The sequence below is a fragment of the Ruegeria sp. YTSA064 genome, assembly GCF_059610325.1.
The window spans coordinates 113,462-170,132 of sequence record NZ_JBXWNK010000004.1 but is presented as its reverse complement, the minus strand read 5'-3'; the positions used below and the strand labels follow the sequence as shown (position 1 = coordinate 170,132).

At 56.2% G+C, this 56,671-nt stretch carries 55 protein-coding genes, 1 tRNA gene and 3 pseudogenes (2 of these 59 cut by a window edge); 40 read left to right on the top strand and 19 right to left on the bottom strand.

The window, feature by feature from the left end; genetic code table 11:
• The 6 genes in view from nuoL to AC2FI7_RS07695 are tightly spaced (at most 53 nt apart) and all read left to right on the top strand, a layout consistent with a single transcriptional unit that may run on beyond the window.
• On the top strand, positions 1-883 hold the 3' end of the coding sequence (nuoL, locus tag AC2FI7_RS07720; protein ID WP_319546622.1) for an NADH-quinone oxidoreductase subunit L. 1,265 nt of this gene lie to the left of the window's left edge; only the last 883 of its 2,148 coding nucleotides appear in the window; its start codon lies off the left edge, out of view; the stop codon is at positions 881-883.
• Positions 883-2,427 carry an NADH-quinone oxidoreductase subunit M gene (locus AC2FI7_RS07715; protein ID WP_260022805.1) on the top strand — a complete coding sequence of 515 codons (1,545 nt, stop codon included), beginning with the start codon at positions 883-885 and terminating at the stop codon, positions 2,425-2,427. The genes nuoL and AC2FI7_RS07715 overlap by 1 nt, the downstream gene beginning before the upstream one ends.
• A 15-nt stretch (positions 2,428-2,442) precedes the next feature.
• Positions 2,443-3,885, top strand: coding sequence for an NADH-quinone oxidoreductase subunit NuoN (gene nuoN, locus AC2FI7_RS07710; RefSeq protein ID WP_010442757.1), 1,443 nt, complete (start codon positions 2,443-2,445; stop codon positions 3,883-3,885).
• 53 nt (positions 3,886-3,938) lie between these two features.
• Positions 3,939-4,688, top strand: coding sequence for a biotin--[acetyl-CoA-carboxylase] ligase (locus tag AC2FI7_RS07705; RefSeq protein ID WP_496815652.1), 750 nt, complete (start codon positions 3,939-3,941; stop codon positions 4,686-4,688).
• Between the two features lie 11 nt (positions 4,689-4,699).
• On the top strand, positions 4,700-5,479 hold the full coding sequence (locus AC2FI7_RS07700) for a type III pantothenate kinase (RefSeq protein WP_010442755.1): 780 nt from the start codon (positions 4,700-4,702) through the stop codon (positions 5,477-5,479).
• Positions 5,476-7,143, top strand: coding sequence for a ribonuclease J (locus AC2FI7_RS07695; RefSeq protein WP_496815653.1), 1,668 nt, complete (start codon positions 5,476-5,478; stop codon positions 7,141-7,143). The genes AC2FI7_RS07700 and AC2FI7_RS07695 overlap by 4 nt, the downstream gene beginning before the upstream one ends.
• Here the strand turns inward: AC2FI7_RS07695 and AC2FI7_RS07690 are convergent.
• Complete coding sequence (locus AC2FI7_RS07690; RefSeq protein ID WP_010442753.1) at positions 7,140-7,841, bottom strand: NUDIX hydrolase; 702 nt, start codon at positions 7,839-7,841, stop codon at positions 7,140-7,142. The genes AC2FI7_RS07695 and AC2FI7_RS07690 overlap by 4 nt on opposite strands.
• Positions 7,838-8,236, bottom strand: a complete 399-nt coding sequence (locus AC2FI7_RS07685) for a DUF983 domain-containing protein (protein ID WP_029622143.1) — start codon at positions 8,234-8,236, stop codon at positions 7,838-7,840. Before AC2FI7_RS07685 ends, AC2FI7_RS07690 begins: the two co-directional genes overlap by 4 nt.
• Positions 8,237-8,457: 221 nt before the next feature.
• Here AC2FI7_RS07685 and AC2FI7_RS07680 point away from each other — a divergent pair, with 221 nt between their 5' ends.
• Genes AC2FI7_RS07680 through AC2FI7_RS07665 form a run of 4 tightly spaced genes read left to right on the top strand, consistent with a single transcriptional unit; the run spans position 8,458 to position 10,341 of the window.
• Positions 8,458-8,913 carry an EF-hand domain-containing protein gene (locus AC2FI7_RS07680; RefSeq protein WP_010442751.1) on the top strand — a complete coding sequence of 152 codons (456 nt, stop codon included), beginning with the start codon at positions 8,458-8,460 and terminating at the stop codon, positions 8,911-8,913.
• A 6-nt stretch (positions 8,914-8,919) separates the two neighbouring features.
• Complete coding sequence (locus AC2FI7_RS07675; RefSeq protein ID WP_496815654.1) at positions 8,920-9,534, top strand: RNA polymerase sigma factor; 615 nt, start codon at positions 8,920-8,922, stop codon at positions 9,532-9,534.
• Positions 9,527-9,871, top strand: coding sequence for a hypothetical protein (locus AC2FI7_RS07670; protein WP_010442749.1), 345 nt, complete (start codon positions 9,527-9,529; stop codon positions 9,869-9,871). The genes AC2FI7_RS07675 and AC2FI7_RS07670 overlap by 8 nt, the downstream gene beginning before the upstream one ends.
• Complete coding sequence (locus AC2FI7_RS07665; protein WP_010442748.1) at positions 9,868-10,341, top strand: periplasmic heavy metal sensor; 474 nt, start codon at positions 9,868-9,870, stop codon at positions 10,339-10,341. The genes AC2FI7_RS07670 and AC2FI7_RS07665 overlap by 4 nt, the downstream gene beginning before the upstream one ends.
• 4 nt (positions 10,342-10,345) lie before the next feature.
• On the opposite strand, the gene AC2FI7_RS07660 is transcribed toward AC2FI7_RS07665, so the two are convergent.
• The gene (locus AC2FI7_RS07660; protein ID WP_010442747.1) at positions 10,346-11,746 is read right to left on the bottom strand and encodes a diguanylate cyclase; all 1,401 of its coding nucleotides are present in this window, start codon (positions 11,744-11,746) and stop codon (positions 10,346-10,348) included.
• A gap of 89 nt (positions 11,747-11,835) precedes the next feature.
• Between AC2FI7_RS07660 and AC2FI7_RS07655 the strand changes: the two genes are divergently transcribed.
• The 5 genes from AC2FI7_RS07655 (at position 11,836) to AC2FI7_RS07635 (ending at position 16,216) form a co-directional block, all read left to right on the top strand.
• Positions 11,836-12,120 carry a DUF3572 domain-containing protein gene (locus tag AC2FI7_RS07655; RefSeq protein WP_010442746.1) on the top strand — a complete coding sequence of 95 codons (285 nt, stop codon included), beginning with the start codon at positions 11,836-11,838 and terminating at the stop codon, positions 12,118-12,120.
• Positions 12,121-12,139: 19 nt separating this feature from the next.
• On the top strand, positions 12,140-12,832 hold the full coding sequence (locus AC2FI7_RS07650; RefSeq protein ID WP_496815655.1) for an HAD family hydrolase: 693 nt from the start codon (positions 12,140-12,142) through the stop codon (positions 12,830-12,832).
• 119 nt (positions 12,833-12,951) lie between these two features.
• Complete coding sequence (locus tag AC2FI7_RS07645) at positions 12,952-14,511, top strand: trimethylamine methyltransferase family protein (protein WP_010442744.1); 1,560 nt, start codon at positions 12,952-12,954, stop codon at positions 14,509-14,511.
• Positions 14,512-14,633: 122 nt separating this feature from the next.
• Complete coding sequence (locus AC2FI7_RS07640; protein ID WP_010442743.1) at positions 14,634-15,221, top strand: heme NO-binding domain-containing protein; 588 nt, start codon at positions 14,634-14,636, stop codon at positions 15,219-15,221.
• Positions 15,218-16,216 carry a GGDEF domain-containing protein gene (locus tag AC2FI7_RS07635; protein WP_010442742.1) on the top strand — a complete coding sequence of 333 codons (999 nt, stop codon included), beginning with the start codon at positions 15,218-15,220 and terminating at the stop codon, positions 16,214-16,216. The genes AC2FI7_RS07640 and AC2FI7_RS07635 overlap by 4 nt, the downstream gene beginning before the upstream one ends.
• Before the next feature lie 11 nt (positions 16,217-16,227).
• Here AC2FI7_RS07635 and AC2FI7_RS07630 read toward each other — a convergent pair whose 3' ends face one another.
• The 8 genes from AC2FI7_RS07630 to AC2FI7_RS07595 form a co-directional block, all read right to left on the bottom strand.
• Entirely contained in the window at positions 16,228-16,914 is a 687-nt protein-coding gene (locus tag AC2FI7_RS07630; protein WP_010442741.1) for a sirohydrochlorin chelatase, read from the bottom strand.
• Positions 16,915-16,986: 72 nt separating this feature from the next.
• Positions 16,987-17,919 (bottom strand): AEC family transporter, encoded by a 933-nt coding sequence (locus tag AC2FI7_RS07625; protein ID WP_010442740.1) that lies wholly within the window; start codon positions 17,917-17,919, stop codon positions 16,987-16,989.
• A gap of 44 nt (positions 17,920-17,963) precedes the next feature.
• Positions 17,964-18,761, bottom strand: a complete 798-nt coding sequence (locus AC2FI7_RS07620; protein WP_010442739.1) for an MBL fold metallo-hydrolase — start codon at positions 18,759-18,761, stop codon at positions 17,964-17,966.
• A complete protein-coding gene (locus tag AC2FI7_RS07615; protein WP_010442738.1) occupies positions 18,758-19,564 on the bottom strand; it encodes a TatD family hydrolase in 807 nt (268 codons plus the stop codon). Before AC2FI7_RS07615 ends, AC2FI7_RS07620 begins: the two co-directional genes overlap by 4 nt.
• Complete coding sequence (locus AC2FI7_RS07610) at positions 19,561-20,682, bottom strand: DNA polymerase III subunit delta' (RefSeq protein WP_010442737.1); 1,122 nt, start codon at positions 20,680-20,682, stop codon at positions 19,561-19,563. The genes AC2FI7_RS07615 and AC2FI7_RS07610 overlap by 4 nt, the downstream gene beginning before the upstream one ends.
• A 7-nt stretch (positions 20,683-20,689) precedes the next feature.
• Positions 20,690-21,316, bottom strand: coding sequence for a dTMP kinase (gene tmk, locus AC2FI7_RS07605; RefSeq protein ID WP_010442736.1), 627 nt, complete (start codon positions 21,314-21,316; stop codon positions 20,690-20,692).
• On the bottom strand, positions 21,313-22,479 hold the full coding sequence (locus AC2FI7_RS07600; protein WP_010442735.1) for a D-alanyl-D-alanine carboxypeptidase family protein: 1,167 nt from the start codon (positions 22,477-22,479) through the stop codon (positions 21,313-21,315). The genes tmk and AC2FI7_RS07600 overlap by 4 nt, the downstream gene beginning before the upstream one ends.
• 19 nt (positions 22,480-22,498) lie before the next feature.
• Positions 22,499-23,800 (bottom strand): SPOR domain-containing protein, encoded by a 1,302-nt coding sequence (locus AC2FI7_RS07595; RefSeq protein ID WP_029622137.1) that lies wholly within the window; start codon positions 23,798-23,800, stop codon positions 22,499-22,501.
• Between the two features lie 204 nt (positions 23,801-24,004).
• Here AC2FI7_RS07595 and AC2FI7_RS07590 point away from each other — a divergent pair.
• The 3 genes and pseudogenes from AC2FI7_RS07590 to AC2FI7_RS07580 all read left to right on the top strand — a co-directional run.
• Positions 24,005-24,094: transfer RNA gene (locus AC2FI7_RS07590), tRNA-Ser, on the top strand.
• Between the two features lie 301 nt (positions 24,095-24,395).
• Positions 24,396-25,103 (top strand): IS6 family transposase, encoded by a 708-nt coding sequence (locus AC2FI7_RS07585; RefSeq protein WP_496815656.1) that lies wholly within the window; start codon positions 24,396-24,398, stop codon positions 25,101-25,103.
• 97 nt (positions 25,104-25,200) lie between these two features.
• A pseudogene (locus AC2FI7_RS07580) lies at positions 25,201-25,425 on the top strand (fumarylacetoacetate hydrolase family protein); the annotation flags it as partial.
• Positions 25,426-25,618: 193 nt separating this feature from the next.
• Here AC2FI7_RS07580 and AC2FI7_RS07575 read toward each other — a convergent pair.
• The 6 genes from AC2FI7_RS07575 to AC2FI7_RS07550 are packed head-to-tail and all read right to left on the bottom strand — an operon-like array spanning position 25,619 to position 31,748.
• The gene (locus AC2FI7_RS07575; RefSeq protein WP_010442693.1) at positions 25,619-26,755 is read right to left on the bottom strand and encodes a Gfo/Idh/MocA family protein; all 1,137 of its coding nucleotides are present in this window, start codon (positions 26,753-26,755) and stop codon (positions 25,619-25,621) included.
• Between the two features lie 9 nt (positions 26,756-26,764).
• Positions 26,765-27,508, bottom strand: a complete 744-nt coding sequence (locus AC2FI7_RS07570; protein WP_029622127.1) for a sugar phosphate isomerase/epimerase family protein — start codon at positions 27,506-27,508, stop codon at positions 26,765-26,767.
• A gap of 25 nt (positions 27,509-27,533) precedes the next feature.
• Positions 27,534-28,622 (bottom strand): ABC transporter ATP-binding protein, encoded by a 1,089-nt coding sequence (locus AC2FI7_RS07565; RefSeq protein WP_010442691.1) that lies wholly within the window; start codon positions 28,620-28,622, stop codon positions 27,534-27,536.
• A 4-nt stretch (positions 28,623-28,626) separates the two neighbouring features.
• Entirely contained in the window at positions 28,627-29,544 is a 918-nt protein-coding gene (locus AC2FI7_RS07560; protein ID WP_010442690.1) for a carbohydrate ABC transporter permease, read from the bottom strand.
• Positions 29,537-30,460, bottom strand: coding sequence for a carbohydrate ABC transporter permease (locus tag AC2FI7_RS07555; protein WP_010442689.1), 924 nt, complete (start codon positions 30,458-30,460; stop codon positions 29,537-29,539). Before AC2FI7_RS07555 ends, AC2FI7_RS07560 begins: the two co-directional genes overlap by 8 nt.
• Before the next feature lie 58 nt (positions 30,461-30,518).
• Complete coding sequence (locus AC2FI7_RS07550; RefSeq protein ID WP_010442688.1) at positions 30,519-31,748, bottom strand: ABC transporter substrate-binding protein; 1,230 nt, start codon at positions 31,746-31,748, stop codon at positions 30,519-30,521.
• 146 nt (positions 31,749-31,894) lie between these two features.
• Between AC2FI7_RS07550 and AC2FI7_RS07545 the strand changes: the two genes are divergently transcribed.
• The 21 genes and pseudogenes from AC2FI7_RS07545 to AC2FI7_RS07445 all read left to right on the top strand — a co-directional run bounded on the left by AC2FI7_RS07545 (position 31,895) and on the right by AC2FI7_RS07445 (position 54,259).
• Positions 31,895-32,929, top strand: coding sequence for a LacI family transcriptional regulator (locus AC2FI7_RS07545; protein WP_029622126.1), 1,035 nt, complete (start codon positions 31,895-31,897; stop codon positions 32,927-32,929).
• 24 nt (positions 32,930-32,953) lie between these two features.
• Positions 32,954-34,009 (top strand): sugar phosphate isomerase/epimerase family protein, encoded by a 1,056-nt coding sequence (locus AC2FI7_RS07540; protein WP_496815658.1) that lies wholly within the window; start codon positions 32,954-32,956, stop codon positions 34,007-34,009.
• A complete protein-coding gene (locus AC2FI7_RS07535) occupies positions 34,006-35,115 on the top strand; it encodes a Gfo/Idh/MocA family protein (protein WP_010442685.1) in 1,110 nt (369 codons plus the stop codon). Before AC2FI7_RS07540 ends, AC2FI7_RS07535 begins: the two co-directional genes overlap by 4 nt.
• Positions 35,090-36,898, top strand: coding sequence for an IlvD/Edd family dehydratase (locus AC2FI7_RS07530; RefSeq protein WP_010442684.1), 1,809 nt, complete (start codon positions 35,090-35,092; stop codon positions 36,896-36,898). The genes AC2FI7_RS07535 and AC2FI7_RS07530 overlap by 26 nt, the downstream gene beginning before the upstream one ends.
• Before the next feature lie 33 nt (positions 36,899-36,931).
• Positions 36,932-37,852, top strand: a complete 921-nt coding sequence (locus tag AC2FI7_RS07525; protein WP_010442683.1) for a sugar kinase — start codon at positions 36,932-36,934, stop codon at positions 37,850-37,852.
• 176 nt (positions 37,853-38,028) lie between these two features.
• Positions 38,029-38,673, top strand: a pseudogene (locus AC2FI7_RS07520) (IS6 family transposase).
• 64 nt (positions 38,674-38,737) lie between these two features.
• Entirely contained in the window at positions 38,738-39,121 is a 384-nt protein-coding gene (locus tag AC2FI7_RS07515; protein WP_010442680.1) for a cupin domain-containing protein, read from the top strand.
• A 127-nt stretch (positions 39,122-39,248) separates the two neighbouring features.
• Complete coding sequence (locus AC2FI7_RS07510; protein ID WP_010442679.1) at positions 39,249-39,719, top strand: VOC family protein; 471 nt, start codon at positions 39,249-39,251, stop codon at positions 39,717-39,719.
• Positions 39,716-40,066, top strand: coding sequence for a hypothetical protein (locus AC2FI7_RS07505; RefSeq protein WP_010442678.1), 351 nt, complete (start codon positions 39,716-39,718; stop codon positions 40,064-40,066). The genes AC2FI7_RS07510 and AC2FI7_RS07505 overlap by 4 nt, the downstream gene beginning before the upstream one ends.
• 130 nt (positions 40,067-40,196) lie before the next feature.
• Positions 40,197-41,165 carry a carbon-nitrogen hydrolase family protein gene (locus tag AC2FI7_RS07500; RefSeq protein ID WP_010442676.1) on the top strand — a complete coding sequence of 323 codons (969 nt, stop codon included), beginning with the start codon at positions 40,197-40,199 and terminating at the stop codon, positions 41,163-41,165.
• Between the two features lie 42 nt (positions 41,166-41,207).
• Positions 41,208-43,940, top strand: a complete 2,733-nt coding sequence (locus AC2FI7_RS07495; RefSeq protein ID WP_010442675.1) for an aminotransferase class I/II-fold pyridoxal phosphate-dependent enzyme — start codon at positions 41,208-41,210, stop codon at positions 43,938-43,940.
• A 17-nt stretch (positions 43,941-43,957) separates the two neighbouring features.
• The gene (locus AC2FI7_RS07490) at positions 43,958-45,406 is read left to right on the top strand and encodes a biotin carboxylase (RefSeq protein ID WP_010442674.1); all 1,449 of its coding nucleotides are present in this window, start codon (positions 43,958-43,960) and stop codon (positions 45,404-45,406) included.
• A gap of 8 nt (positions 45,407-45,414) precedes the next feature.
• Positions 45,415-46,407: a C45 family autoproteolytic acyltransferase/hydrolase gene (locus AC2FI7_RS07485; protein WP_010442673.1), complete on the top strand. Its 993-nt coding sequence runs from the start codon at positions 45,415-45,417 to the stop codon at positions 46,405-46,407.
• A gap of 62 nt (positions 46,408-46,469) precedes the next feature.
• Positions 46,470-47,045 (top strand): annotated as a pseudogene (locus AC2FI7_RS07480) (IS6 family transposase); the annotation flags it as partial.
• A 199-nt stretch (positions 47,046-47,244) separates the two neighbouring features.
• A complete protein-coding gene (locus AC2FI7_RS07475; RefSeq protein ID WP_010442671.1) occupies positions 47,245-47,385 on the top strand; it encodes a hypothetical protein in 141 nt (46 codons plus the stop codon).
• A gap of 87 nt (positions 47,386-47,472) precedes the next feature.
• Entirely contained in the window at positions 47,473-49,572 is a 2,100-nt protein-coding gene (locus AC2FI7_RS07470) for a hydantoinase/oxoprolinase family protein (protein ID WP_496815659.1), read from the top strand.
• Positions 49,569-51,218 (top strand): hydantoinase B/oxoprolinase family protein, encoded by a 1,650-nt coding sequence (locus tag AC2FI7_RS07465; protein ID WP_496815660.1) that lies wholly within the window; start codon positions 49,569-49,571, stop codon positions 51,216-51,218. The genes AC2FI7_RS07470 and AC2FI7_RS07465 overlap by 4 nt, the downstream gene beginning before the upstream one ends.
• Positions 51,215-52,297, top strand: coding sequence for a pyridoxal phosphate-dependent aminotransferase (locus AC2FI7_RS07460; RefSeq protein ID WP_496815661.1), 1,083 nt, complete (start codon positions 51,215-51,217; stop codon positions 52,295-52,297). The genes AC2FI7_RS07465 and AC2FI7_RS07460 overlap by 4 nt, the downstream gene beginning before the upstream one ends.
• On the top strand, positions 52,294-53,037 hold the full coding sequence (locus tag AC2FI7_RS07455; RefSeq protein ID WP_010442667.1) for a maleate cis-trans isomerase family protein: 744 nt from the start codon (positions 52,294-52,296) through the stop codon (positions 53,035-53,037). Before AC2FI7_RS07460 ends, AC2FI7_RS07455 begins: the two co-directional genes overlap by 4 nt.
• The gene (locus tag AC2FI7_RS07450; protein WP_010442666.1) at positions 53,034-53,237 is read left to right on the top strand and encodes a hypothetical protein; all 204 of its coding nucleotides are present in this window, start codon (positions 53,034-53,036) and stop codon (positions 53,235-53,237) included. The genes AC2FI7_RS07455 and AC2FI7_RS07450 overlap by 4 nt, the downstream gene beginning before the upstream one ends.
• Positions 53,238-53,290: 53 nt before the next feature.
• Positions 53,291-54,259, top strand: a complete 969-nt coding sequence (locus tag AC2FI7_RS07445) for a D-2-hydroxyacid dehydrogenase (RefSeq protein WP_010442665.1) — start codon at positions 53,291-53,293, stop codon at positions 54,257-54,259.
• 219 nt (positions 54,260-54,478) lie between these two features.
• Here the strand turns inward: AC2FI7_RS07445 and AC2FI7_RS07440 are convergent, their stop codons facing one another.
• Both AC2FI7_RS07440 and AC2FI7_RS07435 read right to left on the bottom strand, forming a co-directional pair.
• Positions 54,479-55,234 (bottom strand): globin domain-containing protein, encoded by a 756-nt coding sequence (locus tag AC2FI7_RS07440; RefSeq protein ID WP_010442664.1) that lies wholly within the window; start codon positions 55,232-55,234, stop codon positions 54,479-54,481.
• Between the two features lie 58 nt (positions 55,235-55,292).
• Positions 55,293-56,414 carry an NAD(P)/FAD-dependent oxidoreductase gene (locus tag AC2FI7_RS07435; protein WP_496815690.1) on the bottom strand — a complete coding sequence of 374 codons (1,122 nt, stop codon included), beginning with the start codon at positions 56,412-56,414 and terminating at the stop codon, positions 55,293-55,295.
• Between the two features lie 41 nt (positions 56,415-56,455).
• Here AC2FI7_RS07435 and AC2FI7_RS07430 point away from each other — a divergent pair, with 41 nt between their 5' ends.
• Positions 56,456-56,671, top strand: the 5' portion of a protein-coding gene (locus tag AC2FI7_RS07430; protein ID WP_010442661.1) for a winged helix-turn-helix transcriptional regulator. It continues 138 nt past the right edge of the window; only the first 216 of its 354 coding nucleotides appear in the window; it begins with the start codon at positions 56,456-56,458; its stop codon lies beyond the right edge, outside the window.

The following is a 56,671-nucleotide window of genomic DNA, read 5'->3' as shown; positions in this document are numbered from 1 at the left end:
CGGTGGCACTGGATATGCCTTCTGGATGCTGGTCATCGCTGCGATGTTCACATCGTTCTACAGCTGGCGCCTGATCTTCCTGACCTTCTATGGCGAGGAGCGTGGTGACAAGCATACCCATGAACATGCGCATGAAAGCCCGATGACCATGTTGGTACCGCTGGGCGTGCTGTCACTGGGTGCAGTGTTTGCTGGGATGATCTGGTACGGCAATTTCTTTGGCCATGCGGACAAGGTGGGCAAGTTCTACGGAATTCCGGTGGCCGAGGCATCAGAGCATGCAGAGGCGGGCGATCACAGCAAAGCGGATTCGCATGGCGAAGATAGCCACGCAGACGATAGCCATGCCGATACCGCCCATGTGGATGACGGGCATGGTGAGAAGGACTCGCATGGCGGCGATCACCACTATGTCTTTGCCGGAGAACCGGGTGAAGGTGCGCTTTATATGGCACCCGACAACCATGTGCTGGACGATGCGCACGCAGCCCCGAAATGGGTTAAGGTCTCACCCTTTGTAGCGATGTTGCTTGGGTTCATCGTGGCTTACTGGTTCTACATCGTGAACACCTCGCTGCCTGCACGTTTGGCCGCGAACCAGCGTCCGCTCTACCTGTTCCTGCTGAACAAGTGGTACTTTGACGAGATCTACGACGCGATTTTCGTCAAACCCACTGTGGCGCTTGGCCGGTTCCTGTGGAAGCGCGGCGACGGCAACACGATTGACGGCTTCCTGAATGGGGTTGCGATGGGCGTTGTGCCCTTCTTCACGCGCCTCGCCGGGAAAGCTCAGACCGGTTACATCTTTACTTACGCCTTCTGGATGGTCTTGGGCATCGCCGCCCTTGTCACCTGGATGTCTATCGGCGGAGGCGCTCACTAATGGACAATATCCTATCTATTGTCACCTTCATCCCCGCCATCGCTGCAGGCATTCTGGCCCTGTTCTTGCATGGTGAGGACGTAGCCGCGCAACGCAACGCGAAATGGGTCGCGTTGGTTGCAACAACCGTGACCTTCCTGGTCTCGATCGGCATCTATACCGGCTTTGATCCGTCCAACACCGGCTTTCAGATGGTGGAAGAGGGCGAGTGGCTGCTGGGTCTGAAATACAAGATGGGTGTCGACGGCATCAGCGTTCTGTTCGTGCTGCTGACCACCTTCATCATGCCGCTGACCATTTTGGCCAGTTGGAACGTCACGGATCGTGTCAAAGAATACATGATCGCCTTCTTGCTGCTGGAAACGCTGATGCTGGGCGTGTTCATGGCGCTGGATCTGGTGCTGTTCTACCTGTTCTTCGAGGCGGGCCTGATTCCGATGTTCCTGATCATTGGTATCTGGGGTGGCAAAGACCGAATTTATGCCAGCTTCAAGTTCTTCCTCTACACCTTCCTTGGCTCGGTGCTGATGCTGGTGGCGATGGTTGCCATGTATGCGGATGCGGGCACCACGGATATCGAGGCGCTGATGAGCCATCAGTTCTCGTCGGAAGGGTTCAGCGTGCTGGGCGTGTATATCGTCGGCGGTATGCAGACGCTTATGTTCCTGGCCTTCTTCGCGTCGTTTGCGGTGAAGATGCCGATGTGGCCTGTCCACACCTGGCTGCCGGATGCGCACGTTCAGGCGCCAACGGCGGGATCGGTTGTTCTGGCTGCGATACTGTTGAAGATGGGCGGCTATGGCTTCCTGCGATTCAGTCTGCCGATGTTCCCGGTGGGTTCGGCGGTGATGACGGACGTCGTGCTGTGGATGTCGGCGATTGCGGTTGTCTACACCTCGCTTGTGGCGTTGGTGCAGGAGGATATGAAGAAGCTGATCGCCTATTCCTCGGTCGCACATATGGGCTTTGTGACCATGGGTATCTTTGCAGCGAACCAGCAGGGCATTGACGGCGCGATCTTCCAGATGCTCAGCCACGGGTTCATCTCGGCCGCGCTCTTCCTTTGCGTCGGTGTGATCTATGACCGGATGCACACCCGCGATATCGAGGCGTATGGCGGTTTGGTAATCCGGATGCCCGCCTATGCGCTGGTCTTCATGTTGTTCACCATGGCAAATGTTGGCTTGCCGGGTACGTCCGGGTTCATCGGAGAATTCCTAACCCTGATGGGTGCCTTCCAGGTCAACACATGGGTAACGGCTGTGGCCGCGACCGGTGTGATCTTCTCGGCCGGCTATGCGCTTTGGCTGTACCGCCGTGTGGTATTTGGCGACCTGATCAAGGAAAGCCTGAAAGCCATTACCGATATGAGCTCGCGCGAGCGGCTGATCTTTGCGCCTCTGATCGTGATGACCATTCTGCTGGGGGTTTATCCTTCGCTGGTGACCGATGTGATCGGCAACTCGACGGCTGCGTTGATTTCGAACTATGACACGGCTCTGGCCGCGGCTGAGACCGCGACCCAGTCAGCTGCATCGCATTAAGGAGGCTTTGGAGACATGATCCAGGCTGATCTGACAATTATCCTGCCGGAAATCGTTTTGGCGATCTATGCGATGGCGGCGCTGATCGGGGCTGTCTACACAACAAAAGATGGGCTGGCACCGGTGTTGGTCTGGTCAACAGCGGGGCTTATGGCGTTGCTGGCGATCTGGATCGCAACCAATGGCGATGGCACGAATATTGCTTTCAACGGCATGTTCGTGGATGACGGATTTGCCCGGTTTGCCAAAGTTGCAATCCTTCTCTCTGCAGCAGCTGTCCTGCTGATGAGTCAGGATTACATGGCACGCCGTGGTCTGTTGCGTTTTGAATATCCGCTTCTGGTGGCTCTGGCCGCTGTTGGCATGATGATGATGGTCAGCGCGGGCGATCTGATGTCACTTTATATGGGCCTCGAGTTGCAATCGCTGTCGCTCTACGTCGTGGCTGCGCTGCGTCGGGACAGTGCCAAATCGACCGAGGCGGGACTGAAGTATTTTGTGCTGGGCGCGCTCAGTTCCGGCCTGCTGCTTTACGGCGCGTCGCTGGTTTATGGCTTTACCGGAACGACTTTGTTCTCGGGCATCATCCAGACCGTGCATCACGACGACATATCGCTCGGCCTACTGTTTGGCCTTGTTTTGCTGATATCGGGCCTTGCATTCAAAGTCTCTGCCGTGCCGTTCCACATGTGGACACCGGATGTGTATGAAGGCTCACCGACACCCATTACCGCGTTCTTCGCCACTGCCCCGAAAGTGGCCGCGATGGCCCTGTTCGCGCGTGTTTTGCACGATGCCTTTGGCGGGGTTGTCAAAGACTGGCAGCAGGTGATCGTTCTGTTGTCAGTTCTGTCGATGCTGCTGGGTGCGGTCGCGGCGATTGGGCAGCGTGACATCAAGCGCCTGATGGCGTTCTCTTCGATTGCACATATGGGCTATGCCCTGATTGGTCTGGCCGCTGGTACCGAGATGGGCGTCAAGGCCATGCTGATGTATCTGGCAATCTATGTGACGATGAACATCGGCACATTCGCCTTCATCTTGATGATGGAGCGTGATGGCAAGCCAGTGACGGATATCGATGCTCTGAGTCAGTATTCAAAACGTGACCCCGGGAAAGCTCTGGCTGTTCTGATCCTGATGTTCAGCCTTGCGGGCGTGCCCCCGATGCTGGGCTTTTTCGCCAAGTTTGGCGTCTGGCAAGCTGGTGTAGAGGCCGGGTTGACCGGTCTGGTTATTGCCTCGGCAATCGCTTCGGTCATCGGTGCGTTCTATTACTTGCGGATCGTGTTCTACATGTATTTCGGGGCTGAGAACGAGGACCCGATCGAAACGCTATCGTCACCAGTTCTGTGGGGCGCTCTGATGGGGTCTGCCGCGCTGATGCTGATCGGTGTGTTTTATCAGTTCGGAATCGAAGGCGCTGCAGCTGCAGCGGCGACAACGCTTGTCAACTGATCTTGGTTCCGTAAACAGAAAGGGGCTCGGTCACTGTACCGGGCCTTTTTGACATGAGTGATTGGCCGCAAGGATACGGGCTGCATGTACTGCAAGAGGTGGACAGCACCCTAAACGAAGCCGCGCGACTCGCGCCGACCGCCTCGGGACCCGTCTGGATTTTGGCGCATCGCCAGACCGCAGCGCGTGGTCGGCGTGGTCGTGCCTGGACCAACCCCAAGGGCAATCTGGCCGCGACCTTGCTGATGCGACCACCCGGAGATCCGGAACAGGCCGCGCTTCGCAGTTTCGTCGCGGCCCTCGCACTTTACGATGCCTGCGTCGCGGTGACCGGTCGAGCGGCGGGTCTGTCACTGAAGTGGCCCAACGATGTGTTGCTCAACGGTGGCAAGCTGGCTGGTATCTTGCTGGAAAGCACTGGGCAGGGACGAGGTATTTCGCATCTGGCAATCGGCATTGGCGTCAATCTGTCCGAGGCTCCCAGCGCTGACAGCGTCGAACCCGGCGCCGTGCGGCCGGTGTCGTTGCTTTCGGAAACCGGTTCCCATGTCACGCCTGAGGATTTTCTGGCAGAGCTGGCTTCGGCCTATGCCCACTATGAAACCCAGTTCATGACGTATGGTTTCGATCCGATCCGCACCGCGTGGCTTTCTCGCGCAGCACGGCTGGGTGAGGTTATTACCGCGCGTACCGCAGCGTCCGAGACGGTAGGAACCTTCGAAACGGTAGACGCGGGTGGCAGCCTTGTCCTAAACACCGCCAAGGGCCGTGTCAGCATTCCTGCCGCGGACGTCTATTTCTAAAGGGGGCACAAATGCTTCTGGCGATTGATTGCGGCAATACCAACACCGTTTTCTCGATCTGGGATGGCGAGAAATTTCTGTGCACCCTGCGCACCTCCACCCACCACGCGCGAACTGCGGATGCGTATTTCACGTGGTATTCGACATTGGTAAAGCACTACGGAATTGAGGTGGACATTACAGATGTAATCATCTCATCGACGGTGCCACGTGTTGTTTTTAACCTGCGGGTCTTTGCAGACCGTTTCTTCGGATGTCGCCCTCTGGTCGTTGGTAAACCCGACTGCCTGCTGCCCGCCAACCCTCGTGTCGACGAAGGCACGCAAGTCGGACCGGACCGTCTGGTTAACACAGCAGGGGCCTTTGACCGCTTTGGCGGTGATCTGGTCGTGGTGGATTTCGGTACGGCAACGACATTTGATGTCGTCGCTCACGACGGTGCATATGTCGGCGGAGTTATCGCGCCTGGCGTCAATCTTAGCCTTGAGGCGCTGCACCTCGCAGCCGCCGCGCTGCCACATGTAGACATATCGAAGCCACAAAAGGTGATCGGGACCCACACGGTAGAGTGCATTCAATCCGGTGTCTTCTGGGGCTATGTCGGCCTGGTGCGCGAGATCTGCGAGCGTATTAAAGCCGAGGCCGGGGTGCCTATGAAAGTAATCTCGACCGGGGGTCTTGCGCCCCTGTTTCAGCAAGCCGCTGACTTGTTCGACGAGTTTGAGGACGATCTGACGATGCACGGATTGACCGTGATCCATCGCTATAACAAGGAAAATGGCTCAACATGAGCAGTGAACGACTGATCTATCTACCGCTGGGCGGTGCAGGCGAAATCGGCATGAATGCCTATGTCTATGGCTACGGCAAACCAGGACAAGAGCGGTTGATTCTGGTGGACCTCGGGGTTGCTTTCCCGGACATGGATACCTCGCCCGGCGTTGATCTTATCTTTGCCGATATCACATGGCTGAAGGAGCGTGTCGATCAGCTTGAAGCGGTCTTTGTCACTCATGCGCATGAGGACCACGTCGGAGCGGTCGCGCATTGCTATGAGGCACTGGGTGCCCCTGTTTATGCGCGTGCCTTCACGGCGAATATTGCGCGCCGCAAGATGGAGGAGCATGGTCATCCGACCGAGACGGTGCGAACAGCATCTCCGTGGCCCGAACAGATCAATGCCGGACCATTCACAGTTGGTTTCTTGCCGGTATCGCATTCGATCCCGGAAAGTGCGGGGCTGGTCATCGATACTCCGGCTGGACGCGTTGTGCACACAGGTGATTTCAAACTTGATGCCAACCCAATTGTGGGTGAGCCGTTTGATCCTGACTTGTGGTCCGAGGTGGCCAAGTCGGGTGTCAAAGCGTTGGTGTGTGACAGTACTAACGTCTTTTCATCCCACCCCGGCCGCTCGGAATCCGAGGTCGGGCCTGAAATCACGCAGCTGGTGCAGGATGCCAATGGCATGGTTATCGCAACCACATTTGCATCGAACGTGGCGCGCGTGAAAACGCTTGCCGAGGCTGGCCAGAAGGCTGGGCGTTCGGTCGTATTGCTGGGCCGTGCGATGCGCCGGATGATCGAGGCGGCCACTGAAACGGGCATTCTCAGCGATTTCCCGAAAGTCATAAGCGCGGAAGAGGCGCTGGATGTCCCGCGCGCAAACCTGATGCTTATCGTGACTGGCAGTCAGGGAGAACGCCGTGCGGCCAGCGCCCAACTGGCGCGCGGTAAATATCGCGGGCTTGAGGTGAAAGAGGGGGATCTGTTCCTGTTCTCGTCCAAGACTATCCCTGGAAACGAACGCGGCGTGATCCGTATTATGAACCAGCTCAGTGAAAAGGGCGTGGATGTGGTCGATGACAGCTCGGGGCTGTATCACGTCTCGGGACACGCGAACCGACCTGATCTGGAAAAGGTTCATGCTCTGGTTGATCCGCAGATGATCATCCCGATGCACGGCGAGCACCGCCATCTGCGTGAACATGCCAAACTGGCTGAGGCGGGTGGTCGAACCGGAATTTTAGCCGTGAATGGCACCATGTTGGATCTGACCGGAAATGCTCCGAAAGTGGTAGACTACATCGAGACGGGTCGGACCTATCTGGATGGTGCGGTCAAGATTGGCGCATTGGATGGTGTTGTGCGTGACCGTATCCGCATGGCATTGAATGGCCATATCACAATCACAGTCATTCTGGACGAAGAAGACGAACCGTTGGGCGAGCCATGGTGCGATACGATGGGACTGCCCGAGATGGGATCGTCCCGTGCCGGGCTGGTCGAGGTGTTGGAAGAAGATTTGAACCAGTTCCTGATGCGCGCTGGTGCAAAAACGCTGCGCGATGAAGACAAGCTGGAAGAGGGGTTACGCCGGATTGCGCGCCAGACCGCTCAGGCTGAGATCGGCAAAAAACCCGAGGTGACGGTAGTCGTCAGCCGGATGCGTTAGCTCGTGTAGGGCATTGGAAAGCCGCGCAATTGCAGGAACAAGCTGGCTTCTTCATTGTTGAGGAAAAAAGGCACTGTGTCCGGCGGGCTTGGGTCTGCAGCGCGCGCGGCGATTTCGGCCAGAACGACTTCGGTGATGAAAGGCAGATCGAATTCGCGCGCCTGGCTGATTTTGACCCACTGCAAATGCGATAACTCGTCCGAGGCATGAGTGAAGTCATCCAGATCGCCTTGAATTGCGTTTGCATCGACCAAAAAGAACCGGGCATCAAACCGGCGTGAGCGACCGGGTGGCGTGACCGCCCGGAACACGAATTGCAGCGCTTCTGCGGAAGGTTGAAAGCCCATAGCGGCAAAGCTCTGCCAGTCGTTCGGGGCCGTACCCTGCCATTCGCCCGGTTGCCCAAGGATCAATCCGGTTTCTTCCCACAATTCCCGGATCGCGGCAGCCGCCAGCGCATTCTGCAACCCTAGTTCGGATCGCTGTGACAGACGTTCGGAGCAGAGATCGGGTAACTGAGTGCTCAGTGGAACGTGCGCGTCTTCAGGGTCGACTGCACCGCCGGGAAAGACAAATTTGTTTGGCATAAACGCGGCTTTCGCACCACGCTGCCCCATCAGGATCGAGGGGTCGCTGAGCCTGTCGCGCAGAACGATGACGGTCGCGGCATTGCGAATGGCGGTTTTGTCCGCGCTCATGCAGATTTGCCGAACCCGTGCATCCGACGCGCCCATTGATATGCGACCACAGCCCCTTTTAAGCGGGGCAGAAGGTACAGTGAGAGGGCAACGCAGGCGATCGAGAAGCCAATGGCCATGACCCAAGGGTCAGGCCGCCAGTGTACGTATGAGACGTGCAGCGCAGGTGCCAGAAGGTGCCCGACGATCAAAATGGTAAGATAGGCCGGGCCATCATCTGCACGGTGGTGAAACAATTCCTGACCGCATTCCGAGCAACTATCATTCACCTTGAGATAGCTGTGCAACAGTTTGCCCTCGCCGCAATTCGGGCATTTGCAACGAAACCCACGGATCAGTGCGGGTTTGGTCGGGCGGTCTTCCTCGACCGCAGTGTCGATAGTCTGATCAATCATTTGAATCTCGCGCGTTTCTATTCGGGCGATATAGGCCGTTTCGAACCCGTCGGAAAAGGGGGGTGCGTCGCTTTGTGGCGATAGCTTACAGCGTATCAGCAACTGATCGAATTTCAAACATGACGAAAAAAGTTGTGCGCGATGCGACGGAAAGCTGCCCGGGCTGCGTTTTAAGAAGTATCAACAGCGGCAAGGTGCCGCTAAATTCAGGGAACTTAGTAATGAAAACCAAAACATTCATCTCCGCCATCGTTCTTGCGGCAGTTGCAGTATCCGGCAGCTCAGCACTGGCCAAAGGGCCGCGTCCGACGTTTCAGGAACTGGATGCCGACGGAGACGGGCAGGTAACGCAGGCCGAGATCGCGGCGCATCGCAACCAGAAATTCACGGCTGCTGACACGGACGGAGACGGGCAGCTGAGCGTTGAGGAAATGCAGGCAGCAGCACAGGTGAAAGCCGACGAGCGTGTCTCTAAGATGTTTGAGAAGCACGATGCTAACTCCGATGGTTTCCTCAGCGAAGATGAATTGCCGAAACCGCGCCGTGCCTCCAAGATGTTCGAGCGTATCGACGCCGATGGGAACGGATCGATATCAGAGCCGGAATATGCGGATGCGAAAGACAGGATGGGTCGGAAACACAAGCGGCACCAGAAGTCGGACACAGACAACAACTGATACGGGATGGAGGATCTGACCTCTTACCCGAACGAGGCGCACGGCGGTTTTTCTGCCGTGCCCGAGCTCAGCGACGAGGAGTTGCTGGGCCGGTTTGCTGATGGCAATGCGGCTGCGGCCCGTCTGCTGACCGGACGGCTTGGACCGCGCAGCTATTCCGTGGCCTTGCGAATGTTGGGAAATCAGGCGGAAGCCGAAGACGTGACACAAGAGGCGATGATGCGTCTTTGGAAGATGGCACCCGACTGGGTGCCGGGACAGGCGCAGATATCGACCTGGCTTTATCGTGTGACATTGAACCTGTGCCTGGATCTGCGCCGAAGAAAGCGACCTGATGCGCTCGAAAATGTTGCAGAGCCAGAAGACGGATCCGCCAGCGTGGTTGATCGGATGCAAGATACCGAGCGTAAGGATGCGTTGCAGGCGGCATTGGATCAGTTGCCGGATCGACAACGGCAAGCGGTGGTTCTGCGGCATATCGAAGAGTTGTCCAACCCTGAAATCGCAGGGATTATGGATATCTCGGTTGAGGCGGTTGAAAGCCTGACAGCGCGTGGAAAACGATCACTGGCCGCACTACTTGCGGGGCGTCGGGATGAACTGGGGTACGAACATGGCTGATCATGACAAAGAACTTGAACACCTGTTTGCGCAAGCGCGCGACGCTCGGGATGTGTTCCCGGACAATCTTGCCGTCCGAATTGAAACCGATGCAGAGGCGGTTCGGTTGGCTCGATCCGCACACAAACGGCGTCGAACATGGCGGGACCGGATGAATGTCATCGGCGGATGGCATGGGGTAAGTGGCCTTGTGGCCGCAAGTGCAGCTGGCATCTGGATCGGGTTTTCTGCGCCTGCTTTTCTACCTGACCCCGCAGACTATTTTGTCTCGCAGGATGCAACCTATCTGGTGGCTGATCTCAACTTAGATGAAAACTATCTGGAGGACGCGGAATGAGCGATAATCCTGCACCCAAACGCAAATGGATGCCTATTCTGCTGATCGCTTCGCTTGCTCTGAACCTGCTGATTGCAGGAGTCGTCCTGGGTACAGCCTTGCGTTTCAAAGGCAGTGATCGTGCCGCGATACCGCCAGGATTTGGCCCAGCATTGTACTATGCCCTGCCCAAATCTGATCGCAAAGCTCTCAAGGATGAATTGTCAGATCTGCGTGGCAAAGGATCGCATCGACGCAAACAGGATTTTGGTGCGCTTAGCCAGGCCTTGCGAGCCGTGCCATTTGATCCGTCTGCGGTTGAAGATTTGCTTGAGAAGCAAGCGCAGGCAACGGCAGAGCTGCAGGCAGCGCTGCACCAGCAATGGCTTGCGCAGGTCACGCAAATGAGTGCGGAAGAGCGGGTCGAATATGCAAATCGGCTGGAGGAGGTCGTCAGACGCGGCCCAGGAAAACACAAGAAACGAAACTGACCCGTCAGGCTGCTGAACTACGGATATGCACCTGGTTGCGACCCGCATTTTTCGCCGCATACAGAGCTTGGTCGGCTGAACGAATCAACTGACCGACGGCATTTCTGCGATCTGCAATATTCAGATCAGGTGAGGAACACCATTTTACGCCTACGCTGATCGTGACCGAGGTCAATACGGATTCGTCGGGCAGGCAAAACGGTTTGTTGCAAATGCTTTCGCAGATCTTGTCCGCGAGTTTTAACGCCTGCTCTGCCGAGCAATGAGGCAGCCCAATCATGAATTCCTCTCCGCCGATGCGTGCGACAAAGCCGGCCTTTTCTGTTGCTTCCTGAAGCCTGCGCGCTGTTTCTGTCAGAACGATGTCACCGCCAGCATGACCAAAACGATCATTAATCGCCTTGAAGTGATCTAAATCCGCCAGCATCAATGCAAACCCACGCCCTGTTTCCAAGGCCTGGTGGGCGATCTGATCAAGTGCCCTCATGGCGAATCGACGATTGTGTAACCTTGTCAAAGGATCGGTTAGCGATTCGGATAGATCTTTACGTATCGACGCACGCAATTTGTCGTCGCGGGTTTTGCGGGCGATCTGGGTATCGAGCCGGAGCGAGATTTCGTCCGGGTGGAACCCTCCCATACAAATTGCATCCGCCCCTTTGTCCAAAGCCTCGGCGGCGAGGGTCGCATCCTCGTTTGACAGAACGCCGATTAAAACTGTGTTTCGGGTGGTGCTGCGGGATTTTAGATCGGCCAGGATGTGCCCTCCTGATCCGCCGGGCGCAAGCTCAATGACAATGGCATCAGGAGCGGGGTCAGAGAAAACGCCGTGCAGATCGGGTAAAGTGTAGTTGGACAGGCGGTGTCGTGTTTGCTGTGCCAACGCACTGCCCCATAGCGCTCCGGCGCGTGGGGTCTGGGTCAACAGCGCAATCTGCGCGATCGCCGGTGGCGCAAGCGGTATCTGTGCCGCCTCACCAAAACCAATGGATTGGTTGGCGTCTCCAAGGCTCAGTTCCTGCCGATCGGCACGTGAGCGCAACATGCTGCGAACGCGCGCGAGAAGCAAAGTATCCTTAAATGGGTAACCCAGCACGTCGTCTAAACCATCCGATAAGGCCTTTAATCGCGCCGCCCTATCATTTTGCGGCGTGATGGCAACAATCGGTACATCGGCCAAAGCGGGATCAACTGCCATTAACTTCTTAACATCCGAGGCGGTCCCGTCGGGCAAGGTTTGGGCGGTCAAAACCAAGTCAGGACGCGTGCGCCTTAGTAAAGCACCCAATCCGGCCAGCTTTTCCCCTTGTACAACATGATACCAGGCCGCGGTGAGCTGGACCTTAAGCATAATGCGATTGGTCGAGACCCCGTCGAGGACCAGTATGGTACCCTGTACAGACATTGCCGTTCACCGTTAGATTGCATGCGCTACCAAAGTGTTTATGAGTCTGGTTAACAAACCCTTTCTAAGAGCGTCGTCGAGGCCAGATAATGCCGATCTCTGTCCATTCTGCTGAAACATTGGCCCTGAGGGTGCTGAATTGGTTGGTTGGAAATGATGAGTTGCTCCCAGTTTTTCTGGGTGCAACCGGCGCTTCCATAGAGGATTTGCGTGCTCGGGCAGGAGAAAGCGAGTTTTTGGGATCGGTACTGGACTTTCTGATGCTTGACGATTCCTGGGTGATCGCCTTTTGTGACGCCCATTCCGTGCCCTACGAAGAACCGGGCCGTGCCCGCGCTGTGTTATCCGGCACTTCTGATATGCACTGGACCTGACCAATAGGAGCCTAAATTTATGAACATTGACGCCCTCGTCTTCGACAAGGACGGCACGCTTTTTGACTTTGCGTCTACATGGGGTGCGTTCGGACGTATCGCGCTTGAACGCCTATCCGACGGCGATACGCAGCGCGCGGCTGAACTTGGCCAGGTCATCGGTTTTGATTATGCCGAGGAGAGATATAGCTCTGACAGTATCGTTATTGCGGGAACCGTCGATGAAATTGCGCGTGCCCTGACGCCGCACTTGACTGGCATCGCTCAGCATCAAATCGTCGAAACTCTCAATGACGCATCCGCAGCGTCAGAGCAAATGCCTGCTGTTCCTCTCGCACCTTTTCTTGAAAATATGCGAAATGCCGGGCTTAAACTGGGTGTTGCGACCAATGATGCCGAGATACCGGCGCTGCGTCATCTCGAATCGGTCGGAGTTCGGGGCCACTTCGATTTTGTTGCAGGGTATGACAGTGGCCATGGCTTCAAACCCGGTCCAGGACAGCTTTTGGCATTTGCCAAACATGTCGATGTTGATCCGTCGCGCGTCGCCATGGTTGGTGACAGTCTTCATGATCTTGAAGCGGGTCGCGCCGCAGGCATGGTGACGATTGGTGTTCTTACGGGGCTTGCCACAACAGAAACGCTCGAACCTTTGGCAGATGTAGTTTTACCCGACATCGGCCATATTCCCGGCTGGTTGTCAGAAATCTGATTGTTCGGTGCTCTGAAACGCCGGTTTGAACGACAAAACCGACACCACTTGTCGCAGATAGAGCGGCCAGAGCTAAATCTTCGGGGCTTTCTTGAATAAGAGAGCGCAGGAGGACAGCTATGGAAGACAGCAGGACACGCAGACGCCGCAGCGGTGGCCGCGCTGGTGCAGCCACCCGTCGCGGTAGCGAAGTCATCGATCAGATGCCGTGGAATCCGCCTGTGAACTTAGACCGGCCAACAGAACCGTTGGGATCAGAGGGGATTGAGGCGATCCACGAAGGAGCTATGCGCATCCTCGAAGAGATCGGTATCGAGTTCTATAATCAAGAAGCTCTTGGCATTTTGCGCGAAGCTGGCTGTACGATCTCTGGTGATAACGTCCGTATGGGGCGGGACTTTGTCATGGAAATGGTGCGCAAAGCCCCAAGCTCATTCACCATAACGCCACGCAATTTGGACCGTCAGATCGAGGTTGGAGGCAAAACCATGTTGTTCGGCAATGTTTCGTCACCGCCGAACTATTGGGACATGGAAATTGGTAAAAAAGTACCCGGCACCCGACGGATGTGTCAGGATTTGCTGAAACTGACGCAGTATTTCAACTGCATCCATTTTGCCGGAGGTTATCCGGTTGAACCTGTCGATATCCATGCCAGCGTCCGACATCTTGATGTGCTTTATGACAAGCTCACGCTGACTGACAAGGCGATGCACGCCTACTCACTGGGTAAGGAACGTGTCGAAGATGTGATGGAAATGGTCCGTATCGCAGGCGGTTTGAGTCACGAAGAGTTTGAGGCATCGCCTCGGATGTATACCAACATCAACTCGACCTCACCGCTCAAGCACGACCATCCGATGATCGATGGTTGTCTGAGGTTGGCGCGGCGCGGGCAAGCGATCGTAGTAACTCCGTTTACGCTGGCAGGTGCAATGGCCCCAGTGACGATGGCGGGTGCGGTCGCCCAATCGCTGGCTGAGGCATTGTGTGCGATTGCGCTGTTCCAATATGTCAGGCCCGGCATTCCGTGCGTGATTGGGACGTTCACCTCGAATGTTGATATGAAGTCCGGAGCACCTGCGTTCGGGACGCCGGAATACATGCGCTCGACGCAGATGACCGGACAAATGGCGCGGTTCTATGGATTGCCGATGCGCTCTTCGGGTGTGTGCGCTGCGAATGTGCCAGATGGTCAGGCCATTTGGGAGACATCAAATTCACTGTGGGCCGCTGTTCAATCTGGAACAAATATGGTCTATCACGCGGCTGGTTGGCTTGAAGGCGGTCTGATCGCGAGTCCTGAGAAATTCATCATGGATTGCGAAATCCTGCAACAGATTCAGCGATATATGCAGCCGGAATTGACAGCGACAGGACCGGACGAGATCGCCCTTGAAGCAATCCGTTCAGTGGGAAATGACGGGCATTTCTTTGGCATTCAACACACACAGGATCGCTATACCACGGCGTTTTATCAGCCGTTTCTGAGCGATTGGAAAAACTTTGAGGCCTGGGAAGTCGCTGGCGGCATCTGGACTGCGGAACGGGCCCATCGAATGTTCAAAGAAATCGTTAACAATTTTGAAGCGCCGGCATTGGACGAGGCGATCCGCGAAGAGCTTGAAGATTTTGTTGCCCGCCGCAAGGCTGAAGGGGGCGCGCCGACAGATTTCTGACCTAACCGAACCACGCAGATTAGTCATGAATGTCTAACATTCTCATGATCTCGGCCAGGATATTGGGTGTTTGTTAAGTTTTCTGGGGTCACCTGAAGCAGATATCCAATTCGAGTTGTTTCATGCATGGGCTGATTAACAGGGCGATCCAATCATTCGTTTGTGCCACTTATGGGCGCCAATGCTGGCTGCAGGCGACCCAAGCCGCAGGATTGGATTTCGTCGAATTCGAGGCGATGCTGATCTATGAGGCAGAGGTTTCAGATCGTGTGCTGGAGGTGCTTTGTACCGAGTTGAACCGTCGAAAATCCGAGTTTCTTGAGGACTTGGGAACCTACCTCGTATCACATCGGAATATGGAGGACCTACGGCGATTGCTGCGTTTCGGGGGCGTAACGTATGTCGAGTTTTTGCACTCGCTAGATGATTTGTCTGATCGAGTGCGCCTTGCTGTTTCGGATCTCACGCTGCCGGACCTTGAATTGCAGGAACATTCATCAGCGGAATACCAACTATATTGCTCTCCCGGGCTGCCGGGATTTTCCAGTGTTATGACTGGTGTTTTGCGGGCTATGGCGGATGACTACGGCGCACTTGTTGTTCTTTCGAACGAAGAGCGTCGAAATGGGTCAGAGCTCATTTCGATTACACTGATCGAAAGCGCCTTTGCCGAAGGGCGTCATTTTGAGCTTGGGGCGCGGAAATCATGATCGAAACCGAAGATCTTGGTTCCCTTCTCGATACTTTGTGCCCCATGTATGTTCTTATCAATGATGAGGGGCGAATTGTTCAAGTGGGCCCCACAGTGCAGAAACTGCGCCCGGAGCAACCCATGGCAGGGCGGCGTTTTCTTGACGTCTTTGAGTTGCAGCGCCCGCGTTCTGTCACTGAGTTTCCAACGTTGCTTTCGACGCCAGGCGCGCGGTTACGTCTTCGTTTCCAAGATCAACCGCAAACAGCCTTTAAGGGCCTGATCGCGCCACTTTCTGGAAAGGGTGCATCGGTTGTTAACCTGTCATTCGGAATTTCAATATTGGATGCGGTGCGAGACTATGCACTGACAAGCGCAGATTTCTCAGGCACCGACTTGGCGATCGAATTGCTGTATTTGGTCGAAGCTAAATCTGCCGCGATGGAGGCTTCCAGATCATTGAACCTGCGTCTGCAAGGTGCAAAGCTGGCGGCTGAGGAGCAGGCCTATACAGACACGCTGACCGGGCTAAAAAACCGGCGTGCAATGGACCATATACTCGGGCATTTGATATCAACGAAATCGTCATTTGCATTAATGCATCTGGATTTGGATTTTTTCAAATCGGTCAACGATCGCCTGGGCCACGCCGCAGGGGATTTTGTGCTGCAGCAAGCCGCAATGATCATGCTTGATGAAACGCGGAGTGATGATACGGTCGCTCGTGTCGGCGGGGACGAGTTTGTCTTGATTATCAAAGGGGTGACCGACCGGAAAAAACTCGACAGCATTGCCCGGCGCCTGATCGCGCAACTTTGCCAGCCGATGAAATTCGAGGGAGCGGCCTGCAGTGTATCAGCGAGCGTTGGTACTGCTTTGTCGACCCAGTTCGAAATGCCAAAAGCGCAGGATGTACTGCATGCCGCTGACCTAGCGCTATACGCCGCAAAACGAAACGGACGATCTTGCCACCGGTTCTACTGTGAGTTTTCGAATGCACGACAATCCGGATAGAATGCGCTTGCCTAAATGGCGTCCAATATCGCAGCGATATGTTGTTCGACTTGGGGTAGCTCAGAAATGACTGGCATAACTTGGCCGGCGAAGTTTGCGCGGGCCAATTCTTGCGGCACATCTTCGAGCACATGGCCTCCGGTACAGGCAAAGAAGGGTAGGCAAAGCGCCTTTTCACCACATCCTGATGCTGACTCGGCAATGCTTGGAGATTGCTCAACAAAGCCGGTTCGGGTGCTTTTGAATGTGACCAATTGGCCCAGCGTATCTGCAAACCCATGGGCCACCGTTGCCGGGTTATTGCTGCGCCCTGAACCATGGGCTGCAATTACCAGATCAGTGTCAGGTGCTGACCATCCTAGATTTTCAAGTTTTTGATGCAGGGCGCTTTTAACCAAAAATGGCAACTGTGGGTCGATACCTAGAGGATCCAGAATTCTGACCGACCGAGAACCAAGTCGCTTAGGTAAAGCCTTGGTCACAAACCAACCCTTCGCCATGAACAACGGATAGATCGCTATGTCGCCGTGCAATTCGTCAAGGCACGTCTCAAGTGCGTCAGGTGCAGCCAAAGTGGCGGAATGAACCGAGACCCGATGACACAGTGAATCTATTTGCCTGGCAAAGCGCGCCAGCGCCGCCTCGGCGGGTGCCGGATTTGACGGTTGTCCATGTGCGACGATAACGGCGTGTGGCATGCGGTGCTCCGAGATGGTGCTGCGAAAGATGTCCTGCTTGTTTGCAGAGTCAATGCAGGATTTTTGATCTGGCTATCCAAGTAGAGTCAACCAAAGCCAGACAGTCAGTATGGATGATGCGGTGCCGATCAAAACTGAAGATGCAGCAACCCGTTTGGCGCGCCCATACATGTTTGCAAAGATATAGGCGTTGAAGCCCGGAGCCATCGCAGCGGTAAGAACACCTGAGCGAAACAGATCTTGCGGTAGCGCCAGTGAAGTTCCGAATAGCCATACGAGGCTTGGATGTAGCAACAGCGAGATGCAACAGACGAAGATAATGGCGCGCAAATCGCCTTCGGGTCGGTACTTCACCAACACGCCCCCCAATGCGAACAGTGCGCCGGGTAGGGCCGCGCGCGTAATCAGGTTCAACGCGTCATCAACCACGCCCGGTATTACAAATCCGGTAAGATTGACAACAAAGCCCAATGAGATGCCCAGTATCAACGCATTCTTGAACATTGCGGACAATACGGATTTCACCATCCGTGTCCCACCATGGCCACGGTTTCGAAAGATCTCCATCACGGTGATACCAACACAATAGCAAAACGGTGAATGGAAGGCGATGATCGCAAAATTTCCCGTCAAGTTGTCCGGTCCGTAGGCACGTTCTGTGATGGGCAGCCCTAAAAGCACCGAATTTGAGAACAAGCAGCAGAAGCCAATCGCGATCGAGTCCTCCCACTCGCGTCCGAATATGAGGCGAGCGCCAACCATTCCGGCGACAAAACAGAGGCCGGCTGCCGAATAGAAACTGGTTAATAGCCTGGGGTCGAAGCTTGCGCTGAGATCGAGATTGGCGATGGCCAGAAACAACAAACAGGGAATGGCGAATCCCTGCGTGAATTTCATCAACCCGTCGATATGGTCTTCGCGGAAATATCCGAACCGGGTTGCCGTATACCCGGCGCCGATGACCAAAAACACCGGCAGGATGACATCGATCAGGCTTTGGAACATGGCACTGCCATCGACGGTATCACGCGCGCGAACAGCGTCTTGCCCTACAGAGGTTGCCGGATCACCATGCCGTCAAAAGCAGGCGTAATATGATCCGGTGTTTCCGCATTAACCGTGGCATAATCCAGATCGATATGCATGTTGGTCAGAACGGCACGTTTTGGTTTCAATTGCTCAATCCAGCCCAGCGTCTTCTCCAGATGGGCATGGGTTGGATGCGGGGATCGGCGTAGGGCATCAATGATAAGGCAGTCGAGTTCTGAAAGCTCAGCCATGCTCTCATCATAAAGCTCTGCAACATCAGGCAGATAAACGAGATTTCCCATCTTGAAGCCAAGAGCATCAATCGACCCATGGTTCACACGGAATGGTCGAAAGGGGATCAGGCCGCCGGGGCCGGAAATCTCAAACGGGCCATTGATTGTCTTTAGGTCCAGGATGGGCGGATAGGGTGAGCCTTCGGGTTGAACAAACGCATAACCAAAGCGGCCGAGTAGATCGTTCTGGGTATCGCCGTCCGCCCATACAGGCACGCGGGTTTTCATGTTGAAAACAATCATCCGCAGATCGTCGATGCCATTGGTGTGATCGGCATGGGAATGGGTGTAGATCACGCCATCCAAACGCCCCGTTCCGGTGCCCAGCAATTGGCTGCGCATATCAGGAGACGTATCGATCAATGCCGAGGTTGTACCCTCTGGCCCATCGCGTTCGACCAACAGTGAGCAGCGACGCCGGATGTTTTTGGGGTTCTCCGGATCGCATTCACCCCAATGCCCCCCAAGTCGCGGTACACCTCCGGACGAACCGCAGCCAAGTATTGTAAAGCGCAGCTCGCTCATGCAGCGGCCTTGTAGCTAGCGGCTTTGGTGAACAGCCGGTCAAAATTGGCCTGTGTTTGGGCGGCGAAATCGGCGTACTCCAAACCGAACACTTCGGCCCCTTTACGCGCTGTATGCGCGGTGTAGGCCGGTTCGTTTCGTTTGCCGCGGTATGGCGGCGGCGCCAGATAGGGCGCGTCGGTTTCAACCAGGATACGATCTATGGGCGCGGCGGCGAAGATATCACGCAGCTCCTGACTTTTGGGGAATGCTGCAATGCCGGACATGGATAGATAGAAGCCAAGATCAAGGGCGGCTCGGGCCAGCTCGGCTGAGGAAGAAAAGCAATGCATGACACAGGAATACGGAGCGTTTCTATGCTCATCCGCCAAGATACGTGCCATGTCCTCATCCGCGGCACGTGCATGGATAATCAGGGGTAATCCGGTCCGCTGCGCCGCTTCGATATGGATACGCAGCGAACGCTTTTGAACGTCCGCCGACTCAGCCGTGTAGTGATAATCAAGCCCGCTTTCCCCAATGCCCACGAATTTCGGATGCTTGGCGAATGCGAGCAGTTCATCGACTGTTGCCATCGGCTCGTCAGCGGCGCTCATCGGGTGGGTGCCCGCGGCATAAAAGACAGGGGCATGAGCCTCGGCGATGGCACGTACCGTGGGCTCGTTACGCAACCGTGTGCAGATGGTCACCATGCGTGTCACGCCAGCGTCGGCAGCGCGTGAAACGATTTCTTCCAACTGACCGTCAAAATCCGGGAAATCCAGATGGCTATGGCTGTCGGTAATTTCGGGAGTGGGGCTCATCTGTTGTGACCGGCGGTTTCCTGTATCTTGAACAGCGTATCTAGGACAAGCGAGGCAGGGTCAAGGTTCACCGCCTGCCCATGCCGCGCACGCGCCGTGATGGGGGCGGCGATTTCGGCCCATTGGCGGGCCTTTTGCGGTGAGCTGGAGAGACGCGATAAAGTTTCGGCCTCATTCGGGGCGGCCTCGGGCATCAGTGCGGTGCCGGTCGCACCAGTCAGAGCCAGGCGCGAGAGCACCACGTCTATCAATGAAAGCAGCAGATCGAACCGTTCGGCCGCCCCCCGCTGCGCAGCCGTTTCGGCCAGTTTCAGAGCGCGCTGGCGGTCAAACCGGGGCAGGGTGCCTAAAATAGCGATCAGTTCGGCATAAAGTTCCAGCCCGCCGAGGTTTATTATGCGAACGGCGTCGCCCACTGATCCAGCTGCGAGCGCTGCGAGATGGTCAGTCTGGCTAGGAATTTCCGTATCGGTTTGCGACAGCGCAGCCTGCATGTCGTCAGGCGAGAGAGGGGATAGCCGCAGTGTGCGGCAACGCGACCGGATGGTCGGCAGCAGGCGCGAGGGTTGGTGCGAAATCAGCAGCAGAGTTGTGCGCGCGGGGGGCTCTTCTAGCATTTTCAGCAGCGCGTTTGCGGCGCTGACGTTCATTTCATCCGCCGAGTCCACAATGACAACCCGTCGACCCCCATCAGCTGAGGACAAGCCGAAGAACCGCCCAAGTTTGCGGACGTCATCAACAACAATTTCATTGCGCAGCCGTCCCTGATCGTTGACAGAGCGGGTAATTGCGGCAAGGCCGGGTTCGGCCCCGGCAAGAATGCGATGGGCGACCGGGTGTTCCGGGGCAATATCCAAAGTGTCAGGCGGAGGTGGAGCGCCGAACAGTCCGCCATCCTCGCGTGGCGGCGTGGCCAGCAAGAACTGCGCGATCCGCCATGCTAGTGTTGCTTTGCCCACTCCACGAGGACCGGTCAGCAACCAACCATGGTGCAATCGATCCGAATTGTACGCGGTCAGAAAGGCCTGTTGTGCTGCGTCCTGCCCGATAAGAGGGGTGGTTTCTCGCGGATGTGGTGCGCCAGGGGCCTGATCCGGAGTTAGGGTGTCGTCGCTCATGTCTGGTCTATCGCAGAGAAGTCATAACAATATCTGTCACATCCTGCGCGACGCTGTCCATGTCCCTATTGCCGTTCACTACTCGAAAACGATCCTGGAATTCGTCCGCCAGAGCGAGAAAACCTGCACGCATCTGCAGTTGAAGATCGACACCGAAATCTTCGAACCGTTCTTCGGCACCTTGCCGACCCTTAGCGCGTGATAGACCGGTTTCCGGATCCATATCGATCAGTAGTGTCAGGTCAGGCTCGCGCCCGATCATCAAATTGTGCAGCTGATCCACGAGGCTGCGAAGATCGCCACGCGACATCCCCTGATACATGCGAGTGCTGTCGGCAAATCGGTCGCAGATGACCACTTTTCCAGCGGCCAGTGCGGGTTCGATTGTGCGTTCCAGATGGTCACGCCGGGCTGCAGTGAATAGCAGAATTTCCGTTTCGGCCGACCAACGATCCGGGTCGCCCTGTAAAACCAGATTGCGAATTTCTTCGGCACCGGCAGACCCACCCGGTTCCCGAGTCAGAATGACATCGCGGCCTTCACGTCGCAGGTGATCGGCCAGCAGTCGAGCTTGTGTAGACTTGCCGGATCCGTCAATGCCTTCGAAGGTAAGAAACGTGCCGCGCGCCGTCACATTTGCTCCAGCGGATTGTTGATCACGTCTTTTAGAACGATGCCGCCCACTGTCATCATGCGGACGACAAACCCGCCGAGGGGGACATCCCTGTCTGCCACCAACGGGCGGCGGATTTCCGGTAGGCCTTCGGGTTTGATCACCAACTCAGCCAGCTGTTGGCCTTTGCTGACCGGCGCATTGATCGGGCCCTCATAAACGACTTCGGCCTCAATGTCCTTGTTGCCCAGGACTGGAAATAGCAGGGTCAGATCGCCTTCGGGCACCAAACCCACAGTTTTTTCCGCACCCATCCAAAGCTTGGCCTGCGCTACCGGTTCTTCCGATTTGGCAACTGTCCTCTCGACAAAATTTCGAAACGACCAGTTAACCACGGCCTCAGCCTCCTCTGCCCGCTTGCCGACGCTGTCGAGCCCGGAGAGCACAAAGACAACCCGGCGATCCCCTTGTTTGGCCGAACCAACCAGACCATATCCTGCTTCTTGCGTGTGACCGGTCTTGAGACCGTCGGCCCCGATATCCAGTTTCAGTAGAGGATTGCGGTTGCGTGCGTTCGACGGGGCACGACCGTCGAATTCGAAAACCTCTTCCGCAAAGAGGGGATAGTATTCAGGGAAATCAGTGATCAATCGATCGGCCAGAACTGCCAGATCATGCACAGACATCATGTGCCCCGCAGCAGGCCAGCCATTAGAATTGGCAAAGTTTGAGTTGTTCATACCCATCTGTTGCCCGCGCTGGGTCATAAAACGGGCAAACCCGGCTTCGGTCCCGTCGGGGCTCAATGCCTCGGCAATCACGACGCAGGCGTCGTTTCCAGATAGCACAATGATCCCGCGCAGAAGGTCTTCGACCCGCACACGGTCCTGCGTGTTCAGGAACATGGTCGAGCCACCATAGCTCATGGCGTGTTCAGATACGGGCAGAGTTTCGTCCAGCGTAAGGCGACCATCGCGCAGCGCTTCAAACGCGACATAAAGCGTCATGAGTTTCGACATAGAAGCCGGGGGCAGAGGCTGATCAGCGTCTTTCGACAACAGCACAGTGCCGGTTTTCTGATCGATCACATAAGCAGCGCGCGCGGTGGTGTCGAACGCATAGGCCGGCAGCGCCATTAGTGCCAGCCCGATGGCAAGAGAGGTTGATCGTAAAGCGGAAAGCATCATTCGCCTCCTAGTTCAGTCAGTTCTTGGCCGTGAAGGCATCAGTAAACCCAAGGTCTTTGACGTCATTCAACAATGCCCGGCGTTCGCTGCGTGTTGCAACAGGTCCAACCAGAACGCGCCATACTGATTTGTCTTCACCTTTCAGTTCAAACACGTCAGCATTCATCCCATTCCGACGTATCTTTTCCGCTGCGCTCTTGGCATTGGATTCAACGCCAAAAGTTCCAGCCTGAACATACGGCTTGGATAAGCCTCCTGCCGTTGCAGTGCTTGCTGCCACCGGTGCCGCTGCAGCGGTCGGCTCGGATGCTTCAATTGCTGCCGCAGCACCTGCGATCGGGTCCAAAGGCGTTTCGGTGATCTCGTTAGGGTTTTTCTTTTGCCACCACTTGCGCTTAGCGGGCTTCTCAGTTGGCGGTGTTATCTCTGGGTCTGACAATGCCGCCGACTGCACCTCGGTCGGGGCGGCATCAGCCTCTGTGACGGCGGCAGCAGCTGCTCCTGCTGCCGCAGCGTTGGCTTCATCCGTTGGTTTTTTCTGCCACCATTTGCGTTTGACTGGTTGCTCAGTCGCTTGTGGATCTGCATCGGCAACCTCGGTGCTTTGCAATTCGGCAGGGGCCGACTCATCGTCCGAAGATGCGACGACGGCGCCAGCGGCTGCCCCAGCAACGACTGCAGCACCAGCATTCGTGTCATCGGTTGGTTTTTTCTGCCACCACTTACGTTTAACGGGCTGTTCGACTGCTTCGCCTTCAGCTGTTTCCGTCGCCGCTTCGGTTCCTTCCGCAACCTCTCCATCTTCGGTCGCCTCTGTCTCTTCAGGGGCAGGAGGCACCTCAATCGCCTCACGGCGCAGCGCCACGACTTGAACCTTGGTTGGGGCCCCCGCCAGCATACCAAGTTGTTCTGCAGCCGAGGAAGAGACCTGTAGCGCAGGTCCAGGTAAAGCCCGCTCACGGCGGAACAATGCGCCCGTAACTGTCTTGTTGTTGGCTGTGTTCTTAATCCGCACCCGCTCGGGTTGAGTAACATCAGGATGTGCCACCCAAATTCCACCCAGAGAGGGGCGTCCATCCCAAAGTCCGGCTTCGGTTACCTGAAATACATCGGGTGCCTCAACATCACGCTGGTTCGTAGGTGCTGCGTCTGGGAACAATTCGAACCTGTTGGTATTGTCCGCCTCTTCGGTCGCAACTTCCTCTTCCGGGGCCTCTTGCAGGCTGAACCCTTCTTCGCACCCGGCCAGTGCGGCCAAAATCACGACCAGAATTGCCAGCCGTTGTGGCCCAAAGCGTGTGCCCGTAGCTCGCTCCATTGTCTCAATCCCTTGCCTGACAAGGCCATATTGGCCGCGCCCCACCGCGTGATTGCTGGTTCTTCTTGCCAGTCTCTAGCGGTCTTGTCCGCGAATGATAACGCGGGCACGGGGCTAAGGAAAGACTGCTGCTGAAGCTTAGGCAAGATTTCCCGCTTTATGGCTTGCCTCTGCCTGAAACACAGCTTAGACCCTGCGGCACGCGGGGAGGTGGCAGAGTGGTCGAATGCGGCGGTCTTGAAAACCGTTGAACGTGAGAGCGTTCCCAGGGTTCGAATCCCTGTCTCCCCGCCACTCACACCCGTCTCACTTCAGTCGTGTTTTCTTACCCGGAATTGTGCCGCAATTCCCGCGCGTTAGCGTGTGCGCTTTCAATCAGAGACGGAGCAAACCGTACACTCAGAACGCACTTCCGGCGGCAGTCTCAGTGCCGCATTTTGTCGGGTTCGCTTTGGGAGGGATTTCCCTGATAAGCGGCAATTTACAGGGAATTTTCGTAAAACGGGTCTGAGTTCCGTCGTTCCTCACTTCAGAACCGGGTATTGTCAGAAGAACTTGGCTTGAGGCGGGCAGGGGTGTTGCGTGGCTTTTGCCCATGACCAGACCTGCCTCTTTCAAGTACTTTAAAACCAGTCCCGAGATCATCCGCCTTGCAGTGATGCTGTCCATTCGTTTCCCGCTCTCGCTTCGGAATGTCGAAGATCTGCTGCACGAGCGAGGCATCGACGTGAGCCACGAAACTATCCGGTATTGGTGGAACAGGTTTGGCCCGATGTTTGCTGCTGAGATAAGGCAGAAGCGTGTTCAGCAGCTGCGCGCGTTCTCCAAATGGAAGTGGCACGTGGACGAGGTTTTCGTGAAGGTGAATGGCAAGCGGCATTATCTTTGGCGGGCCGTTGATCACGAGGGCGAGGTGTTGGAAACCGTTGTCACCAAGCGCCGAAACAAGCAGGCTACACTGAAATTCCTCAAGAAGTTAATGAAGCGACACGGCAAAGCGGAAACCGTCGTCACGGATCGCTTCGCCTCATACAGAGCCGCGCTCAGAGAGCTGGGTGCGCTCGAAAAACAACAGACGGGCAGGTGGCTCAACAACCGCGTCGAGAATTCACATCTTCCTTTCCGACGGCGTGAACGCGCCATGCAACGTTTCAGGCGGATGCGAAGTTTGCAGAAATTCGCCGCCGTCCATTCCTCCGTATACAACCACTTCAACCAGGAAAGATCGCTAGCCAGCCGAGACATCTTCAAGCTGACCCGCGCCGCCGCTCTCGCCGAGTGGCGCGGACTTTTTGCCGAATAAAGGACAGCTCTACTGGCCTAGCTGAGACTGGTTCGAATTCGTCTTACAGCACCGTTCCGGATAGGTTCGCGGTTTCTCAGGCAAACTGAGACTGGTTCGAATTAGTCTGACAGCACCTTGTGAAGTACGGCAAGAAGGCGACTTGAACCAGATGATTTGGAAAATTCCCGAGATGATCTCTTACCTGAGCGACTACTTCGAGCTTGCCGCTGGTGATGTCATCCTCTCAGGAACACCTTCTGGAGTTGGTCCGGTCAATCGCGGGGATGTTATGGTCGTTGCAATCGACAAGCTGGGCCGTCTGTATGTCCGCGTAACTTAGCAACTGCCTTCCTCTGCGAAAGCAACCGATGCTTGTGTAAACGGATAACAGATGCCCCATTTAGTCGCTGAATTGATCGAGCACCACGCAGACTCGGGAAAGGCCATCGGTGCCCCTGACATGCATGATCTCTTCCAGATCACGGAGATATCATACCGAACATAGAACAAGACCGCGAACTGGATAGCGTCGTCTATGGGACAAGCAATAAACGAGCGTCATTCTCGGTCAGTGGATCGGGCCTGGTGCATGTCGTCGAGGTTTCAACCCAGCGTCGGTGTTCCCCTGCGTCCAGAATGGACGTCATCACATCAACCGCGTGAATGGCCAGATCGATATTGCAACGGTGGGAACGTCCTTCCAGTATTGCTTGTACCATGTCCGCCAACCCAGCGGTGCGATAGTTGGCCAGAAGCCTATCCTCGCCGTGGATTTCATTCGGAACGCCAAATGGATGCTCTGAGCCAGGCAAAGGATGCAGGTCGCCAGCTTGATCGGAAACCATCACGTCTCCGCCGAAGAAGTTTGGGTCGGGCACCTGCATCGTGCCCTCGGTGCCGTATAGCTCCATATTTGGATGTGTATGAGCGCGGATGTCCCAACTGGCCCCCAAGGTCACGATGGCGCCATTTTCGAATTCAAGAAGCGCGTGGATATTGGTTGGCGTATTGACCGGGATCTCTTCGCCTTCGCGGTCGCCATTGCCGATTGTACGCGTGGGAAAACTTGCGGCGGTCATGGCGCAGACGGCCTTAACCGGACCGATCAGCTGGATTAGATTGGTGATGTAGTATGGGCCGAGATCAAGGATCGGGCCTGCACCGGGTTGGAAGAAGAAGTCCGGATTTGGGTGCCAATGCTCCATGCCGCGGGACATCACGTGGCAGGTTCCGCCGATCACGCGGCCGATCTGGCCGTCATCGATGACCGCCCGTGCTTGCTGGTGCGGACCACCCAGAAACGTGTCCGGTGCCGAGCCCACGCGTAGCCCTTTGCTTTCGGCCAGATCCCGCAGGGCTTCGCCTTGATCCAATGTCAGGACCAGAGGTTTTTCTGAATAGGCGTGTTTTCCGGCCTCGAGAATACGCTTGGTTAGGTCGAAGTGGGCCTCGGGGATGGTCAGATTGACGACAACGTCAATGTCGTCGGCGGCCAGCAGGTCATCTACCGTCTCGGCGCGGATATCATTCTCTTCGGCGCGGGACTGTGCCGCGCTCATATTGATGTCCGCGACCGCGCGGACTTCCAGCCCTCTGAAAAGGGGCGCAAATTTTAGGTACGTAGTAGAGATGCTGCCGCATCCTATGATGCCGACGCCAAGATTGCTCATGGAATATCCTCAAAGGGCTTGTACGGTTGCCAGCGAACGCGACGCGAAACGGTGGTGGTCGTTCGGGTTGTCGTGTTCGATGACATAACGAGAGACGCCGGCGCCCTGAAGCGCGCCGTGGATCGCGGTCCAGTCCATGACCCCATAACCCACATCGGCCCAACCGTCTTCGTCAACACAGTCGCCTTGCGGTGCAAGGTCCTTGATATGCGCCGAATGTATCTGATCGCCGTAGGTTCGGATGAGGTGAACCGGGTCCAGCCCGGCGCGTACGACCCAGCCGAGATCAAGCTCGAGCTTCAGATCGGGCGAGGCCCCGGCGATGATGTCCAGCGGTGTTACGCCATCACCCAGATCGACCAGTTCGAAATCGTGATTGTGCCAGCCGAAGATCAGCCCGGCCTTTTGCAGTGGTTTGCCGGCTGCTACCAGACGTTCGGCAAATACTTCCCAACCGGCGCGATCCGTCGGGCGGTCTTCGGCATCTAGAAAGGGTGCGAACACCGCTTCGGCTCCAACAGCCTGGGCGAGATCAATCGCAGCGCCCGGGTCGCGTTCAAGGTCGGCGAGGCCGTAGTGCAATGTGGGCATGTTCAGCCCCGCCGTTGCGAGGTCTTCCGTGAGCGAAGGTGCCTGGGCGAACAGGGCACCATATCCTTCGACCTCGTTAAATCCTGTTGCGTAAAGCATGGCGAGCGTGTCCAGCAGGGGCCAGTTTCGCGAACCGTAAAGCTGATATGAAATAGCAGGCATGATATTTCCTTTCATCTGACGCGGATTACAACCGCGTCTCGGTCACGGCATCAAACAGCGAAGCCCGTGAAGTATCGAAACCAATTCGCAGGCGATCGCCTTCGGTCACGCGGCTAAGCCCATCCATGCGGAACCGTAAATTGAGTGACCCAAGGGTGGAGTGTACCAGAGTGTCCGAACCCAGTTTCTCGACGATCTGAACTTCGACCTCTGCCTGTGCTGCAGCAGTCTCAACCGCGTCGCCGGTCAGAACATGTTCGGGGCGAATACCGATGGCAACGGGTCCGGCGTGGTGGTCTGTTCTTTCGAATTCGTAGCCGTCCAGCGGCAGCGACAGGTCGTGTCCGGCGAAATGGCCATTGTCGATGCGGCCTTCGATCATGTTCATTGCCGGGCTGCCGATGAAACCTGCGACATAGATGTTTTGTGGCCGGTTGTAGATTTCGTCCGGGCTGCCCAATTGCATGATTTTGCCCCCTTTCATGATGGCAATCCGGTCCGCAAGTGTCATCGCTTCGACCTGATCATGCGTCACATAGATCATGGTGTTCTTGAGCTGCTGATGCAGACGTTTGAGTTCAACTCGCAGATCGGTGCGCAGCTTGGCGTCAAGGTTCGAGAGCGGCTCGTCAAACAGGAACACATCGACATCACGTACCAGTGCCCGGCCGATGGCGACGCGCTGGCGCTGACCGCCGGACAATGCGCCCGGCTTGCGTTTGAGCAAAGGTTCGATCTGCAATATCTCGGCGGCCCGCGCCACGCGCTTGGCGATCTCATCTCTGGCAACGCGCGCATTCTTGAGGCCGAAGGACAGGTTTCCTTCGACAGTCATCTGCGGGTACAGCGCATAAGACTGAAACACCATGCCGATGCCACGGTCTGATGGCTCCTTCCAGGTTACGTTCTGACCTTTGATGAAAATCTGCCCGTCGGTCACGTCTAGCAGCCCGGCGATACAGTTCAACAGGGTGGATTTGCCACAACCGGACGACCCCAGCAGCACAAGAAACTCGCCTTCATGGATGTCGATGTTCAGCTCTTGCAGAACTTTGACTTCGCCAAAGTGCAGGTCCAGATCGCGGACTTCGACGGAATGGGAATTAATGTTCATAGGGTCAACCTTTCACGGCGCCGGCGGCGATGCCGCGTACGAAGAGTTTGCCGGAAACAAAGTAGATGACGAGAGGGACAAGGCCGGTCAGTAACGTCGCGGCCATGTTGACGTTGTATTCCTTGATGCCCTGGACCGAGTTCACGATGTTGTTCAGCTGCACCGTCATGGGGTAAGTTTCGGGCTTTGTATAAATCACGCCGAACAAGAAGTCGTTCCAGATGCCGGTGACCTGCAGGATCATCGCGACCACGAAAATCGGGATCGACATGGGCAGCATCACCCGGAAATAGACGCCCCAGAACCCAGCACCGTCGACGCGGGCGGCCTTGAACAGCTCTTCCGGCAGCGAGGTGAAGTAGTTTCGGAACAGCAAGGTCAGGATCGGCATCCCAAACACCGTGTGCACCAGAACCAGCCCCCAGAGCGAGCCCATCAACCCGATCTCCCGCAGGATGATCACGATGGGATAGAGCATGGTCTGATAGGGGATGAAGGCCCCGATGATCAGGATGGTAAAGAACACTTCGGACCCTTTGAACCGCCAGTTGGCAAGCGCGTAGCCGTTCACGCTTGCAATCGAAATAGACAGGATAAGCGATGGGATCAGGATCTTCACCGAATTTCCGAACCCACGGCTCAGGCCATCGCAGTTGATGCCCGTGCAGGCCTCTGCCCAGGCCTTTACCCAGGGCTCAAAGGTGATTTCGACAGGTGGCGCAAAGATATTGCCCAACCGGATTTCCGGCATCCCCTTCAGCGAGGTTACGATCATCACGTAGAGCGGTAGCAGGTAGTAGATCGAAACCAGCAGCAACGTGCCATAGAGGAATATGTTGCGGCGCGAGAGACGCGATTTCGGCTTGCTGCCGCGCGGGCCTTCCAGAATCCGTCCAGCGGTTGGGGATGTCGCATCAACCACGTTTCTTTCCTCCGAATTCCAGATAAGCCCACGGGACCAGCACGATGATGACCGACAGCAACATCATGGTTGAGGCAGCAAAGCCTTGCGCAAGGTTCTGCGCTTCGAACATGTAGTTGATGACGTATTTGGCCGGGACTTCGGATGCGATGCCCGGGCCGCCATTGGTCTGCGCGACCACAAGATCGTAAAGCTTGATGATGCCGCTGGCGATGATGACCAAGGCGGTCACGAAAACAGGGCGCATCATTGGGATGATCACGCGGACATAGGTTTTGGTGATGCCGATGCCATCGACACGTGCGGCTTTCCAAATGTCTTCATCTATTCCGCGCAGGCCGGCCAGCATAATGACCATTACAAAGCCGGTGCCCTGCCAGAGACCTGCGATCAGGATGCCGAAGATAACGATATCCGGATCGTTGAGCGGGTCGAAAGTAAAGCTCTCCCAACCCATGTTGCGCACAACGCCCTGAATGCCGAAATCGGGGTTCAGGATCCATTGCCAGGCCAGACCGGTAACGATGAAGGACAGGGCGAAAGGATATAGAAAGATGGTGCGAAACGCGCCCTCGAACCGAATCTTGCGATCCAGAAGGGCCGCGAGGGTAAAACCCAAGACCATGGTCAGAACCAGTGAGCAGACACCATAGATCAATAGGTTTTCGACCGAAATGATCCAGCGGTTGCTGTTCCAGAGCCGTTCATATTGATCCAGTCCAACAAAGTCCCACTTTGGCAGCAGGCGAGACTTGGTGAAGGAATGTGCGACTGTCCACGCCGTGCCGCCGACAAACACCACAAGTGCCGTGAGGATCATCGGGATCGAGGCGAATTTGGCGCTTAGGTTGCGAAACAGTTGTTTTGGACGGCGTACCGGGTTGTCGGATACGCGTGCGGTATCTGCAAGTGTCATGGGTAACCCCGTTAAGGGTCAGGGCGCGGGGGGAGTAGCGCGCCCCGACATGTCAGGCTCAGTCGGCAGACGCGATAATCGACGCGTACCGGGCCTGTGCATCTTCGGCGGTCATGTCCGAAGCCCAGAACTCGGCCATCAGATCCTTGATCTGAGTTTGAGTGTCTGCGGACAGAGTTTGGTCCGCATTGGGCAACACGCCACCCGCTGCAAGGATCGCAAGACCCTTCTGCATACAGTCATTTGCCGTCGACAGATCAATGTCACCCCGGACGGGCAGCGAACCTTTTGCCAGATTGAAGGCGACCTGTGCCTCTTTCGAGATCAGGATCGAGGCCATCTCAAGCTGTGCAGCTTTTACATCGGGGTCGTCGACGACGGGGAAATAGAACGCGTCACCACCGGTGTCGATGACCTGGTTCAGGCCCAGACCTGGCAGGCAGGTGTAGTCTTCGCCTGCCACTTGACCAGCTACGGCAAACTCGCCTTGAGCCCAGTCACCCATGATCTGTCCACCCGCTTTGCCGGTGATCACCATGTTGGTGGCAAGATTCCAGTCCTGCACGTTGCTGTTGCGCGCCAGTTCGCGGGCATTAGCCGAAGCCTGGAACACCTTGGCATATTCCGGTCCGCCGGCTACGTCGGCATCCTTTTCGACGACAACTTTGCTCCAGGTGTCGATCCCGACCACACTGATTGACAATGCGCCGAACGCGATCGCCTGCTGCCAGCCTTGCTGACCCTGTGCCATCGGCACCAATCCGGCTTCTTCCAGCTTGGGTGCGGCGGCGACGAATTCGAACCAGTCCTTTGGTACCTCAATACCGGCCTGTTCAAAGGCGTCGTGGCTGAGCCACAGCCATTGGGTCGAGTGAATGTTCACCGGAACGCAGTAAATGCGCCCCTCGTAGGTGCAGCCCTCTAGCAGGGACGAAGGATAAACGAAGTCTTTCCAACCTTCGGCCTCGGCCAGATCGGTGAGGTCCGTCATCAGGCCTGCTTCGATCAGTTCTTCCGCCTGACGGCCATGGTTCAGCTGTGTCGCTGCCATTGGATCACCGCCCAGGATGCGACTGATGATGATTGGACGCGCCGTGCCGCCGGATCCGGCGATCGCGCCGTCTACCCAGTTATGCGCCGTCTTTTCATTTACGGCCTTGGCGAATTCCGAAACAGCAACCGCTTCACCTCCGGATGTCCACCAATGTGTCACCTCAAGATCGGCAGCACTCAACGCGCTAGCGCTAATAAATGCTGCAGTGGTTGCCAGTGCGGCTTTGATCTTCATTGCATTTTCCTCCCAACTAAATCGTTGTAGATTTTTCTATAACGTTTTAGATTGAGCTTGCAACAGTTTTCTTTCTGGATAGATTTGACGCCATCAGATATCGCCCTGCAGTTCTGATCGGCCTCAGTAAAGCGAAGGTAAAAACGATGAAAAACAAAAGCCCTGCGCCCAGATCAAGCTCTCGGAAGCCGACCCTCAAGACCATTTCGGAAGTGAGTGGAATGGCTGTTCCCACCGTTTCGCGTGCATTGGCGGATGCGCCTGATATCAGCGAATCAACCAAGAAAAAGATTCGTCAAATCGCCAAGGAACTTGGTTATGTCCCGAACCGCGCTGGCGTTGGTCTGAGGACCGGACGCACCAATGTGATCTCACTGGTGATGTCGACTGAACGCGAAATGATGAATGTCACTGCGCGCCTGTTATCGTCGATCGGGGTGTCCCTTCGTGAGACCCCTTATCATCTGAACGTGATTCCGATCCTGCCCGATGATGATCCAATGGAGTCGGTGCGATATATCGTTGAAAATCAGACAGCCGATGGCATTATCTTCAATCAGGTCCGGATCGAGGACCCGCGCGCAAGATACCTTATGGACCGCAAGTTTCCCTTTGCCACCCATGGGCGCACCAAGTGGGCAGGGCAACATGCTTATTACGATTTCGACAATTTCACCTATGCGCGGCTGGGGGTTGATGAACTTGTACGCAAGGGGCGTCGAAACCTTGTGTTGGTCGCCCCTCCGCTTGACCAGAACTATGCATTGGAGATGGTGAACGGGGCAAAGGTGGCTGCTGAAAAGCAGGGTGTGAATCTGCATGTTGCACAACAGGTGCACAGCGATGCCACCACATTCGAAACCCGTGAATGGGCGACGCGAAAGATGGCTGCAGACCCCAAGATAGACGGATTCATATGCGCCTCGACCAACGCGACCATGGCGGTTGTGGCTGGAATGGAAAGCCTGGATTTCCGGGTTGGGCGCGATTTCGACATCGTGTCGAAAGAGGCCATTCCAATGCTGCAATTTGTGCGCCCCGAGATCATTGTGGTGCACGAGAACGTGGATACGACCGGAGCATTTCTGGCCAAGGCCACAATTCAGGCGATCCAGAACCCCGATATTTCACCCATGCAATGTCTGGAAGTGCCCGACCGTAGCGCCCTTCACAGCCTTTGACGTTCGAACATCAAGGAGACCGACTTGAGCACTCAGATCAAAGGGCCAGCTCTGTTTCTGGCGCAATTCGCGGCGGATGACGCGCCATTCAACTCACTTGCTGAAATCGCAGCCTGGGCCGCCGGGCTTGGATACAAAGGGGTTCAGATACCGACCTTTGAGGCGCGTCTTTTTGATTTGGACAAGGCAGCGGACAGCCAGACCTATTGCGATGAAGTCAAAGGCATTTGCGCGGATGCCGGGGTCGAGATCACCGAACTGTCGACCCATCTGCAAGGCCAATTGGTCGCGGTAAACCCGGCCTATGACGCAGCCTTTGATGCCTTCGCACCGGAAGACTGTCGCGGTAACCCGGCCAAGCGTCAGGCATGGGCGGTGGACCAGATGAAAAAAGCTGCGATTGCGAGCGAGCGGCTCGGCCTCAATCATACTGTCAGCTTTACCGGCTCTTTGGCTTTTCCGTTTCTATACCCGTGGCCACAGCGGCCCGACGGGCTGATCGAGGAAGCCTTTGCCGAGCTTGGCCGCCGGTGGACCCCGATCCTGAACCACTATTCTGATCACGGGCAGGACATAGGATTCGAAATCCATCCGGGCGAGGATGTGTTTGACGGCGCAACGTTTGAGATGTTTGTCGATGCCTGCGGTGGACACGAGGCGGCGATGATCAACTATGATCCGAGCCATTTCCTGTTGCAGCAGTTGGATTATCTGGCGTTCATCGATCTCTACCATGACCGCATCAACGCATTTCATGTTAAAGACGCCGAGTTCAATCCGGACGGGCGGCAAGGTGTGTATTCTGGCTATCAGGGATGGGTAAACCGCGCCGGCCGGTTCCGATCGCTTGGCGACGGCCAGGTGGATTTCGCCGGGATCTTCTCGAAACTGACCCAATACGGCTATGACGGCTGGGCGGTTCTGGAATGGGAATGCTGCATTAAATCCCCCAAACAGGGCGCGGCCGAGGGCGCGCCGTTTATTAAGAAACACCTGATCGAGGTCACACAGAAAGCCTTTGACGACTTCGCCGGTGGCGAGCGGGATGAGGCAATGATCAAGGGGATGCTGGGGCTATGACACGTTTGAAACTGGGCATGGTTGGCGGCGGGCAGGGGGCTTTTATCGGCGCGGTGCACCGTATTGCGTCCCGTATTGACGGTCGGTTTGAACTTGTTGCTGGGGCTCTGTCCTCGGACCCGGATCGGGCGGCGGCCAGTGCCGCTGAACTTGGGATCGCATCGAGCCGGTCTTATGCCTCTTACGAGGATATGGCAACGGCCGAGGCTGCCCGCCCGGATGGGATTGATGCGGTTGCCATCGTGACCCCCAACCACATGCATGCTGGTCCCAGCGCTGCGTTTCTGAATGCGGGTATCCACGTGATTTGCGACAAACCTCTTGCTGCCAGCAACGAGGAAGCTGATGCGATTAAGGCTGCGGCCGAAACCAGCAAGGCCCGGTTCTTTCTGACCCACAACTACACTGGTTACCCGCTGATCCGGCAGGCCCGCGCCATGGTTGCGCGCAGTGATTTGGGGCAAATCAGGTTGGTACAGGCGGAATATGCGCAAGACTGGTTGACCGAACCGCTGGAACAGGACGGTCACAAGCAGGCCGGTTGGCGCACCGATCCGACCCGATCCGGGGCTGGAGCAATTGGTGACATCGGTACTCATGCGTTCAATCTGGCCAATTTTGTTACCGGACAAAAGGTTCAGGTGCTGTCTGCGGATCTGCAAAGCTTTGGCGCTGGCCGAAAGGTGGACGACAATGCACATATCCTGCTGCGATACGAAGGCGGCGCGCGGGGAATGCTTTGGGCCAGTCAGGTGGCGGTGGGCTGCGAAAACGGTCTGCGCCTGCGCATCTATGGCGACAAAGGTGGGCTCGAATGGGCACAGGAGAACCCCAACCATATGAGCTACACGCGCTTTGGCGAACCGAAACAGATCCTGACCCGGGGTGGGGCCGGAACGGGCCCGGATTGGACCCGCATCCCGCCAGGACATCCTGAAGGGTATTTGGAAGGTTTTGCAACGCTCTACAATGACATCGCCGATGTGATTTCCTCGGGCACCGATAATGCGCTGATCCCGAATTTGCAGGACGGTCTGGACGGGATGTGGTTTATAGCGGCGGCCCAATCTTCGTCCGCCAATGACGGCGCATGGGTGGGGCGGTGACATGACCAAGCTTCGCTCGCGTGAGTGGTTCAACAATCCCGATGATCCCGAGATGACGGCTCTTTATCTGGAGCGATACCTGAATTACGGGCTGACACTGGAAGAATTGAGGTCCGACAAACCGATCATCGCGATCGCCCAGACCGGCAGCGACCTTTCACCCTGCAACCGTCATCATCTTGAGCTCGCGCAGCGCACGCGCGAGGCCATTCGAACCGCTGGCGGTATTGCGCTGGAAGTTCCGGTGCATCCGATTCAGGAGACCGGAAAACGCCCAACCGCCATGCTGGACCGGAACTTGGCATATCTGGGACTAGTGGAAACACTGTTTGGCTATCCTATTGATGGGGTTGTGCTAACCATTGGATGCGACAAGACAACGCCTGCGCTGTTAATGGCTGCGGCGACCGTAAATGTTCCTGCGATCGCGCTGTCAGTCGGGCCAATGCTGAATGGGTGGTACAAGGGTGAACGGGCCGGGTCGGGAAGTGTTATCTGGCAGGCGCGGCAACAACTGGCGGCAGGTGAAATCGACGCAGAAGAGTTTCTTGTGCTTGCCGCCTCATCCGCCCCTTCGGTTGGCTATTGCAATACAATGGGAACTGCATCCACCATGAACTCGCTCGCCGAGGTGCTGGGTATGCAACTTCCGGGTTGTGCCGCCATACCCGCGCCGTATCGGGAACGTGGGCAAATGGCCTACTACACTGGTTTGCGCATTGTCGAAATGGTGCGAGAGGATTTGCGTCCGAGCAAGATCATGACCCGCGAAGCGTTCGAGAATGCCATCGTCATCAACTCTGCGCTGGGGGGGTCGACCAACGCGCCGATTCACCTGAATGCAATTGCCCGTCATCTGTGTATCGAGTTGACCAATGAGGATTGGGAAAGGCTGGGTCACGCCATTCCGCTATTGGCCAATATTCAGCCCTCAGGCCAGTATCTGGGTGAGGACTTTTTCCGCGCTGGTGGTGTGCCCGCTGTTGTCGCTGAGCTAATGCGCGCAGGATTGCTGCCGAATCCGGATGCGATCTGCGCCAACGGTAAGACGCTCGCCCAAAACAACTCAGGGATTGAGGCCGCAGACGCCGATGTCATTCGCTCAGTGGAAAACCCTCTTTTGCAGGATGCCGGTTTTCTCAATCTGAAGGGCAATCTGTTTGACAGCGCCATTATGAAAACCTCGGTCATCGGTGATGCCTTTCGCCGGCGCTATCTCTGCGATCCAAACGATCCGAATGCGTTTGAAGGGCGCGCCGTCGTATTTGACGGGCCAGAGGTATTTCACGAAACCATCGACGATCCGAACCTTGAAATCGATGAAAATTGCATTCTGGTGATGCGGGGTGCAGGGCCTATTGGATATCCGGGCGGTGCTGAAGTGGTAAACATGCGACCGCCGTCCTACCTCATCAAACAAGGTATTCACTCCCTTCCCTGTATCGGGGATGGACGGCAATCGGGAACATCCGGTTCCGCTTCAATCCTGAACGCTTCACCCGAGGCAGCCGATGGCGGTGGTCTCGCAATATTGCAGACCGGAGATCGGGTGCGGGTAGATCTGAACAATCGGGCGGTCAATGTATTGATCGCCGATGAAGAACTGGCTGACCGACGAAGGACGCTGGAAAACGCGGGAGGCTTCAAGGCCCCAGCAAGCCAAACCCCATGGCAGCAAATGTTCCGAGACTCTGTTCAACCCTTTTCGGAAGGCATGGTGCTGAGGCAGGCACCTAAATTTCAGGACATCGAACGAAAGTTCGCCCTCAGACACAATCACTGATGCAAAGCAATGTTCCGGTAAGGAGTACGGCCAATGAAATCTTTGAAAGTCGCCTGCATCGGTGAAGTCATGATGGAACTGGTTGCCACTACCATTCCCGGTACAGCCAGAATCGGAGTTGCGGGTGACGTGCTAAACACAGCGATCTATTTACGCCGCACCTTGCCTGCCAAACACAGTGTCAGTCTTGTCAGTCTGCTGGGAAGCGACCACTTCTCTGACGAAATCTCTCGATTTGTTCAGGCGGAGGGAATTGGCATCAACGATTTGGGAAGGATTGAAGGTCGATTGCCCGGTGTCTATACTATCGCAACAGATCCATCCGGAGAGCGCAGTTTCCAATACTGGCGCCATCAATCCGTCGCGCGTCTGCTCTTTCAGCAGAATGAACGTCATCCATTTCAGTCCCTCGAAAAATATGACGTTGTCTACGCCTCGGCAATCACACTTGCGATTCTAGATGAGAAAATCCGTCACGCCTTTCTAAATTGGTTGCCAACTTATCGCTCAATGGGTGGAAAGTTTGTTTTCGACAGCAACTATCGCCGGTCATTGTGGCCATCAAAGAGCGTTGCTTTGACCGCGGTCGAAGCTGCTTGGCGACAATGTGACATTGCTTTGCCCTCGTTGGATGATGAGTTGACCCTGTTTGACGAGATTTCAGAACATCAGGTTGTCAAACGCTTCCAGACATATGGTATCGAAAATGGGGCTCTGAAACGTGGTCATCGAGGTCCGCTATGCTTGAAAGGCCCGCAACCAGATAAGCAGTTCCAAGCGGTGGACAAAGTGGTCGACACAACTGCGGCGGGAGATGGTTTTAATGGTGGTTTTCTGGGCCGTTTTCTGCAGACCGGAGATACTAGCGTAGCCATGAAGTACGGGCATTCACTCGCGTCGCAGATCGTGATGCATTCGGGGGCGATTATTCCAAAAGAATCTCAACCGGCTTGAGTTCTCGCCCAGAGGTCAAAAAGGCTGTGTCCCTGCAGAACATCAATTGACGGCAAGGTATTGTCAGAAGAACTTGGCTTGAGGCGGGCAGGGGTCTTGCGTAGCTTTTGCCCATAACCAATCTTGCCTCTTTTAAGTACTTCGAAACCAGCCCCGAGATCATCCGCCTTGCGGTGATGTTGTACATCCGGTTCCCGCTCTCGCTTCGGAATGTCGAAGATCTGTTGCACGAGCGAGGCATCGACGTGAGTCACGAAACTGTCCGGTATTGGTGGAACAGGTTTGGCCCAGTGTTTGCTTCTGAGATCCGAAGAAAGCGTGTTCAGCACTTGAGAGCATTTTCCAAATGGAAGTGGCACGTGGACGAGGTTTTCGTGAAGGTGAACGGCAAGCGTCTTTATCTTTAGCGGGCCGTCGATCACGAAGGCGAGGTGCTGGAAGCCGTTGTCACCAAACACCGAAACAAGCAGGCCGCATTGAAATTCCTCAAGAAATTGATGAAGCCACACGGCAAAGCGGAAACCGTCGTCACGGATCGCTTCGCCTCATAGGGAGCCGCGCTCAGAGAGCTGGGCGCTACCGAAAAACAAAGGACGGGTAGGTGGCTCAACAACCGCGTCGAGAACTCGCACCTGCCGTTTCGACGACGCGAACGCGCCATGCAACGTTTCAGGCGCATGCGAAGTTTGCAGAAATTCGCTTCCGTCCATTCCTCCGTATACAACCACTTCGACCAGGAAAGATCGCTAGCAAGCCGAGACACCTTCAAGCTGACCCGCGCCGCCGCTCTCGCCGAGTGGCGCGGTCTTTGTGCCGAATAAAGGGCAGCTCTACTGGCCTAGCAGAGACTGGTTCAAATTCGTCTGACAGCACCTCCCGATCAGCATGTCGGACTTTTTCTCGTTCGAGATCGAAAGTGAGCAGACAGTGTTCTACGCTGCTGAAGAACTGACCAAGATCGGCAGGGGCGGGCTGTCGCTGCGGCAGGTGGGATCGAACCTGCATGCGCGCGCGATGATGATCTTGCAGGAGACCTATGATTTTGGCGCCGACACAGGGCGGGCGATGTATGGCCATGAGTTGGAAGAGGCCGGCGTCGTGATCTCGGGCGGGGTCGAGGTGACGGTGGGCGATCAACGCAAGGTTCTGGGGCCGGCTATGCCTATTACTTCAACAGTCGCACGCCGCACCGGTTCCGGCAGGTCGGCCCCGAAGTCTGCCGGATCATCAGCGCCAGCACACCGCCAACTTTCTGAGCATTTGGAGTGAAAAATCAGCACTATGCATCATAGTGTTGCAGGCCTCGCCGGAATGAGCCACAGTATGGTGCATAGTGCGGGAAATTCCTGCATGTCACTTAGGGCGACCGTCGCCCAATTCGGAGAGGACCGGAATAATGAAGAAGCCTGCCACTCTGCCCCGTGGCTATCGTACCTGCACCGCGTCGCTTGCTGTTGTTGACGTACCCGCAGCGCTGCAGTTCTACGAAAGCGCCTTTGGTGCGAAGGTTCAGTCCTGTGACGTGGAAGAGGCTCCGAGATTTGCCACCATCAAGATTGGCAATTCGATGCTGTTTGTCACCGCCGGTTGGGGTGCGCATGGTCCCGCCGTTTCGGGCACGGTCACACCGGTTGGACATCACATGTATCTCGAAGACACTGACGCGACCCTCGCGACAGCGCTGGAAAATGGCGCCCGCCTGATTGCCGAGGCGACCGATACCTATTGGGGTGAACGCTGCTCTACAATCGCCGATCCCTTCGGCCATGTCTGGACGCTTGCGACCCGTATCGAAAACCTCAAACCGGCGGAGATTAGTGAACGGCGTAAGGCGTTGCTCGACGCCGTACAGACCGAGGCTGCATGAGCGTCGCCCCGTTCCCGACTTTCACGATCCGTCAAAACGATCTGGCGATTCTTGCTGCTGAAAACCGCATCGGAGATTACCCTGTCGCTGTGCGCACAGCGCGCGAGGTGGTCAGCGGCGGCTTTGCCAACCACTCGACGCATCCCAACACCTGGACGGTGTATTTTCTGGTCGATAGCCAATGGGCGTTGGTCGAATCCACCCGCGGTCTTCGGCGGGAATGGTCCAGCCTGGACCGCCTTGAAAAATGGCTGCGCAGTTGTGGCTTTCGGTTCTTCTGGGTCCGCAACGATATCGATTTTGTGGAAACACTGACAGAGGATGCAGCCGAGGAAGAGGCTCTATGACGCCGGAATCTTCCAAAACAATTGGCCTGAGGACAGCAGGCTTGCGTGAATACACGATTTTGTGTTCCGATGAAGAGCGCCGGATCATAGCGGCGGTCGCAATCGGCGAGAAAATGAGAAGAAACGAAATATGACCCCCTTTGCGATAACCGGAATCCAGATGCATGTCGGCGCGCTGCAGTCGAATGTCGACGCTATGTTGCATCGGATCGACATCATGATGGCTCGGTTCCCCTGGACCCAGATGGCCTTGTTCAGCGAGCTGGCGCCTCATGGTCCGCTTGACCGGTTTGCCCAACCCTTTCCCAATGACGACCTGTCGCGCTTTCAGGACGCGGCGCGGCGTTACGGGATCTGGCTGATCCCTGGCTCGATGTTCGAGAAACGCGAGGATGGGCGAATCTATAACACTTCCGTGGTGATCAACCCGGATGGTGAGATCGTTTCGAAATACTCCAAGATGTTCCCGTTCAAGCCTTATGAACAAAACATCGCCTCAGGCACCGAGTTCTGCATATTCGACGTGCCGGAAGTGGGCCGGTTTGGCCTGTCGATCTGCTATGATATCTGGTTCCCCGAAACAACACGGCACCTGACTTCTCAGGGGGTTGAGGTTCTTTTGCATCCGGTCCTGACTGGCACAACCGACCGCGAGGCCGAGCTATCGATTGCCAAGGCAACCGCGGCGCAATTCCAATGCTATGTGTTTGACGTGAACGGTTTGGCCGCTGGGGGCGTAGGCCGCTCGCTGGTCGTTGATCCTTCGGCCACTGTGCTGCACCAATCGGCAGGGCAAGAGGACATCTTCCCCATCGAGATCGATCTGGATCAGGTCCGTCGTCAACGCGAAGTTGGACTGAAAGGTCTGGGGCAGGTTCTCAAGAGTTTCCGTGACCGCGAGGCGGACTTTCCGGTTTATGACCGTACCAGCGGGGCGGATGCTTATCTGCATACGCTGGGCCCACTGCGTATTCCGCAAAAAGGCGACGTTGCGGGTGTCGCTGCATCCGACCCCAGAACGGCGCTGGGATATAAAGAAGACGCCGCAACCAAGCCCGACAATCTGTATCTCTACAAAGGGCGCTCCGGCACAGACTGATACCAGCCCAACTTTTCGGTATCGGCAGAAAGGAAAAACTTCATGCACGGCATTTCCGATAGCGAAAAGCTCCACACTATCTCGGACTACTACAGCGCCTCACAGCTGAGAGCAGACCGATGGAGCGCGCTGCGGGAAACGGCCGAATCTCTGGATCAAAGTGCAAGTGACAAGGATCGAGACCGCGCGCGGCAATTGTTGCAGGCGCTGGCCCCGATCGAGGTGTATTTCGCTTTTCCAGGCGGGTCGGCCTTCGACTACCTGCGTCGGTTGTTGGATCATGGCAACTTTGGCGATTTCTCAACCGCCGTGCGCCGGGTGTCGCGTGCGCTTACATCGGGGGCGTATCGTCGCCGCTCGATCCCCCTGATCGCGGATGAAACCGAAGGCGATGAGTTCGAGGACGAAGCGGCCCAAAGCCACGAGGCGCGCGCGCTGGGGCGGCCCTATTTCGAAGTGATGATCGTCGACAACGTCAACGAACATCAGGAACGCTTCCTGCAAACCAGCTTGCAACGGATGCGCCGCAGCGAAGACCAGTTCATATATGAAACCGTTGTGGTTCCTAGTGTCGAGGACGCGTTGATCGGGGTTCTGTTCAATCAGAACGTTCAGGCTGTGATCGTCCGCCCGGGCCTGAGCCTGAAATCCAAGAACGAAACCAATGTTTTGGGCCGCTATATCAGCCTCTATGGCGAGGGCGCCGATCTTGATGCGCTGTCGCCCTCGGAATACGGACCAGAAACCTGCCGCCGGATCGGTATGCTTCGTCCCGAGTTGGATGCCTATTTGATCACTGACCGCTCGGCGGAAGATATCGCCGGTCTTGATCTGGGCCTGTGCCGGCGGGTGTTCTACAATCAGGAAGACTTTCTGGAACTGCACCTGAACATCCTGCGGGGGGTGCAACGAAGGTACAAGACGCCCTTCTTCACAGCGCTCAAGGAATACTCCAAACAGCCCACAGGCGTGTTTCACGCAATGCCGATCAGCCGGGGTAAATCCATCAGCCGCAGCCATTGGATTCAAGACATGGGGGCTTTCTACGGATCGAACATCTTCATGGCTGAAACTTCTGCCACCTCGGGCGGGCTGGATTCGCTGCTGGAACCCAAAGGACCGATAAAGGAGGCGCAAGAAGCCGCCGCTCGCGCGTTTGGCTCTAAACAGACCTTCTTTGCCACCAACGGAACATCGACCTGCAACAAGATCGTGGTGCAGGCGCTGGTCCGGCCCGGTGACATCGTGCTGGTCGACCGTGACTGCCATAAATCACACCATTACGGTATGGTGCTGGCGGGGGCGAGCGTGGTCTACATGGACAGCTACCCGCTGCACGACTACTCGATGTACGGCGCGGTGCCGATCCGTGAAATCAAACATAAACTGCTGGCCTTGCGTGCCGAGGGCAAGCTGGATCGCGTGCGCATGGTGCTGCTGACCAACTGCACCTTTGACGGCATCGTCTATAACGTTCAGCGGGTGATGCAGGAATGTCTGGCGATCAAGAAAGACCTCGTGTTCCTGTGGGATGAAGCGTGGTTCGCCTATGCAAGATTTGCGCCCAACTCACGTGTACGAACCGCAATGCGGTCGGCCAATATTCTGCGCGAACAATTCCGTTCGACAAAACAAGCGGAGGCTTATGAGGCGCAACAGGCGACTCTCGAAGGCGCTGACGATGAGGTATGGCTGAACACACGCCTGATTGCGCCCCCCGATGCGCGGGTCCGGGTTTATGCGACGCAATCAACGCATAAGACGCTGACATCCTTGCGGCAGGGCTCAATGATCCACGTCAATGACCAGCAGTTCAAAGGTGCTGTCGAAGAAGCCTTTCATGAGGCTTATATGACCCACACCTCAACCTCACCCAACTACCAGATCATTGCATCGCTGGACGTGGGCCGCAGGCAGGTTGAGATCGAAGGGTATGAGTTCGTCCAGCGGCAGGTCGAAAGCGCCATGGCAATCCGCCGGGCGGTGACGACGCATCCATTGCTCAAGAAATACTTCCGGCTGGTCACCGCAGGCGACATGATCCCCGAGCAATATCGCGAAAGCGGCATGACCAGCTATTTCGACCCGGATCAGGGCTGGGCCGATGTCTGGGATTGCTGGGCAAAGGATGAGTTCGTTCTGGATGCCACGCGTATCACGCTCCATGTGGGCGCGACCGGCTGGGATGGCGATACCTTCAAGACCAAGATCCTGATGGACAAATACGGCATCCAGATCAACAAAACCTCGCGCAACACCGTGCTGTTCATGACCAATATTGGTACCACGCGCAGTTCGGTCGCCTATCTGATCGAGGTGCTGGTCGAGATCGCCAAGGAACTCGACGATCTGATGGACGATGCGTCCAAGATGGAAAAACGGGCCTTTGAGAAGCGCGTCAGGAACCTGAGCGAACACGTCCCGCCGCTGCCCGATTTCAGCCGGTTCCACGATGCGTTCCGCTGTGAAAAAGGCACTGAGGCAGGCGACATCCGCACAGCGTTTTTCTTGTCTTATGACGAAGACAACTGCGACTATGTCGAGCCCGACAAAGACATGCTGGACCGGCTTGAAACAGGGGAAGAGATGGTCTCGGCCACATTTGTGATCCCTTATCCGCCGGGCTTTCCCATTCTTGTGCCGGGGCAGGTGATCAGTCCTGAAATCCTTAAATTCATGCAGGAACTGGACGTCTCGGAAATCCATGGATTCCGCGCCGATCTGGGCCTGCGCATATTTACCGAAGACGCTTTGAAAACAATTAAGAAATCATAAGGGACTGGGAGGACCATATGCCAAAGAAGGTGCTGAAAAACATCTCGGAAATCCGCCGGTATTTTCATACCAACAAGGACCCGATCTATTTCGTGTCAGCGACCAATTTCAACCTGTTGGGGCTGGATGAGTGGGTGATGAACTTCACCTATATATGCTACATGGATTGCTTTGACGGGCGACATCCGAACGTGTTCGTACCTTCTGAAATGCCGCATGACGAATTCCAGTCCATCGAGGACATCAACAACTATCTGCTACAGCACAAAGAAGTCATTGATCTGGTCAAACGGCGCGGCGGCAAGCCCAAGTTCGTCTTCCTGATGTTCGATGAAACCACCGAAAAGCTGGTCAAGGAACTGGGCGGTCAGCTTTGGTTCCCCAAAGCCAAGCTGCGCACCAAATGCGACAACAAGATCGAAACCGTCCGCATCGGCAACAAGGCGGGCGTGCCTTCGGTGCCCAACACGCTGAGCGTGGTTAAAAGTTACGATCACCTTAAAAAGATCTGCGACAAGGCCGGCTTGGGGAACGATCTGGTGCTGCAGTCTGCCTTTGGCGACAGCGGCCACACGACGTTTTTCATCAAGTCAGAGGCCGATTTCAATAAACACAAAGACGAGATCATCGGCGAAGGCGAAATCAAGATCATGAAACGGATCGATTGTCGTGGTGCGGCGATCGAGGCCTGCGCGACGTCCGAAGGCACCATCGTCGGCCCGCTGATGACCGAGCTTGTGGGCTTCAAGGAACTCACCCCCTATCGCGGAGGCTGGTGCGGGAATGAGATTTTCTCGACCGCCTTCCCACCCAAGGCCCGCGAACAGGCGCGGCAGTTGACCTTCCAGTTCGGAGAAGAACTGCGCAAATCCGGCTATCGTGGCTATTTCGAACTCGACTTCCTGATCGACAAGAAAACCGATGAACTTTGGCTGGGTGAGCTGAACCCGCGCATCACCGGCGCCAGCTCGATGACCAACCACGCGGCCTTTGCACATGCCGATGCGCCGCTGTTCCTGTTCCACCTGCTGGAGTTTTCGAAGAAACCGTTCGAACTGGATGTCGAGGAACTGAATGCCCGCTGGGCTGACCCGGACATGATCGACAGTTGGTCACAGATGGTGATCAAACATACCGATGACAGTGTCGACCGCATCACGCAGGCCCCGCAATCGGGGATCTACAAGATGCTGGAAGACGGGCGTGTGGTGTTTGACCGGTTCGACTATCACCGCCGTGCCGTGGGCGAGAATGAGGCGTTTTTCCTGCGTATCTCGAATGTTGGAGATTACCGCTATGAAGGGGCTGATCTGGGCATCCTGGTGACGCGCGGGCGGTCGATGACCAAAGGTTTCAAACTGACTGACAAGTCGAAAAAGTGGATCCATGGGATCACTTCGGCTTATACGGCTGAACCTCTGCCCGCCGCGCAACCGATGGAAGACCCCGCGTTCAAAATCATGTAGAAAGTCCTATGACGCTTGTTTTTCGTTCTATCGACGAGGCGCAGCCCGGTCCCAAGCTGGCCGGGCTGTTTGCCGAATACTGGCCCGCTTACCGCAAATGGTGGGCGCAAGAGGGGTATTCGGCCCGCCCCACTTATCGCGAATGTCTGCGCGCGCTGGAACAGCATATGCCCGAGATCATGCCGCTGTATGAAGAGGTGGTTGAACTGGTCGGCGGCAGCGACAGCCAAGCGCGGTTTCTCAGTTTTTACTGCCCGCCGAAATACCTATCGGGGTGCAGCCAGGCGGTCTGGCGCGGCAAGACACCTATTCTGGTGCGAAACTATGATTACCACCCCAAGACCTTCGATGCCGCCTTGCTTAGAACCCGCTGGGGTGAGCGTGGCGTGATCGGGATGAGTGATGGCGTACTTGGCCTGCTCGACGGGATAAACGATGCCGGTCTGACGGTGTCGCTGACATTTGGCGGACGGCGCGAGGTGGGTGAGGGGTTCGGCGTTCCACTGATCCTGCGCTATGTTCTGCAAACCTGCGAAACAACCGCTGAAGCGGTTGAATGCCTAAGTCGTATTCCCTGCCACATGAGCTATAACGTCACCGTTTTGGACGCAAAGTACAATCATGGCACGGTGTTTCTGGCCCCCGACCGGCATCCGCAAATCTCTGACGTGCCGGTGGCGACCAACCACCAGGGCCAGGTGGAATGGTCGAAACATGCACGCTTTACCGCTACGCTCGAGCGGGAACGGTTCCTGTTGAACCGTCTCAACCAGCACCCCGAAAGCGAAAAGCGGTTTATCGACGCTTTCCTGCGTCCGCCTCTCTATTCCACGGCATTCAGCTCGGGGTTCGGGACGCTCTATACTGCTGTCTACCGACCAGCAACAAAGCAATTGCAACTGGTATGGCCAGGGACGAGCTGGGATCTGTCGTTTAGTAACTTCAGCGAAGGAAAGGTCAGCCTGAAGTTGCCGAAGGCGGAGGCTGAGGTCACATACTAGCCCGGGTCTTGTCAGAAGAACTTTGTTTGAGCGGGGGTAGGGGCGTTGCGTAGCTTTTGCCCATGACCAAACTTGCCTCTTTCAAGTACTTCAAAACCAGTCCCGAGATCATCCGCCTTGCAGTGATGTTGTACATCCGTTTCCCGCTCTCGCTTCGGAATGCCGAAGATCTGCTGCACGAACGCGGGATCGACGTGAGCCACGAAACTATCCGATATTGGTGGAACCGGTTCGGTCCGATGGTTGACTCTGAGATCCGAAGAAAGAGGGTTCAACAACTGCGCGCATTCTCCAAATGGAAGTGGCATGTGGATGAGGTTTTCGTGAAGGTGAATGGCAAGCGGCATTATCTTTGGCGGGCTGTTGATCACGAAGGCGAGGTACTGGAAGCCGTTGTCGCCAAACGCCGAAACAAGCAGGCTGCACTGAAATTCCTCAAGAAGTTAATGAAGCGACACGGCAAAGCGGAAACCGTCGTCACGGATCGCTTCGCCTCATACAGAGCCGCGCTCAGAGAACTGGGTGCATTCAAAAAACAGCAAACGGGCAGGTGGCTCAACAACCGCGTCGAGAATTCACACCTTCCTTTCCGACGACGTGAGCGCGCGATGCAACGTTTCAGGCGCATGCAAAATCGGTAGAAGTTCGCTGCAGCTCATTCCTTTGTCTAGAACCACATCAATTAGGAAAGATCGCTAGCCAACGGGGGGGTATACAAATTGACGCGCACGGTCGTTCATCCAGATTTCGCGATCTTCGCGTTTCTTAAAGGATAGCCCTATTGGTCTAGCTGAGGCCGGTTCGAATCTGGCTGACGCACCCGCATGCTTGCGGGACATGTCCACATTTTTGTTGACAGCCAGTCCGGTACTCGGGCAGCGTTTTGGGCATGGAAAAGAGCAAGAGCGGCCAAACATGGCGCAAATCATGATTGCAAAACTGGGACGCCGGGAAACCGGCTGTGATCTGGTCGTCTAAACTGACACTGGTAATGAACCGATTTGGCTTTTGCTGGACCGGGCATCCTCATCTCTTCTGCCTCTCCTGATTTTCTGGTTTTTCTAGATGCACAACAAGAACGCGTTGCGCCTTGCCGTTGATATTGGCGGTACATTTACCGATACGGTTTTGGTCGATGAGCAAGGTCATATCCTTGCTACTGCCAAAACACCGACCACCCCGAAAAACCCGACACTTGGGGCGCTTGCGGGTGCTAAGTACGTGTTGGATAAAACCGGGGCGGACTGGCCTCAGATCAGCGGCTTTATCCATGGCACGACACTGGCCACCAATGCGTTGATTGAGCGCCGTGGAGCAGTCGTGGCGACTGTGACGAGCGAAGGGTTTCGTGACATTCTAGAGATCGCCTATGAGCGCCGCTACAACCAATATGAGATCAATCTTGTTAAACCTGATCTGATCGTGCTGCGCGCGCGCGCCTTTACGATTAAAGGCCGAATGGACGCGCGCGGGCAGGAGTTGCAGCCGTTCGATGATGGGGCTGTTTCCCGACTGGTTGAAGAGCTTTCTGCTTGCGGCGCTGAGGCCGTGGCCATTTGCCTTATGCATGCCTATGCCAACCCGACACATGAGCTGCGGCTGCGAGAACTTCTGCTGGCGGCGCTACCCGATCTAACGATTTCGCTATCGCACGAGGTCAGCCCCGAGGCGCGCGAGTTCGACCGGCTCTCAACCACCATTGCCAACGCTTATATCCAGCCTCAGTTGGAAAGCTACCTGGCTGATTTCCAAGCGCGGTTTAGCGATGAGGGGTTGCGATGCCCGATCTTGATGATGACTGCGGGCGGGGGCATGACCACGATGCAGACCGCCGCGCGCCTGCCGATCCGACTTGTAGAATCCGGTCCTGCAGGGGGCGCCATCTTGGCTGCGCGCATCGCCGCCGAGACCGGCGAGCGCGAAGTGCTGAGTTTCGATATGGGCGGTACGACTGCCAAGCTGTGCCTGATCGACCAATATCGCCCGCAGACAGCCCGAAAATTCGAAATCGCGCGTGCGGCGCGTTTCATCAAGGGTTCAGGTATGCCTGTACGCATTGCAGTGATCGAAATGATCGAGATTGGAGCAGGTGGCGGTTCGATCGCGCATGTGGATCGGTTAGGCCGCTTGCAGGTCGGGCCCGAAAGTGCGGGATCCGAGCCCGGACCCGCCGCCTTTGCCAAGGGTGGAACCAATCCGACGGTAACAGATGCCGATGTGGTGCTGGGGCTGATTGAACCCGGGCGTTTTGCTCAGGGACGGCTTGGGATCGATACGGACGCGGCTGAAACTGCGCTTGCGTCGGGGATCGGGCAGGCGCTGGAGCTAAACAGCGCACAGGTCGCCCATGGGGTCAGCGAGATCGTGGATGAGAACATGGCTGCCGCAGGGCGGATGCATGCGGTGGAATCTGGCAAGGATCTGAGCGCTCGGTTGATGATCGCTTTTGGTGGCAATGGCCCCCTGCACGCCACAAGGGTGGCGCGGCGTGCACAAGTTAGCCGCATTCTGATCCCGCGTGATCCAGGGGTAGGTTCGGCGGTGGGGTTCCTATTTGCTCCGGTCTCGTTTGAAATCATCCGCTCGCGCTATAGCACTCTTGAGGCACTCGACCTTGAAGGTCTTAATGCCTTCTTCGACGCAATGATCAGTGAGGCTGAGGCCGTTGTCAGGGCTGGCGCACCAGAAGGGCGACTAACCCGGCAAAGGCAGGCTTTCATGCGCTATCACGGGCAAGGGCACGAGATTGAAATCGCGCTACCTGACTGGGCTTTGAAAGAGGCGGATATTGCTACGCTTCGCAAGACGTTCGAGGAGGAATACAGCCGCCAATTCAGCCGCGCAGTGCCGGGCATGACTATCGAGGTTCTGAATTGGGCGCTGGAGGTGACGTCAGAGCCGCCCGCGCTGGAGCATTACCCCGAGACGCTTGAGAAGAATCCTGCGCGGCCAGATGGGCAGCGGCGCATCCTGTGTGATGTCACCGGTGAGTGGCGCGAGGCCGATATCCACGAGCGTGCAGCGCTCAGGCCGGGCGACCAAGTGAGCGGGCCTGCCCTGATCATCGAGCCGCAAACCACGACATTCGTCAGCGCTGATTTCTCAGCCCATTTGGATGGCGGCGGCAACATTTGGCTCATACGCAAACGGGAGGGCAACCGATGAGCACGTCGAGTACTCGCCTGCAGGTCATGTGGAATCGGCTATTGGCCGTGGTAGAGGAACAGGGTCAGGCGCTGATACGCGCAGCTTTCAGCCCCATCGTGCGCGAATGCGGTGACATTTCCGCTGGCATATTCGATCTACAGGGCCGAATGCTGGCACAGGCCGTGACCGGCACGCCTGGTCATATCAACACCATGGCTGAAGCAGTCAAAACACTGCGCGGCCGCTTTCAGCTTCAAGATATGAGGCCCGGCGACATTTACTTAACGAATGATCCATGGATAGCCTCTGGGCACCTAAACGATTTCCTGTTGATGATGCCGGTGTTTTTTCGGGATCAGGTGGCCGGGTTTACCTCCTGCACCTCGCATTTAGTCGATCTGGGCGGGCTGGGCATGGGGCCAGAGGGCGCTGACATCTATGACGAGGGGCTGCTCATTCCTCCTTGTAAGCTAGTGGATACGGGCAATCTAAACACACTTCTGATGGAGATAGTCAAAGCCAACTCTCGCGAACCCGTCGCCAATGAAGGCGATATCTATGCGCTGATCGCGTGTTGCGAGACTGGTGCCGCGCGACTTGCCGGCATGATGGATGAGTTCGGTATCGACCATCTGGACGAACTAGCCGACTACATCATCGATACTTCATATCGTGGCACCGTTGAGGCCATTGCCGAGCTTCCCGAAGGGACGTGGCGCACTGTGCTGAAGGTAGACGGGTATGAGCAGGAGATTGATCTTCATGCGACCCTGACCATCGGTGAAGATTACGTTAATCTGGATTTCAGCGGCACTTCCGGCCTGTCAAAAAAGGGTATCAACGTGCCGCTCAATTACGCCACCGCATATTCGGTGTTTGCCCTTCGCTGTATTATCGGGCCGGACATTCCCAACAATGCGGGCTCGCTTGAGCCATTCCACGTTACGGGGCCAAAGAACTGTATTCTGAACGCCCAAGCACCCGCACCGGTCGCCATGCGCCATACACTGGGGCAGATGACACCCGATTTGGTCTATGGCTGCCTGTCGCAGGCGCTGCCGGATTCTGTCCCGGCCGAGGGGGCATCATGCATGTATGACCTGCCGCTGCGCCATACACCCGGGGCGGTGTCTCGCGGGGATGAGCAGTTTGCGCTGGAGCTTGTATTCAGCGGTGGAACCGGGGCGCGGCCTGATCTGGATGGGCTCTCGGCTACCGCCTTTCCGTCGGGTGTCTGGGGAAGTCAGGTGGAAACGACCGAAGCGGTCGCGCCTGTCCTGATCACACGGCGCGAGCTCATTCCGGACAGCGGCGGACCCGGGCGAACACGCGGCGGCTTAGGTCAACATATCGAAGTACGCTCGTCGCAGGACGAAGAATTCATGGTGTTTCTTTCGGTCGAGCGTGTCTTAAACCCTGCGCGCGGGCGTCAGGGAGGGGGTCCTGGCGCACCGGGGCGCATCCGCATCGGCCATGACGGACCAGATCTGCCTGGAAAAGGTGAGGTTCGGGTGAAGGCAGGAGAAACCTTGCTTTTCGAAACACCGGGTGGTGGCGGTTTTGGAGATCCGCATGAGCGTAGTCGGAACGACGTTCGCCGCGATCTGGACGAAGGACTGATCAGTCAAGAAGCTGCGCGCGATATCTATGGGTACAAACCATGATCCGTTCGGTTGGGCATATATCCGCGATGTCACCTTATGCGCTGGCTCAGCTTGATGCACCGAAGGGGAAGCCCCTGATTTCGCTCTCTCAAAATGAAAGCCTACGCCCTCCCAGTCCCCTCGCGATTGACGCGGCCGCAAAAGCGCTGGAAGCCGGAAATCTCTACCCCGACCCAGACTGGGGGGAGCTTCGCGCCGCGTTGGCGAGGCTTCATGGTATCCCTGCCGATGGCATCCTGTGTGGCTGTGGCTCGATGGAGCTGATTTCATGCATCACACAAGCGTTTGCGGATGAGCACAATTCGGTACTGGCCCCGGCGCATGCCTACCCGTTTTTCCGAACTGCCGCGCAGATAGCACGAGCGCGCTATGACGACGCTCCGGAAGAAGACACGCGCGTTTCAGTCGATGCGTTGCTTGCAGCTATCCGGGACGACACCCGTATCGTCTTCGTTGCCAATCCCGGCAATCCTACTGGCTCCCGCATCCCGCGCGCCGAACTGGTACGTCTGCGCGAAGGCTTGCCGCGCGATACCCTTCTGGTGATCGACGAAGCATATGGCGAGTTCACTGATCATATAAGAGAGCCCGTGTTCGATCTGGTCGGACGCGGCGATACGGTGGTTCTGCGTACCTTCTCTAAGGCGTATGGTCTGGCCGGGATGCGCGTAGGTTGGGGCTTGTTTCCACTTGAAATCGCCCGAGAGCTTCGCAAGGTGATGAACCCCAACAACATCACGATTGCCGGCCAGGCGGCTGCAAAAGCTGCGCTCTTGGATCAAGGATATATGCGCGAAACCTGTCGGGAAACGGCGAGATTGCGCGACGGATTGCGCCAACGGCTGCTTCAGGCCGGGCTAAATGTGCCTGAAAGTTTTACCAATTTCGTCCTGATCCATATGGAAAGCCCTGAAGCGGCGCACCACGCCGATCATGCCCTTCGGGCAGAGGGCGTGTTTTTGCGCCCGCAAGCCGGAGCTGGGCTTGCCGATTGCCTACGTGTAACCATCGGTGTCGCGGATCAAATCGACGTTGCTGCGAGCCTTCTGGAGCGCCTGGTAAAGGAGGGATTATCATGACGAATTCTCGTGGGCGTGCCCGATTTGGTGTTCTGGTGCCTTTCACCAATACAAATCTCGAACCCGACATGACACTGTTGCGCCCCGATGGCGTGTCGATGCATTTCGCCCGTATGGGGGGCTATGATCAGGACAAGGTCCCCGATGCAGACCAGATGCACGGGCTGGGCGCAGCGGATTTGGACGAGTCGCTGCATCTGTTGCAGGGTGTACGTCCGGATGTGATCCTTTATGGCTGTACCTCGGCTACGCTTACGCACGGCCCGGTATTTGACCGAGGGCTTTCTGAACGGATCAAAGCCACGAGTGGTGCCCAAACTGTGACGGCGGCAGGCGCTTTGGTACACGCGCTGACCACACTGGGGGTGGGGCGTATCGGCTTTGCCTCGCCCTATGTGCCTGCGATCAATGACATGGCCGTCGGATTTTTGGCACAAATGGGTGTTGAAACCTTGATCCGCGCAGAGGTGGACAGTGATTTGGACAACTACGGACAGGGCGAACTGGACCCGCAGGCAGTGTTCGATTTGGGCCTTGCCGCCAACCATCCCGAGGCCGATGCGATTGTGCTGTCTTGCACTGACATGCGCAGCGTCGAGATCATCGCCCATTTAGAGCAAGCAGTGGGCAAACCAGTAATCACGTCTAATCAAGCAATGGCTTTCCGTGCGATGCAGCTTGCTGGAATCGGCGAAGCCTTGCCGGGGTTCGGTCAGCTTTTGGAAAGAGAGCGGCTATGAGTTTTGACCGGGTCGCTGAGCTCTCGCTCGCATGCCAGGACATGCTGCGAGGTGCTCTCAACATGGGCGTAGCGCTGCTGATCGACACGGTTCGCATGGTAGCCGCTGCAACAGGTGTGATGGCAGGGCGAGTCACTGTGGATTGTGCCTTTGCCACTCGCGGCACCGCGAAAGATGCCAGGGCGGTTGATGCGGCCTGAGACCACATTTAGTGAAATGGAACAGCATGTCCGTGCTTCCGTGGAGGAAAACCTTGTCTGACACCCCGCGTATCATTCTGCACAATAGCGACACGGCACCGCTTGCCGAAAGCTTGTGCGCCGCATTCCCAAAGGCAGATTATCGTGAATGCAACAGCTATGAGGGCCTTCCCACGCTGGTCGACAGCTATAAGCCCGAGGTCGTCTATTCGGTTCGTTTCGCGGGCACGCCTGGCTATCCGCGCGACGCGCTGTTTGGCCCGCAAGGCCCAAGTTGGATTGCCAATGGTGGGGCGGGTACTGATCATTACGGCAAGTGGGACCCTCAGAGGACAATCGTGACCAATGCTGCGGGTGTGGCCGCTGGGATGATGGCGGAATATATCCTTGGCGGGTTTTTGCATTTTACCCTGGATGTGCCTGGTCTGCAGAAAGACAAGGCAGCGCGGGTCTGGAACGCGCGTACGGTCAGGCCGCTGGCGGGCAAAACACTCCTGATCATCGGGCTGGGTCATACCGGTCAGGCGGTGGCAGCGCGCGCCAAGGCCTTCGGAATGAAAGTCCTGGGAACCCGCGCGCGCCCCAGGCCGATGAAAAATGTCGATGAGGTGTACGCAGCGGATGAACTGCATGACCTTCTGCCATTTGCGGATTTCATTGCCGTCTCGACCCCACTAATTCCAGCGACACGCGGCTTGATCGGTGCGCGAGAGATTGCGGCGATGAAGCAAGGCGTCATCCTCGCGGATGTTTCACGCGGCGGTGTGGTGGATCAAGCTGCCCTTCACGTAGCACTGAGTGCAGGGCATGTGGCGGCGGTGGTATTGGACGTGTTCGAAACCGAGCCTCTTCCCGAAACAAGCCCGCTCTGGGCTCTTGAGAACGTGGTCATCTCACCGCATTGCTCATCGGTTTATGCCGAATGGGAACAGGCTTCTTTTGATCTGTTTATTCAGAATCTGGATCGCTGGATACGCGGCGAGAGATTGGTCAATATCGTGAACCCTGTGCGTGGATACTAAAGAAAATGACCTGACCTGCAGCCTGTTTGGTTCGGAGCGCATGTAATCTTCCGGATCTAATTTCAAGCCAAGCCGCAGAGCCGCTCTTGCCAAGCGGCCCGGTTTCTGCACCGCACAAGGGACAATATCGGAACCGGTCTGGCAGCTTCAACATAAGTGTTTGTGATGCTGCCAGCTGTTTCGGCGGGGTGATTTGGTGTCTGGCTTGGATTGCAGGCGTCACACCATCAACGCTTTTTCAACAAGCGCCTGTTTGTCCGGATATTGGGACACGTCCACACCGCGCTCAGCCAGCGCGTCGCTTAGCTCTTGCGTGCTCAAGTTTTCGATTGCTGCGGTCGTCATTCTCAGGAAGTTTATCCGGCGCTTTAGCTGTCCGTTCGTTTCACCAAAAATGTGCCGATCCTGGAAAGCGAATTCTTCGGCGTATTTTGTCATGAAGTATGACAGGAACGTGTTGAGGCTAATCCGCACGCGTGGATCATCTGTGAGCAGGTCCGCAGAGGCATCCAACGTCTGTCTCATCAGGTTGGCCCAGCGTTCTGCCCCCTTGTCATTCATCAGAGCCATTGCGTTATGCGCGTGATGAAAGTTCAACCGAAACTCAGCGCCGTGGTAATAGGGGCCACCCCCCATGACATCGATCCACATGGATGCCTGGGTCGCAACATGGTGGTGCAATCCCCCAACCCTTTCGAAGACGGATGTGAACCAAGGCTCATCGGCAAACACGCGTTCATAGAATCTGGTGACTACGCCAACAATTGCATCTTGTCCCAAGACAGAGAATAGCTGCCAGAACTGAATCGGCTTCGAGGTGTCGCCCGGTGCAGTTAGCGAAACAACCTCTGCCATGCGGTGGGCGTCAGCGGGCAGCAGTCCATTTTCGATCGCAGCTGTGATATATGCCTGCTGAACGCGCTCACTCATATACCCGTGGCTGGTTGGAAATTTCGGAAGGTCGACACGTGTCATTAGTTTATGTCCTGGCGGTCTCTTGTCGGGAGGTGAATTGTGGGGCATTCAGCCGATCCTATCGCCCGAACGCCTTGCGATACTTCGAAATAAAAAGGTCTTTTCCCTTCATCTGGCGCGTGACCCAATCGCCAACAGTCGCAAATAGCCAGCTGTTCCCGATTTTGGGACCAAGGGGCAGTAAGATCGGGGCTTTTTTCCATGGCACATATGGCTTTAGATCCTCGATCGCCTGACCTTTCAGTGCTTGTTTCAAGGTTTTGATTAGCCACGGATTCTGTCGGGATATTGCCACAATGGTCATACCGTCACCGATATCGGCAATGTCCCCTGCGATGAAGACGTTCGGGTATTTGGAAGGACGTAACCATTTGTCGGTTTGAATCCGGCCAGAAGGTGCCGTGGCGACCCCGGAAAGCGTTTGCGCCAAAGCCGTATTTGGCCTGGATCCGATCACAGGAAACACCAGATCAGCACTAATCACCCGGCCATCGGTCAATTTGACCGACCCGGCATAGGGTCTGTCCAAGTGTAGCAAGTTTTCCGCTCTTTGGCCCAAAACGATGTTCACGCCTGCGCGTTCCAGCTTGCGTTTCAACTGCGCGCCCAACTTTGCCGGGTACATTGGAAACAAAGTGTTATCTGAAGAAACCAATGTGATGTCTTTGTCGGGTTGAGCTGCGGCGATTTCCCCTGCCAACTCGGTGCCGACCGTACCTGCTCCGACGATGACAACCGACTTTGCTGACGACAATTGCAAACTAACCTCAGCACTCGCCTCGCGAAAATCCTTAATGCTGTTCCCTTCGGGCTTGAAAGGCGCGGCATAGGACGAACCTGTCGCCAGGACGATGTAATCGGCAGGATAGATGGTTCCGTCTTCTAACGTAATTTCGGATTGTGTAACCCTTGAGGCCCGACCGCGAATGACGCGTCCGCGCATCAGCAAACGATCATAGGGCAGTATGATCTGATCCAACAATTCGGGCTGCAAAAGTGCACGAATGGTCGCTGGTGCCTGCACAAAGGCTTCGCGCTGCTCGATCAGCGTAACATCAGCGTATCCGTCCAGTGCTTTGGCGACCTCAAAGCCAACATATCCACCGCCGACTATCACGACTTTCTTCTGGGTCATCTTCTTCCTCGTTGCGTTCGGTAAGTCTGAGGCGTAGTTAAAAATACAAGATCAAAACGACAAGTACGGTCACATAGGATACCGCTATGGCAACGCTCGAACCAGATGAAAACTGTCTGATTGAGCCACTGATAGAGGCGATCTCGGGTAAGTGGAAACTCTTGATCATCTATTGGCTGGCGCAGGAAACCTCACGGTTTAATCAGCTTCAGCGCAACCTCGGTAGCATCACCCATCGCACGCTAACCCGACAACTTGTTGAGCTGCAGGATGCTGGCTTTGTGTCCCGCAAGGACTTTCGG

Bases quoted from the DNA above. Each gene is read 5' to 3' on its own strand.
- AC2FI7_RS07460 (WP_496815661.1), top strand. From the start codon at position 51,215: ATGATCCGTTCGGTTGGGCATATATCCGCGATGTCACCTTATGCGCTG.
- AC2FI7_RS07505 (WP_010442678.1), top strand. From the start codon at position 39,716: ATGAGCGTCGCCCCGTTCCCGACTTTCACGATCCGTCAAAACGATCTG.
- AC2FI7_RS07585 (WP_496815656.1), top strand. From the start codon at position 24,396: ATGACCAGACCTGCCTCTTTCAAGTACTTTAAAACCAGTCCCGAGATC.
- AC2FI7_RS07500 (WP_010442676.1), top strand. From the start codon at position 40,197: ATGACCCCCTTTGCGATAACCGGAATCCAGATGCATGTCGGCGCGCTG.
- AC2FI7_RS07685 (WP_029622143.1), bottom strand. From the start codon at position 8,236: ATGATTGATCAGACTATCGACACTGCGGTCGAGGAAGACCGCCCGACC.
- AC2FI7_RS07515 (WP_010442680.1), top strand. From the start codon at position 38,738: ATGTCGGACTTTTTCTCGTTCGAGATCGAAAGTGAGCAGACAGTGTTC.
- AC2FI7_RS07530 (WP_010442684.1), top strand. From the start codon at position 35,090: ATGACGGCGCATGGGTGGGGCGGTGACATGACCAAGCTTCGCTCGCGT.
- AC2FI7_RS07450 (WP_010442666.1), top strand. From the start codon at position 53,034: ATGAGTTTTGACCGGGTCGCTGAGCTCTCGCTCGCATGCCAGGACATG.
- AC2FI7_RS07535 (WP_010442685.1), top strand. From the start codon at position 34,006: ATGACACGTTTGAAACTGGGCATGGTTGGCGGCGGGCAGGGGGCTTTT.
- AC2FI7_RS07510 (WP_010442679.1), top strand. From the start codon at position 39,249: ATGAAGAAGCCTGCCACTCTGCCCCGTGGCTATCGTACCTGCACCGCG.
- AC2FI7_RS07660 (WP_010442747.1), bottom strand. From the start codon at position 11,746: ATGTCTGTACAGGGTACCATACTGGTCCTCGACGGGGTCTCGACCAAT.
- AC2FI7_RS07495 (WP_010442675.1), top strand. From the start codon at position 41,208: ATGCACGGCATTTCCGATAGCGAAAAGCTCCACACTATCTCGGACTAC.
- AC2FI7_RS07690 (WP_010442753.1), bottom strand. From the start codon at position 7,841: ATGAGCGCGGACAAAACCGCCATTCGCAATGCCGCGACCGTCATCGTT.
- AC2FI7_RS07470 (WP_496815659.1), top strand. From the start codon at position 47,473: ATGCACAACAAGAACGCGTTGCGCCTTGCCGTTGATATTGGCGGTACA.
- AC2FI7_RS07665 (WP_010442748.1), top strand. From the start codon at position 9,868: ATGAGCGATAATCCTGCACCCAAACGCAAATGGATGCCTATTCTGCTG.
- AC2FI7_RS07485 (WP_010442673.1), top strand. From the start codon at position 45,415: ATGACGCTTGTTTTTCGTTCTATCGACGAGGCGCAGCCCGGTCCCAAG.
- AC2FI7_RS07545 (WP_029622126.1), top strand. From the start codon at position 31,895: ATGAAAAACAAAAGCCCTGCGCCCAGATCAAGCTCTCGGAAGCCGACC.
- AC2FI7_RS07715 (WP_260022805.1), top strand. From the start codon at position 883: ATGGACAATATCCTATCTATTGTCACCTTCATCCCCGCCATCGCTGCA.
- AC2FI7_RS07630 (WP_010442741.1), bottom strand. From the start codon at position 16,914: ATGCCACACGCCGTTATCGTCGCACATGGACAACCGTCAAATCCGGCA.
- AC2FI7_RS07550 (WP_010442688.1), bottom strand. From the start codon at position 31,748: ATGAAGATCAAAGCCGCACTGGCAACCACTGCAGCATTTATTAGCGCT.
- AC2FI7_RS07525 (WP_010442683.1), top strand. From the start codon at position 36,932: ATGAAATCTTTGAAAGTCGCCTGCATCGGTGAAGTCATGATGGAACTG.
- AC2FI7_RS07595 (WP_029622137.1), bottom strand. From the start codon at position 23,800: ATGGAGCGAGCTACGGGCACACGCTTTGGGCCACAACGGCTGGCAATT.
- nuoN (WP_010442757.1), top strand. From the start codon at position 2,443: ATGATCCAGGCTGATCTGACAATTATCCTGCCGGAAATCGTTTTGGCG.
- AC2FI7_RS07610 (WP_010442737.1), bottom strand. From the start codon at position 20,682: ATGAGCGACGACACCCTAACTCCGGATCAGGCCCCTGGCGCACCACAT.
- AC2FI7_RS07565 (WP_010442691.1), bottom strand. From the start codon at position 28,622: ATGAACATTAATTCCCATTCCGTCGAAGTCCGCGATCTGGACCTGCAC.
- AC2FI7_RS07625 (WP_010442740.1), bottom strand. From the start codon at position 17,919: ATGTTCCAAAGCCTGATCGATGTCATCCTGCCGGTGTTTTTGGTCATC.
- AC2FI7_RS07615 (WP_010442738.1), bottom strand. From the start codon at position 19,564: ATGAGCCCCACTCCCGAAATTACCGACAGCCATAGCCATCTGGATTTC.
- AC2FI7_RS07475 (WP_010442671.1), top strand. From the start codon at position 47,245: ATGTCCACATTTTTGTTGACAGCCAGTCCGGTACTCGGGCAGCGTTTT.
- AC2FI7_RS07700 (WP_010442755.1), top strand. From the start codon at position 4,700: ATGCTTCTGGCGATTGATTGCGGCAATACCAACACCGTTTTCTCGATC.
- AC2FI7_RS07575 (WP_010442693.1), bottom strand. From the start codon at position 26,755: ATGAGCAATCTTGGCGTCGGCATCATAGGATGCGGCAGCATCTCTACT.
- AC2FI7_RS07570 (WP_029622127.1), bottom strand. From the start codon at position 27,508: ATGCCTGCTATTTCATATCAGCTTTACGGTTCGCGAAACTGGCCCCTG.
- AC2FI7_RS07640 (WP_010442743.1), top strand. From the start codon at position 14,634: ATGCATGGGCTGATTAACAGGGCGATCCAATCATTCGTTTGTGCCACT.
- AC2FI7_RS07440 (WP_010442664.1), bottom strand. From the start codon at position 55,234: ATGACACGTGTCGACCTTCCGAAATTTCCAACCAGCCACGGGTATATG.
- AC2FI7_RS07680 (WP_010442751.1), top strand. From the start codon at position 8,458: ATGAAAACCAAAACATTCATCTCCGCCATCGTTCTTGCGGCAGTTGCA.
- AC2FI7_RS07620 (WP_010442739.1), bottom strand. From the start codon at position 18,761: ATGAGCGAGCTGCGCTTTACAATACTTGGCTGCGGTTCGTCCGGAGGT.
- AC2FI7_RS07455 (WP_010442667.1), top strand. From the start codon at position 52,294: ATGACGAATTCTCGTGGGCGTGCCCGATTTGGTGTTCTGGTGCCTTTC.
- AC2FI7_RS07465 (WP_496815660.1), top strand. From the start codon at position 49,569: ATGAGCACGTCGAGTACTCGCCTGCAGGTCATGTGGAATCGGCTATTG.
- AC2FI7_RS07655 (WP_010442746.1), top strand. From the start codon at position 11,836: ATGCCGATCTCTGTCCATTCTGCTGAAACATTGGCCCTGAGGGTGCTG.
- AC2FI7_RS07645 (WP_010442744.1), top strand. From the start codon at position 12,952: ATGGAAGACAGCAGGACACGCAGACGCCGCAGCGGTGGCCGCGCTGGT.
- AC2FI7_RS07600 (WP_010442735.1), bottom strand. From the start codon at position 22,479: ATGCTTTCCGCTTTACGATCAACCTCTCTTGCCATCGGGCTGGCACTA.
- AC2FI7_RS07555 (WP_010442689.1), bottom strand. From the start codon at position 30,460: ATGACACTTGCAGATACCGCACGCGTATCCGACAACCCGGTACGCCGT.
- AC2FI7_RS07670 (WP_010442749.1), top strand. From the start codon at position 9,527: ATGGCTGATCATGACAAAGAACTTGAACACCTGTTTGCGCAAGCGCGC.
- AC2FI7_RS07675 (WP_496815654.1), top strand. From the start codon at position 8,920: ATGGAGGATCTGACCTCTTACCCGAACGAGGCGCACGGCGGTTTTTCT.
- AC2FI7_RS07490 (WP_010442674.1), top strand. From the start codon at position 43,958: ATGCCAAAGAAGGTGCTGAAAAACATCTCGGAAATCCGCCGGTATTTT.
- AC2FI7_RS07650 (WP_496815655.1), top strand. From the start codon at position 12,140: ATGAACATTGACGCCCTCGTCTTCGACAAGGACGGCACGCTTTTTGAC.
- AC2FI7_RS07705 (WP_496815652.1), top strand. From the start codon at position 3,939: ATGAGTGATTGGCCGCAAGGATACGGGCTGCATGTACTGCAAGAGGTG.
- AC2FI7_RS07635 (WP_010442742.1), top strand. From the start codon at position 15,218: ATGATCGAAACCGAAGATCTTGGTTCCCTTCTCGATACTTTGTGCCCC.
- AC2FI7_RS07695 (WP_496815653.1), top strand. From the start codon at position 5,476: ATGAGCAGTGAACGACTGATCTATCTACCGCTGGGCGGTGCAGGCGAA.